Origin of the sequence: Lactobacillus sp. ESL0237, from assembly GCF_003692985.1 — a bacterium.
In the GTDB taxonomy this organism is placed as follows: domain Bacteria; phylum Bacillota; class Bacilli; order Lactobacillales; family Lactobacillaceae; genus Lactobacillus; species Lactobacillus bombicola.
The window spans coordinates 1-57,671 of record NZ_REHE01000009.1 but is presented as its reverse complement, the minus strand read 5'-3'; the positions used below and the strand labels follow the sequence as shown (position 1 = coordinate 57,671).

At 33.8% G+C, this 57,671-nt stretch carries 53 protein-coding genes, 1 pseudogene and 1 other annotated feature (1 of these 55 running past the window's edge); of the genes and pseudogenes, 39 read left to right on the top strand and 15 right to left on the bottom strand.

The window, feature by feature from the left end; translation table 11 throughout:
* The 4 genes from F5ESL0237_RS05030 to F5ESL0237_RS05015 form a co-directional block, all read left to right on the top strand.
* A protein-coding gene (locus F5ESL0237_RS05030) for a nucleotidyltransferase (protein ID WP_122021973.1) crosses the window boundary here: on the top strand, window positions 1-40 show its end. It extends 1,115 nt beyond the left edge of the window; only the last 40 of its 1,155 coding nucleotides appear in the window; its start codon lies off the left edge, out of view; the stop codon is at window positions 38-40.
* A gap of 1 nt (window position 41) precedes the next feature.
* Window positions 42-602 (top strand): DUF177 domain-containing protein, encoded by a 561-nt coding sequence (locus F5ESL0237_RS05025; RefSeq protein ID WP_122021972.1) that lies wholly within the window; start codon window positions 42-44, stop codon window positions 600-602.
* A gap of 144 nt (window positions 603-746) precedes the next feature.
* Entirely contained in the window at window positions 747-1,460 is a 714-nt protein-coding gene (locus F5ESL0237_RS05020) for a response regulator transcription factor (protein WP_090092872.1), read from the top strand.
* Complete coding sequence (locus F5ESL0237_RS05015; RefSeq protein WP_122021971.1) at window positions 1,438-3,003, top strand: HAMP domain-containing histidine kinase; 1,566 nt, start codon at window positions 1,438-1,440, stop codon at window positions 3,001-3,003. The genes F5ESL0237_RS05020 and F5ESL0237_RS05015 overlap by 23 nt, the downstream gene beginning before the upstream one ends.
* Before the next feature lie 128 nt (window positions 3,004-3,131).
* On the opposite strand, the gene yidC is transcribed toward F5ESL0237_RS05015, so the two are convergent.
* Window positions 3,132-4,106, bottom strand: a complete 975-nt coding sequence (yidC, locus tag F5ESL0237_RS05010) for a membrane protein insertase YidC (protein WP_122021970.1) — start codon at window positions 4,104-4,106, stop codon at window positions 3,132-3,134.
* A gap of 33 nt (window positions 4,107-4,139) precedes the next feature.
* Entirely contained in the window at window positions 4,140-4,463 is a 324-nt protein-coding gene (locus F5ESL0237_RS05005; protein ID WP_122021969.1) for an acylphosphatase, read from the bottom strand.
* A 92-nt stretch (window positions 4,464-4,555) separates the two neighbouring features.
* Between F5ESL0237_RS05005 and F5ESL0237_RS05000 the strand changes: the two genes are divergently transcribed.
* The 5 genes from F5ESL0237_RS05000 to greA all read left to right on the top strand — a co-directional run bounded on the left by F5ESL0237_RS05000 (window position 4,556) and on the right by greA (window position 10,056).
* Window positions 4,556-5,323, top strand: coding sequence for an RNA methyltransferase (locus F5ESL0237_RS05000; RefSeq protein ID WP_122021968.1), 768 nt, complete (start codon window positions 4,556-4,558; stop codon window positions 5,321-5,323).
* A gap of 72 nt (window positions 5,324-5,395) precedes the next feature.
* Entirely contained in the window at window positions 5,396-5,746 is a 351-nt protein-coding gene (locus tag F5ESL0237_RS04995) for a helix-turn-helix domain-containing protein (protein ID WP_090092867.1), read from the top strand.
* Window positions 5,747-5,794: 48 nt separating this feature from the next.
* Window positions 5,795-6,000: a binding site (T-box leader), on the top strand.
* 34 nt (window positions 6,001-6,034) lie between these two features.
* Complete coding sequence (pheS, locus tag F5ESL0237_RS04990) at window positions 6,035-7,084, top strand: phenylalanine--tRNA ligase subunit alpha (protein ID WP_122021967.1); 1,050 nt, start codon at window positions 6,035-6,037, stop codon at window positions 7,082-7,084.
* Complete coding sequence (gene pheT / locus F5ESL0237_RS04985; RefSeq protein WP_122024816.1) at window positions 7,084-9,501, top strand: phenylalanine--tRNA ligase subunit beta; 2,418 nt, start codon at window positions 7,084-7,086, stop codon at window positions 9,499-9,501. Before pheS ends, pheT begins: the two co-directional genes overlap by 1 nt.
* A 78-nt stretch (window positions 9,502-9,579) precedes the next feature.
* The gene (gene greA / locus F5ESL0237_RS04980; protein WP_122021965.1) at window positions 9,580-10,056 is read left to right on the top strand and encodes a transcription elongation factor GreA; all 477 of its coding nucleotides are present in this window, start codon (window positions 9,580-9,582) and stop codon (window positions 10,054-10,056) included.
* 83 nt (window positions 10,057-10,139) lie between these two features.
* On the opposite strand, the gene F5ESL0237_RS04975 is transcribed toward greA, so the two are convergent.
* Complete coding sequence (locus F5ESL0237_RS04975) at window positions 10,140-11,054, bottom strand: N-acetylglucosamine kinase (protein WP_122021964.1); 915 nt, start codon at window positions 11,052-11,054, stop codon at window positions 10,140-10,142.
* A 309-nt stretch (window positions 11,055-11,363) separates the two neighbouring features.
* Between F5ESL0237_RS04975 and F5ESL0237_RS04970 the strand changes: the two genes are divergently transcribed.
* From F5ESL0237_RS04970 to glnA, 9 genes are all read left to right on the top strand, one after another.
* Window positions 11,364-13,391, top strand: coding sequence for a penicillin-binding protein 2 (locus F5ESL0237_RS04970; protein WP_122024849.1), 2,028 nt, complete (start codon window positions 11,364-11,366; stop codon window positions 13,389-13,391).
* Window positions 13,392-13,471: 80 nt separating this feature from the next.
* The gene (gene rpmG, locus F5ESL0237_RS04965; protein ID WP_090092858.1) at window positions 13,472-13,621 is read left to right on the top strand and encodes a 50S ribosomal protein L33; all 150 of its coding nucleotides are present in this window, start codon (window positions 13,472-13,474) and stop codon (window positions 13,619-13,621) included.
* A 53-nt stretch (window positions 13,622-13,674) separates the two neighbouring features.
* Window positions 13,675-14,238 (top strand): 5-formyltetrahydrofolate cyclo-ligase, encoded by a 564-nt coding sequence (locus F5ESL0237_RS04960; RefSeq protein ID WP_122021963.1) that lies wholly within the window; start codon window positions 13,675-13,677, stop codon window positions 14,236-14,238.
* 18 nt (window positions 14,239-14,256) lie between these two features.
* Window positions 14,257-14,937 (top strand): rhomboid family intramembrane serine protease, encoded by a 681-nt coding sequence (locus F5ESL0237_RS04955; protein WP_122024815.1) that lies wholly within the window; start codon window positions 14,257-14,259, stop codon window positions 14,935-14,937.
* Window positions 14,937-15,155, top strand: coding sequence for a YqgQ family protein (locus F5ESL0237_RS04950; protein ID WP_090092855.1), 219 nt, complete (start codon window positions 14,937-14,939; stop codon window positions 15,153-15,155). Before F5ESL0237_RS04955 ends, F5ESL0237_RS04950 begins: the two co-directional genes overlap by 1 nt.
* Window positions 15,156-15,204: 49 nt before the next feature.
* On the top strand, window positions 15,205-15,609 hold the full coding sequence (locus F5ESL0237_RS04945) for a rhodanese-like domain-containing protein (protein WP_090092854.1): 405 nt from the start codon (window positions 15,205-15,207) through the stop codon (window positions 15,607-15,609).
* A gap of 65 nt (window positions 15,610-15,674) precedes the next feature.
* Entirely contained in the window at window positions 15,675-16,595 is a 921-nt protein-coding gene (gene miaA / locus F5ESL0237_RS04940) for a tRNA (adenosine(37)-N6)-dimethylallyltransferase MiaA (RefSeq protein ID WP_122024814.1), read from the top strand.
* Entirely contained in the window at window positions 16,588-17,832 is a 1,245-nt protein-coding gene (locus tag F5ESL0237_RS04935; protein ID WP_122021960.1) for a methionine gamma-lyase family protein, read from the top strand. Before miaA ends, F5ESL0237_RS04935 begins: the two co-directional genes overlap by 8 nt.
* Before the next feature lie 186 nt (window positions 17,833-18,018).
* Entirely contained in the window at window positions 18,019-19,356 is a 1,338-nt protein-coding gene (glnA, locus tag F5ESL0237_RS04930) for a type I glutamate--ammonia ligase (protein WP_122021959.1), read from the top strand.
* Between the two features lie 114 nt (window positions 19,357-19,470).
* Here glnA and pyrE read toward each other — a convergent pair whose 3' ends face one another.
* Both pyrE and pyrF read right to left on the bottom strand, forming a co-directional pair.
* The gene (gene pyrE, locus F5ESL0237_RS04925) at window positions 19,471-20,106 is read right to left on the bottom strand and encodes an orotate phosphoribosyltransferase (protein WP_122024813.1); all 636 of its coding nucleotides are present in this window, start codon (window positions 20,104-20,106) and stop codon (window positions 19,471-19,473) included.
* A complete protein-coding gene (pyrF, locus tag F5ESL0237_RS04920; RefSeq protein WP_122021957.1) occupies window positions 20,106-20,813 on the bottom strand; it encodes an orotidine-5'-phosphate decarboxylase in 708 nt (235 codons plus the stop codon). The genes pyrE and pyrF overlap by 1 nt, the downstream gene beginning before the upstream one ends.
* 239 nt (window positions 20,814-21,052) lie before the next feature.
* Between pyrF and F5ESL0237_RS04915 the strand changes: the two genes are divergently transcribed.
* The 10 genes from F5ESL0237_RS04915 to F5ESL0237_RS04870 all read left to right on the top strand — a co-directional run bounded on the left by F5ESL0237_RS04915 (window position 21,053) and on the right by F5ESL0237_RS04870 (window position 32,391).
* Complete coding sequence (locus F5ESL0237_RS04915; protein WP_122021956.1) at window positions 21,053-21,976, top strand: dihydroorotate dehydrogenase; 924 nt, start codon at window positions 21,053-21,055, stop codon at window positions 21,974-21,976.
* Window positions 21,977-22,160: 184 nt separating this feature from the next.
* The gene (pyrR, locus tag F5ESL0237_RS04910; protein WP_118896318.1) at window positions 22,161-22,700 is read left to right on the top strand and encodes a bifunctional pyr operon transcriptional regulator/uracil phosphoribosyltransferase PyrR; all 540 of its coding nucleotides are present in this window, start codon (window positions 22,161-22,163) and stop codon (window positions 22,698-22,700) included.
* A 159-nt stretch (window positions 22,701-22,859) separates the two neighbouring features.
* Window positions 22,860-23,816: an aspartate carbamoyltransferase catalytic subunit gene (locus F5ESL0237_RS04905; RefSeq protein ID WP_122021955.1), complete on the top strand. Its 957-nt coding sequence runs from the start codon at window positions 22,860-22,862 to the stop codon at window positions 23,814-23,816.
* A complete protein-coding gene (locus F5ESL0237_RS04900; RefSeq protein WP_122021954.1) occupies window positions 23,816-25,090 on the top strand; it encodes a dihydroorotase in 1,275 nt (424 codons plus the stop codon). Before F5ESL0237_RS04905 ends, F5ESL0237_RS04900 begins: the two co-directional genes overlap by 1 nt.
* Window positions 25,091-26,176 carry a carbamoyl phosphate synthase small subunit gene (locus F5ESL0237_RS04895; protein ID WP_122021953.1) on the top strand — a complete coding sequence of 362 codons (1,086 nt, stop codon included), beginning with the start codon at window positions 25,091-25,093 and terminating at the stop codon, window positions 26,174-26,176.
* A complete protein-coding gene (gene carB, locus F5ESL0237_RS04890) occupies window positions 26,169-29,351 on the top strand; it encodes a carbamoyl-phosphate synthase large subunit (RefSeq protein WP_122024812.1) in 3,183 nt (1,060 codons plus the stop codon). Before F5ESL0237_RS04895 ends, carB begins: the two co-directional genes overlap by 8 nt.
* Before the next feature lie 445 nt (window positions 29,352-29,796).
* Entirely contained in the window at window positions 29,797-30,501 is a 705-nt protein-coding gene (locus F5ESL0237_RS04885) for a lantibiotic protection ABC transporter ATP-binding subunit (protein ID WP_122024811.1), read from the top strand.
* Window positions 30,494-31,225, top strand: a complete 732-nt coding sequence (locus F5ESL0237_RS04880) for a hypothetical protein (protein ID WP_122024810.1) — start codon at window positions 30,494-30,496, stop codon at window positions 31,223-31,225. The genes F5ESL0237_RS04885 and F5ESL0237_RS04880 overlap by 8 nt, the downstream gene beginning before the upstream one ends.
* Window positions 31,218-31,958: an ABC transporter permease gene (locus F5ESL0237_RS04875; protein ID WP_122024809.1), complete on the top strand. Its 741-nt coding sequence runs from the start codon at window positions 31,218-31,220 to the stop codon at window positions 31,956-31,958. The genes F5ESL0237_RS04880 and F5ESL0237_RS04875 overlap by 8 nt, the downstream gene beginning before the upstream one ends.
* A gap of 127 nt (window positions 31,959-32,085) precedes the next feature.
* Window positions 32,086-32,391 carry a nucleoside triphosphate pyrophosphohydrolase gene (locus tag F5ESL0237_RS04870; protein ID WP_122024808.1) on the top strand — a complete coding sequence of 102 codons (306 nt, stop codon included), beginning with the start codon at window positions 32,086-32,088 and terminating at the stop codon, window positions 32,389-32,391.
* A gap of 662 nt (window positions 32,392-33,053) precedes the next feature.
* On the opposite strand, the gene F5ESL0237_RS04865 is transcribed toward F5ESL0237_RS04870, so the two are convergent.
* Window positions 33,054-33,797 (bottom strand): hypothetical protein, encoded by a 744-nt coding sequence (locus tag F5ESL0237_RS04865; RefSeq protein ID WP_122024807.1) that lies wholly within the window; start codon window positions 33,795-33,797, stop codon window positions 33,054-33,056.
* A gap of 807 nt (window positions 33,798-34,604) precedes the next feature.
* On the opposite strand from F5ESL0237_RS04865, the gene F5ESL0237_RS04860 reads away from it, so the two are divergent.
* From F5ESL0237_RS04860 to F5ESL0237_RS04825, 7 genes and pseudogenes are all read left to right on the top strand, one after another.
* Complete coding sequence (locus F5ESL0237_RS04860; protein ID WP_122024806.1) at window positions 34,605-35,027, top strand: hypothetical protein; 423 nt, start codon at window positions 34,605-34,607, stop codon at window positions 35,025-35,027.
* A 1,027-nt stretch (window positions 35,028-36,054) separates the two neighbouring features.
* A pseudogene (locus F5ESL0237_RS04850) lies at window positions 36,055-36,324 on the top strand (ATP-binding cassette domain-containing protein); the annotation flags it as partial.
* 206 nt (window positions 36,325-36,530) lie between these two features.
* Window positions 36,531-37,424 carry a DUF4097 family beta strand repeat-containing protein gene (locus tag F5ESL0237_RS04845; protein WP_122024804.1) on the top strand — a complete coding sequence of 298 codons (894 nt, stop codon included), beginning with the start codon at window positions 36,531-36,533 and terminating at the stop codon, window positions 37,422-37,424.
* A 514-nt stretch (window positions 37,425-37,938) separates the two neighbouring features.
* Complete coding sequence (locus F5ESL0237_RS04840) at window positions 37,939-38,826, top strand: ABC transporter ATP-binding protein (protein WP_122024847.1); 888 nt, start codon at window positions 37,939-37,941, stop codon at window positions 38,824-38,826.
* Window positions 38,816-39,571: an ABC transporter permease gene (locus F5ESL0237_RS04835; RefSeq protein WP_122024803.1), complete on the top strand. Its 756-nt coding sequence runs from the start codon at window positions 38,816-38,818 to the stop codon at window positions 39,569-39,571. Before F5ESL0237_RS04840 ends, F5ESL0237_RS04835 begins: the two co-directional genes overlap by 11 nt.
* Before the next feature lie 19 nt (window positions 39,572-39,590).
* Window positions 39,591-40,358, top strand: coding sequence for an ABC transporter permease (locus F5ESL0237_RS04830; protein WP_233551919.1), 768 nt, complete (start codon window positions 39,591-39,593; stop codon window positions 40,356-40,358).
* Window positions 40,359-40,930: 572 nt separating this feature from the next.
* Window positions 40,931-41,401, top strand: coding sequence for a GNAT family N-acetyltransferase (locus F5ESL0237_RS04825; RefSeq protein ID WP_122021912.1), 471 nt, complete (start codon window positions 40,931-40,933; stop codon window positions 41,399-41,401).
* A gap of 737 nt (window positions 41,402-42,138) precedes the next feature.
* Here F5ESL0237_RS04825 and F5ESL0237_RS04815 read toward each other — a convergent pair.
* The 5 genes from F5ESL0237_RS04815 to F5ESL0237_RS04790 all read right to left on the bottom strand — a co-directional run bounded on the left by F5ESL0237_RS04815 (window position 42,139) and on the right by F5ESL0237_RS04790 (window position 49,803).
* Window positions 42,139-42,792, bottom strand: a complete 654-nt coding sequence (locus F5ESL0237_RS04815) for a putative bacteriocin export ABC transporter (RefSeq protein ID WP_122024800.1) — start codon at window positions 42,790-42,792, stop codon at window positions 42,139-42,141.
* Window positions 42,793-42,802: 10 nt separating this feature from the next.
* Window positions 42,803-44,818 (bottom strand): hypothetical protein, encoded by a 2,016-nt coding sequence (locus F5ESL0237_RS04810; RefSeq protein WP_122024799.1) that lies wholly within the window; start codon window positions 44,816-44,818, stop codon window positions 42,803-42,805.
* A 988-nt stretch (window positions 44,819-45,806) separates the two neighbouring features.
* Window positions 45,807-48,212: a Xaa-Pro dipeptidyl-peptidase gene (locus tag F5ESL0237_RS04800; RefSeq protein ID WP_122024797.1), complete on the bottom strand. Its 2,406-nt coding sequence runs from the start codon at window positions 48,210-48,212 to the stop codon at window positions 45,807-45,809.
* 79 nt (window positions 48,213-48,291) lie between these two features.
* Complete coding sequence (locus F5ESL0237_RS04795; protein ID WP_122024796.1) at window positions 48,292-48,660, bottom strand: arsenate reductase family protein; 369 nt, start codon at window positions 48,658-48,660, stop codon at window positions 48,292-48,294.
* A 105-nt stretch (window positions 48,661-48,765) separates the two neighbouring features.
* Window positions 48,766-49,803 carry a PTS sugar transporter subunit IIC gene (locus F5ESL0237_RS04790; RefSeq protein WP_122024795.1) on the bottom strand — a complete coding sequence of 346 codons (1,038 nt, stop codon included), beginning with the start codon at window positions 49,801-49,803 and terminating at the stop codon, window positions 48,766-48,768.
* A 411-nt stretch (window positions 49,804-50,214) separates the two neighbouring features.
* Between F5ESL0237_RS04790 and dhaK the strand changes: the two genes are divergently transcribed.
* The 4 genes from dhaK (at window position 50,215) to F5ESL0237_RS04770 (ending at window position 52,968) form a co-directional block, all read left to right on the top strand.
* Window positions 50,215-51,210, top strand: coding sequence for a dihydroxyacetone kinase subunit DhaK (gene dhaK / locus F5ESL0237_RS04785; protein ID WP_122021908.1), 996 nt, complete (start codon window positions 50,215-50,217; stop codon window positions 51,208-51,210).
* A 12-nt stretch (window positions 51,211-51,222) separates the two neighbouring features.
* Complete coding sequence (dhaL, locus tag F5ESL0237_RS04780) at window positions 51,223-51,807, top strand: dihydroxyacetone kinase subunit DhaL (RefSeq protein ID WP_090092791.1); 585 nt, start codon at window positions 51,223-51,225, stop codon at window positions 51,805-51,807.
* Window positions 51,804-52,178 (top strand): dihydroxyacetone kinase phosphoryl donor subunit DhaM, encoded by a 375-nt coding sequence (gene dhaM, locus F5ESL0237_RS04775; protein ID WP_122021907.1) that lies wholly within the window; start codon window positions 51,804-51,806, stop codon window positions 52,176-52,178. The genes dhaL and dhaM overlap by 4 nt, the downstream gene beginning before the upstream one ends.
* Window positions 52,179-52,248: 70 nt before the next feature.
* The gene (locus tag F5ESL0237_RS04770; RefSeq protein ID WP_122021906.1) at window positions 52,249-52,968 is read left to right on the top strand and encodes an MIP/aquaporin family protein; all 720 of its coding nucleotides are present in this window, start codon (window positions 52,249-52,251) and stop codon (window positions 52,966-52,968) included.
* A gap of 577 nt (window positions 52,969-53,545) precedes the next feature.
* Here the strand turns inward: F5ESL0237_RS04770 and F5ESL0237_RS04765 are convergent.
* The 4 genes from F5ESL0237_RS04765 to F5ESL0237_RS04750 all read right to left on the bottom strand — a co-directional run bounded on the left by F5ESL0237_RS04765 (window position 53,546) and on the right by F5ESL0237_RS04750 (window position 57,364).
* Window positions 53,546-54,673, bottom strand: a complete 1,128-nt coding sequence (locus tag F5ESL0237_RS04765) for a site-specific integrase (RefSeq protein ID WP_122024794.1) — start codon at window positions 54,671-54,673, stop codon at window positions 53,546-53,548.
* Window positions 54,674-54,788: 115 nt separating this feature from the next.
* A complete protein-coding gene (locus tag F5ESL0237_RS04760) occupies window positions 54,789-55,589 on the bottom strand; it encodes a hypothetical protein (RefSeq protein WP_122024793.1) in 801 nt (266 codons plus the stop codon).
* Between the two features lie 23 nt (window positions 55,590-55,612).
* Window positions 55,613-55,969 carry a hypothetical protein gene (locus F5ESL0237_RS04755; RefSeq protein ID WP_122024792.1) on the bottom strand — a complete coding sequence of 119 codons (357 nt, stop codon included), beginning with the start codon at window positions 55,967-55,969 and terminating at the stop codon, window positions 55,613-55,615.
* A 189-nt stretch (window positions 55,970-56,158) separates the two neighbouring features.
* Window positions 56,159-57,364, bottom strand: coding sequence for an Abi family protein (locus F5ESL0237_RS04750; RefSeq protein ID WP_122024791.1), 1,206 nt, complete (start codon window positions 57,362-57,364; stop codon window positions 56,159-56,161).
* Window positions 57,365-57,671: the final 307 nt, after the last annotated feature.

Here is a 57,671-nt window from a genome sequence, read left to right as displayed (position 1 = left end):
GACTGATCAAAACTTTGGGCGTCGTCCTTTGGAGGTATAAAATGTTATCACTTAGTTTTTCACAAATAGTAAAGAGTTCAGCTCCTTTGACCCATATTGAATGTGCTGTAAATGTAAGACCAGAATTTTTACAGCGTAGTCAAAAGTTACTTTATAAAGTTGAAAATGTTCAGTTTGTTGGTGATGTGTTTTATAGCGAGCCCTATGTAACAGGCAATTTTCAAGTTACAGCTAATTTAGTTGTTCCTTCCAGTCGGAGTTTAGAACCAGTAGAATATTATGAAAATTTCAGGTATAGTGAAAGTTATACTACTACTGATATACCTAAAGAAGAGCTCGATGAAAGTGATATACCAATTGTCAAAATCGAAGATGACAATATAGATTTACAAACTGCGATTGAAGACAATATTTTACTGCATATACCCGTCACTATTTTGACACCTGAGGAAGAAAAAGATAATATTTATCCTCAAGGTAATGGTTGGACTGTCATTTCAGAAGCAGAATTTAATAAGGGTAAATCAAACCAGATAAATCCGGCTTTTGCCAAACTAAAAAATTTATTTAATCAGAAAAATGATAATCAGGATGCAGAGTAATTAAAAATAAAAATCAAAATCAAATCAGAGTTAGTCTTAACCTGATTTTTTTATCTTGTTTTAAAAGCATTTTTAAAGTATGCTTAACTTATAATTAGGTTATAATGCTGGTTTGTATTTAATAATTATGAAAAGGAAGAAAAAATGGCAAGAATTTTAATTGTTGAAGATGAAAAGAACTTAGCACGCTTTGTTGAGTTAGAACTTAAACATGAAAATTACGATACAGTAGTTGAAAGTAATGGTCGTAAAAGCTTAGAGCTTGCATTAAAAGAAGATTTTGATGCAATTTTGTTAGATTTAATGTTGCCTGATTTAAATGGCTTGGAAATTGCGCGTCGCGTTCGTCAAGCTAAGAGTACACCTATTATTATGATGACTGCTAGGGATTCAGTGATTGATCGCGTATCAGGTTTAGATCATGGTGCGGATGACTATATTGTGAAGCCCTTTGCAATTGAAGAACTTTTGGCTCGTTTGCGCGCAGTTTTGCGTCGGGTTAAAATCGAAAAAGAAGCATCGGATGGCACAATTGAAAAGAAAGTCATTAAGTTTAAGGATATGACTATTGAAACTGCAAATCGAATTGTTCGTCGTGGTGATGGTAAAGCTGTTGATTTGACCAAGCGTGAATACAATCTTTTGATGACCTTAATCAAAAATAAGAATAACGTAGTTAGTCGTGATCAATTGTTATCAAAAATTTGGGGACCAGGTTCAAATATTGAAACAAATGTTGTTGAAGTCTATGTACGCTATTTACGTAATAAGATTGATGTTCCTGGACAACAATCATATATTAAGACCGTTCGCGGTACCGGATATATGGTAAGAGATGAGGACGATGAAAAAAAATAATCAAAAAAATATAAAAGAGACCAAACACTCGTCCTTAATCGTCCATTGGGTAAGTGTCGTTGCATTAACGATTATGGTCTCTTTTATTGTATTTTCAGTAATTATTTATTCTATCGTTGACCAGCAATCAATGACGCAACAAAGAGAAACGTCTGAAGAAATGATGATCAAGCTAAATGAAAATCTTACGCGTATCCCACATGAATTGCAGATTTCTAATGTTGTACCATCATTGACCCCATCTATCCGTAATATTTTACAAGGAAATCCTGCAATTAGTGATAATGATCATAGTACAAATGCATTTAATGATGACCTTTTGTCATCTTTAACTAATCCAGATTTAAATGTAGTGGTCTATAATCTGGAAAAAGAAGACGTTTTTGATAATGGTAGCAATATTCCTAAGTTTAAAAATTTCCAAGGTGACTACCTAATGGAAAAAGTCTATCAAAATCACCATCGGCAGTTAGTGACCTATCAAAAAGTTAGATCGATTCAAACAGGTAAAATTACGGGCTATATTGTTGTAGCAAACAAAATGACGTATTATAACGGATTAATGCAGAAACTTCTCAAATGGATGGTACGCATCTCGGTTATAGCAATTATTTTATTTATAATTATTTCTCTGATAATTGTGTTAGGCATTGTTAAGCCCGTTAAAGAGATGTCTAAAGTTGCTAGAGAAGTTAATGATGATCCTAATAGTACTGTTAGAATCAAAGATTTTCATCGTCACGATGAATTACAAGAATTAGCCGTCTCCTTTAATCAAATGTTAGATCGCATGCAAAGATATATTGATCAACAAAAAGAATTTGTTGGTGATGTTTCACATGAATTGCGTACACCAGTTGCAGTCATCGAAGGACATTTAAATATGCTAGAGCGCTGGGGTAAAGATGATCCTGAAATCTTAGCTGAATCAATTAATGCTTCCTTGCAAGAAGCGAAAAGAATGCAACACTTGATTCAAGAAATGCTTGATTTAACACGGGCTGAACAAATTAATGTGCAATATCCTAATGCAGTTTCTCGTGTAGCAGATGTTTTGCGTCGTGTGACCGGAAATATGGCAATGGTTCATACTGACTTTACAATTAGCCTTGATATGGACGATTTGCCGCTCGAGACGGAAATTCAAATATATCAGGGTCACTTAGAACAATTGCTTGTTGTGCTGATTGATAATGGCATTAAATATTCTACTGACCGTAAGGAATTAAATATTTCAGCTGGGCTAGATCAAAATGAAGTCCATATTATTGTTCAAGATTATGGGGAAGGAATTTCAAAGTCTGAGCAAAGTAAAATCTTTAATCGCTTTTATCGTGTAGATAAAGCTAGAACAAGAGAAAAAGGTGGCAATGGTCTAGGGCTTTCAATTGCTCAAAAACTGGTAACTAGTTATCATGGTACGATTAGCGTTGAATCTGTTGAAGGACAGGGAAGTCAATTTATTATGATTTTTCCTGTATTGAGTAAGGCCCAAGCTCAAAAATTACGTCAACGTGAACAAAGTAAGCAAAAAAATAAGTAAATTAAAGCGCTTTGGTAGTAGTTTTCGATTATTAAATAAAGCGAAATTGCTATACTTATAATCACTTACTGTTAAAATTTATATTATAAAAATGCATGATTTCATTATTAAATAAAATCATGCATTTTTTAGTCTTTATGATGCTTTTGTTGTTTGCCTTTATTGCGGTTACGTAAATTTTGATGTAACTGATTCGTTTGCTCATTTTTCTGTGAGCTAGTGGTTGGAGAACTTAGCAAATTAGCAATTTTATCCTTAGTAACAATTTCTTTTATCGGTTCGTTTTGTAATTCAGTATCAACTTCTTGTTTAACTTTTGGCATAATAATAAAAGTTACAATTATCTGTTGAATAACTGAGAAAAAGTTACCGGCAGCCCAATATAAAGCAACAGAACCAGATACAGAAAGTGAAATAAACAAAGTCATCAATGGGTTCATTAGAATCATGTATTGCATTTGCTTTTTTTGCTCTGGTGGAATACCGATTAATGAAAGGTATCCTTGTAGAAATGCAAAAATAGTAGCCATAATTGTTACTAATAGCGAACGCTCACTTAAGGAAATACCAAAGAAAGTTGAATGAGCTAATGTGCTAGAAAACATAACTGCTTGATAAATTCCTATCATAATTGGAAACTGAATAATCAGCGGTAAGCAACCCATTCCGCCAGTTAAAGAGAGGTTGTTTTTCGAATACAATTCTCTTTGCCAGCCTGCTAGAGTCATCTGCTGTTCTTGGGTCAAATCCTTGCGTTTCATCGCTTCTTGAATTAATTTCATTTGTGGTTGGACCCGAGCCATTTTTTCTTGTTGCGTAGTAGCTTTCTTTTGTTGGTTAAGCATTAGTGGCAATAACACCATTCTGACTATAAAAGTCATTAAAATAATAGCCCAACCAGCTCCATTAGCACCACCAATCAGCGTAGAACAACGTAGCATAATATTTTGTAAAGGCTGACCAATCAAGTTGAAAATCCAGCCATAGAAGCCACCCCGAGGTGGTAGAGTAGATGATTTTGTAGTTTGCGAACATGCAGTGACAATTAACATGACTGCCAAGCAAAGGACAATCAAACTGATATATTTACGATATTTTTTCATTAAATTCACCATAGTATTTTTTTTAGTCAATATCTAATATAATACATGAAAATCATTCATTTTGGCTATATTTGTCATTTTTTCTTTTTTAATTTTTGTAATATGTGCAAATTGGGAAATATTTTGCGGAAGTGCAAAACAAAATTGATTGACTTGGTCAAGTGTTGTTTGCAAAATGATGGTTACAGTTTGATCACTATTATTACATACTGTACCATTAATTTTCATTTTTTGAGCTAAATTTAAAACACTCCAACGAAAGCCTACGCCTTGAACGATACCTGAGACTGTTAGACACCAAGTTTCAGTTGGTGAACTACTTGATTTAGCTGGTTGCTGTTTTTTAAATAATCGCATAATTTTTCCTTTCTGTAGCTACGATTTTGATTTTAACATTTAATCCATTTAATCCTGGGTTATAATAAAATTTGAAAGAAGATGCTTAACCGATGCAACAAATAAGTTCAGTAAACAATAAGTTAATTAAAGACTTAGTAAAATTAAAGCAAAAAAAATATCGTGAAGAAACTGGTCTATATATAGTTGAAGGATTTCATTTAGTTGAAGAAGCTTTCAAAGCCTCTCACGGATATATTTATTTATTAGGTACAGAAGAGACCATAGTTCAAGTAGAGCAAAAATACCAACTTGATTATACATCTTCTAAAAATATTATTATTAATTCAGCAATTGCTCGTCACTTATCAAGTACAAAAAGTTCGCAAGAAATTTTTATGGTATTAAAAATTTCTCAACCCAAAGTTTATTCATTTAATTATGGAAAGTGGGTTTTGCTAGATCATTTGTCTGATCCAGGGAATGTGGGTACTATTATCAGAACAGCTGATGCTGCTGGCTTTGATGGTGTTATTTTGTCACCAGAAAGTGTAGATCTTTATAATCCCAAAACGCAACGAGCAATGCAAGGTAGCCAATTTCATATTAAACTAATTGTCCAAGATTTGTTAACGGTAATTGAAATATTTAAAAATAATTCAATCCCAATATATTCCAGTGTATTAGATTCTTCAGCTAAGCAGCTGCAAGAGTTTAATTCCGTCTTGCAATTAGGGTTGGTAATTGGCAATGAGGCGCATGGTGTTAGTTCTGCCGTTGCGCAAATTAGTGACCAAAAATTATATATTCCAATTAAAGGAAAGGCAGAGTCGTTAAATGCAGCAGTTGCTGCTGGTATTATGATTTATTATTTTGCTTAGTAATTCACTTGTTTTTAGTAAGTGGTTTTTTTATAATAAGTCAGATATTACTTTGATGTGAGAGGAAGTACCATGGCTCAGAGTGTTAAAAATAAAATTAAAGTGGGTTGTAAAGCTATTGACTATGAACAGTGTCAACATTTTATTAATGCATTTAATATCATTGGTAAAAAATGGAATGGCCTAATTATTAGTTCCTTATGTGATGGCGAGTATATGCGTTTTAAAGACTTAGCTAGCTGTGTAGAAGCATGTTCTGATCGTGTATTAGTTGAACGTCTTAAAGAATTAGAAAGAGAAAATATAATCAAAAGATTAGTTGATGAAAAAACAAAAATAATTTCTTATAGTTTAACCAAAAAGGGTGAAGAGCTCAGACCTGTTTTCGATCAAATTCATGGTTGGGCCGATAAATGGGAGTAAAATAATCTAACTACTTGAAAGTTATTTCAAAAAGCATTATTCTATTATGTAATTACGCAATGTAAGACTAGTAACAGAAATTGTTTACTTAGAGAGACTTTTTATTAAGCTGGGAGAAAAGTTTAAATGATTCTGTGAATTTCATCTTACTAGTAGAATCTAATCAATTCCGGTATTCACCGTTATCGAAAACTTAAGTGTAAGTTCTTATTTGGGCTTAAACTAGGGTGGTACCGCGAAGCTTCGTCCCTTTTTGGGGCGGAGCTTTTTTATCTGAGAGGGAAAATTATGGACTTATTTGACAGGCTGAATCAGCTATGTGAGCAAGGATTAACTGAAATCAAACAAGCAAAAAATGAAACAGCGCTAAACCAGGTGCGGATTAAGTTAGTTGGTCGCAAGAGTGAACTGACTGAAATTTTGCATTCAATGAAGAATGTTGAACCAAAAAATCGGCGTGAAATTGGACAAAAAGTAAATGAATTACGTGATTTATTTAATGAAAAATTAGATGAAGCAAAAGCTAAAATTCTTAAGACTATCGAAAAAGAACAACTTGAACAAGAAAAAATTGATGTAACTTTACCAGGACGAAAGTCTCATTTAGGTGTAAAGCATCCAATTAATATTATTTTAGATGATTTAGAAAAATATTTTATTGGTATGGGTTACGAAGTTGTTCAAGGACCAGAAATTGAAACAGATCATTATTGCTTTGAAATGATGAACTTGCCTAAAGATCATCCAGCACGTGATATGCAAGATACTTTTTATATTGATGCCGAAGATCTATTACGTTCACAGACTTCGGGTGATCAAGCGCGAGTTTTAGAAAAATTTGACTTTACTAAGGGACCATTAAAGATGGTGGGCCCCGGTAAGGTATATCGCCGTGATGATGATGATGCAACTCACTCTCATCAATTCATGCAAATGGAAGGTCTAGTAGTAGATAAAAATATTACCATGGGTGATTTAAAAGGAACCTTAGAAATGATGACCAGACATGTCTTTGGTCAAGATCGTAAAACAAGGCTACGTCCAAGTTATTTCCCATTTACTGAGCCTTCGGTTGAGATGGATGTTTCTTGCTTTAATTGTGATGGCAAGGGATGTTCAATTTGCAAATATACTGGTTGGATTGAAGTTCTAGGAGCTGGTATGGTGCATCCCAATGTCTTAGAAAATGCTGGTGTTGATTCAAATACTTATGGTGGATTTGCTTTTGGTGTAGGGCTTGATCGATTTGCTATTCTTAAATATGGTATTGATGATATTCGCGACTTTTATACTAATGATGTTCGGTTCTTAGAACAATTTAGCAAGGAGGAAAGATAGTGTTAGTTTCTTATAGATGGCTCCAAGATTTTCTAAAGTTAGACCAAGATCCTGAAAAATTAGCAGAAAAAATTACGCGAACTGGCGTGGAAGTTGCAGAGGTAAAGCATCCACAAGCTGGTTTGAAAAAAATTGTTGTAGGTCATATTATTGATTGTACGCCAATTGAAGGTACCCATTTAAATATTACACATGTTGATGTTGGTGAGGATGAACCACATCAAATAGTTTGTGGTGCCCCTAATGTAGCGGCTGGTCAAGATGTTATTGTAGCCTTACCCGGTGCCAGAATTATTGACAATACTAAAATAAAAAAGGGAAAACTGCGTGGATATGAATCCAATGGTATGATTTGTAGTTTACAAGAAATTGGATTTTCAGATAGTGTAGTTCCTGAAAAATATGCTGCTGGCATTTACGTTTTTCCTAAAGATGCTGACATTAAACCGGGTCAAACAGTATTTGAACCTTTAGGAATGGATGATTATATTTTTGATTTTGATATTACTCCTAATCGTGCTGATACACTGTCCATGGAAGGCTCTGCTTATGAGGTCGGGGCAATTGTTGATGAACCCGTTAAAGTAGAAAATGTAACTATCAAAGCTGATGGAGAGGCATGGACAGACAGTTTTGCTGTTTCGGTTGATTCTGATTTAACCTCCAAATTTTATTTGCGAAAAATCACTAATGTTAAAATAGCTGCTAGCCCACTATGGATGCAAAGACGTTTATGGAATGCTGGAATTAGACCAATCAACAATGTAGTTGATGTAACAAACTATGTCATGCTTTTAACTGGGCAACCATTACATGCCTACGATGCTAGAGCTTTTGCAAATAATAAATTAGTTGTGCGCAAAGCTAATGAAGGGGAACAATTAACTCTACTTAACAATAAAGAGGTCAGCCTTAATCCTGAAGACATCGTAATTACTAATGGCGACCAGGTGGTAATGATGGCTGGTGTTATGGGAGGTTTAAACTCAGAAATAGAAGTTGATACTACTGATGTGATTTTAGAAGCTGCTATTTTTGATTCTACTTTAATTAGGAAATCTGCTTTACGCCATGCCAATCGAACTGAAGCGTCAAGTCGCTATGAAAAGGGAATAAATCGTGAAGCAACTCAACGAGCTTTGGCAATGGCCGCACTACTATTACGTAATAATGCCTGCGGAACTATTAATGAAGGAACTATCTGTGCAATAGATAAAGCTCAGCAACCAACAATAATTAAGACTACAGTTTCATACATTAACAAGACTTTAGGTACAAAAATAGCTGCAAAAGAAATGTTACATCTATTTGAAAGGCTAAATTTTGAAACTACACTTGCAAAAGATGATTTAACTGTCCATGTTCCAGCTAGACGATGGGATATTACAATTCCCGCTGATTTAGTTGAGGAAATTGGTCGCTTATATGGTTATGACAATATCGAATCAACCCAACCGGTTTTAGCGGAAACTCATGGTGGTTATTCTAAAAAAGAAGAGGCTATTAGACGAATAAAGAATTTTGTTCAAGGGCAAGGTTTGATGGAAGCTATTTCATATTCTTTAACTTCACCACAGAAAGCAACTGCTTATACTAAAGAAGCCAAAAAACTAATTAAGGTGCAAATGCCACTTAATTCAAGTCGCTCAACTTTAAGACAAAATTTGCTTACCGGTCTAGTTGACGCTGCTAGTTACAATATGGCCCGTAAACAAAATCAATTGGCTTTGTATGAGCAAGGACGTGTTTACGATTTTGAAGACAATATCTATAACGAGCATGAACACCTTGCTGCGTTATATTCTGGTAAAGTTTATTTTGAAAACTGGCAGCATGATGATGAAAAAATTGATTTTTACTATGTTAAAGGACAATTAACCAATTTATTAGCAGCTATTGGGATTAACTTAAGTGAAATAGAATATCGTGCAGAAACTATAACTGATATGCATCCTACCCGTACAGCTGGAATCTATATTAAAAAGCAAAATGTGGGTTTAATTGGCATGATTAGCCATTCAGTTACGCAAGCTAATAAGGCAATGAATGGCAGTGAGATTTATGGTTATGAATTAGATCTTGATAAAATTTTTGATTTGATTTGCAAGCCAAAGACAATTGCCCAAGCCACACCAAAATTCCCAGCAATTGAGCGGGATTTATCTATTTTGGTTGATAAAACTGTAACGAACCAAGCCATTGCAGATATTATCAATCAAAATGGTGGTAAATATTTAATTAAATTACAGGTTATTGACATCTATCAAGGGCCGCATATTGACCAAAGCAAAAAGAGTCTAGCTTATCGGCTAACTTTCCTAAATAATAGGGATACCTTAACTGATGAAGTTGTTACTAGGTCAATGGATTCAGTTATACAGCATTTAAAAGAAAGCTTAAAAGTAGAAATTCGTTAAAGGTTGACTTTAAGTTAGGAAATCAATATTATAAACCCGTGCGAAAAAAGATTTTAACTTTAAGGAGTAGAAAATTTTATGCCTGAGAAATCATATCCGATGACTGCTGAAGGAAAAGAAAAGCTTGAAGCAGAATTGAAAAATTTAAAAGTAGTTAAGCGTCCGGAAGTAATTGAGCGTATTAAAGTTGCTCGTTCTTATGGTGATTTATCTGAAAACTCAGAATATGATGCAGCAAAAGACGAGCAAAGTCATCTGGAAGACCGAATTAATGTGGTCGAAGAAATGTTAAAATACGCGCAAGTGGTTGATGCGACCTCGACTGACCCTGATGAAGTTGCTGTCGGTAAGACAGTTACTTACACTGAAGTAGGAGAAAATGATTCAGAAACCTATACAATTGTTGGTAGTGATGAATCTGACCCATTAAATGGGAAGATTTCTAACGATTCACCAATTGCTCAAGCAATTTTAGGCAAAAAAAAGGGTCAAAAAGTTACAATTGCTACACCAGGTGGTAAATTTGACGCTATAATTGATAAAGTAGAAGATTAGTTTATCAATTATATTCGGCTAATTTTAAAATTAAGTAAAAAAGACTAAAATGTTAACATTTTAGTCTTTTTTTCTTAAGGTAATCAATGATTAGAAAAGTAGCGATAATCTTTACTTTTATCAAATATTACTCCGCGCGCATTTTCGCCATTTGAAATAGAAAAAATTATATCAGGATATTTAGTGTGAACCTTATCTTCTAAAAAATCACGTAGCATTTTATTGTTGGCTAAAACTGAACCAGTCAAAGCAACTTTCATTGGTTTGGGTTCAACATAACGATCAATTCCAATAATAATATCTCGGGCAAGTAATTCTGCTTGTTCTTTAATAACAGCTATTGCATTTGTATCTCCTGCATCTGCAAGTTGTGCTACACTAACGGCCATTGCTGCAATTTCTGGATTACTCAATTTATAAAATTTAGCAGTTGCATCAACTAAATTATCTACATGAAAGAGTTGGTTAAACAGGTCAATTAATTGGTTATTTTCGCGTTTATCCCAGCTTAATAGGGCCTGTTTGAATGCAGAAAGAGCAATGGCATATCCAGAACCCTCATCACCTAAAATTGCACCATAACCGCCAGTAGTAATGATATGTCCATTTTGTAATCCATTAAAAACTGAGCCTGTGCCAGCGATTACCAATCCGCCATCATCACCTTCAAGACCGTTATAAAGAGCAAGTAAAGAATCAGTTATAGCTCTAACAGGTAAATTACTAACTTTTGCTGAAATTTCGCCGGCGACTTCAGTTGCCCGTCCAATTACTGACAAGCCAGCAATTCCACATAAAATTCGTTGGCAATCACCATTAATTTGGTTAATTAATTGGTTAATTGCATTAGTTATATTTTCAATTCCTCTGGTATAATCGGTATTAATTTGTCCAGGACCTGATTCTATTCGTTTTAGTTCGGCTCCTTTTTCATCGTATGCAATAGCAGTTGTATGTGTGCCACCAGCATCAACCCCAATTTGGTATTTAAGTATCATCTTAATCTTCCTTTATCTAAAATTTTAATCTTTCATCTATTAATTTTATTACAAAAACTATAATTAAAGAAGTTTTTTGAAAACGTTTCATTCATAAAAATGACTTAATTTTGAATAAAAGTAACAACTTATAATAGTTAAAGCTTGTTTATTTGTTAAAATATTAGCAAAGATAGAGGGAAGAGATAGAATTATAGCTTTTTTTTTGATAGAATTACGCTAGTTTAGTGAGGTTTTAATTAAGTGAAATTTTCTAAAAAAAATCGAGAAACTACAAACTCGAAAAAGCAGTCTTCAACACCAATTAGAATGAAGCTAATTTTAGGAATTATTTTTGTTCTTTTTGCTACTTTGGTTGGACAACTAGCATATTTACAGATAGGTTATGGCTCCCGCTTTAAGGCAGAAGTTCAAAAATCTAATTCCGCGGTAGTTTCTAGTCAAGTCCCAAGAGGTGTCATGTATGATAATAAAGGACGTGTCTTGGTTGGTAACAAGGCTAAAAATGCAATTACTTATACTAAAAGTGTCTCTACAACGGCTGATGATATATATAAAATTTCTAATTTACTTAGCCAGTACTTACAAATAAAGGATGAAAAGCCCACTAGTCAGCAGGTTGTTGATTACTATTTAGCTAATAAAAAAAATAGTACCCAAGAGGCGGCTAAAGTACCTAAATCTATTCGTGAAACACAAGATGATAATCTCATTAACGCGCGAATCAAAAGTCAAGTACTAAAAGAACATATTAAGCTAACTGAACGGCAAAAAACCGCGGCAATAATTTTCAATAAAATTTCTGGCGCCTATACCTTATCAACAATTTATATCAAAAATAATGATTTAACCGATAAGGAAATAGCTGAAATAGGTGAGCATCTTTCAGAATTGCCTGGGGTCGGAATTGGTACTGATTGGCAAAGATCTTATCCTAACGGCTCATCTATTAGAAGTATTATTGGTTCAGTTTCTACTGAAAAAGCTGGCTTACCTAGTGACAACTTACAATATTATTTGACTAACGGCTATTCACGCAATGATCGTGTAGGAACATCATATTTAGAAGAAGAATATGAACCACTTTTAAGGGGAACTAAGGCAACCAGTAAGATTTGGACCAAAACAGCTGGTGGAATTGAACAATCCAAATCAGTCTATTCAGGTCAAGCTGGTTCAAGTTTAATTCTTACGCTAGATGCTAAGTACCAAAAAGAAGTACAAAAATCACTTGAGCAAATTTATGCTTCAGCTCTAGCTTCTGGTGCAGCACATTATTCAAATGGTGCCTATGCAGTAGCAATGAATCCTAAAACTGGTGCATTGTTAGCGATCGCTGGTATTAGTAGAGATCCCAATAAAAATAAGACGACGAACAATGCATTGGGTGTTATTAATCAGTCTTTTGTTATGGGGTCAGTGGTTAAAGGAGCGATGGTTGGTGGCGGTTTAATCAATAAAGTAATTACGCCTACCAATAATACTTTACCCGATACGCCAGTCTATTTACCAGGTACGCCAATTAAAAAATCAGTGTATCCAGTTGGAACATTTGGGGCACTTGATGCTGCAACAGCACTTGAAGTTTCTAGTAATATTTATATGATGCATCTGGCTATGAATTGGATTCATGCTGACTATGTACCCAAGACAAAAATTAGTATGCCAGCAACGGCTTTTGATACTTTGCGTCATAATTTCAATATGTTTGGGTTGGGGCAAAAGACTGGCGTTGATTTACCAGGAGAAATTGCTGGTATTCAAGGCCGGTCATTTAATGAACAAGGTCAAATTTTGTCCGGTTCAGTTTTAGACTTGTCTTATGGTAATTACGATGCTTATACTCCTATCCAAATGGTGCAATATATTTCCACCATTGCTAATGGAGGTTATCGGATGCAGCCTTATGTTGTACAGTCAATTGGGCATACAGCTAATGATGGCAAAAGGGTCTATGTCGACTATAATAAAAAGCCTAATGTTCAATTACGGATTCCTTGGACAACTGATGAGCTAGATGTTGTTCGGCAGGGAATGTGGCGGGTTGTTCATGGAACCAATTCCTGGGGAACAGCGCATAAGTTAAAGGATGTCAAGCCAGCTATTTCAGGTAAGTCGGGAACAGCTCAAACTTTTTATTTTGATCCAGAGCATCCGCGGCAAAAGAATCCACCTGAATTAGTTAATGCTACCTTTGTTGGTTATGCTCCGTCAGATAAACCTGAAATTGCCACAGCAGTTATTTTTCCTGGACTTGACCCTGATTTAGAGGGTTCCTATACCCTACAAATGACTAAAGCAATGGTTGAAGATTATTTTAAGTTACATAAAAAATAGAAATTAATAAATAATACTGGCAAAAAGTTGTGGAAAATGCTAAACTAATTCAGTCAGAATAAATTTAGGTGGTGAAAGAAATGGCAGATAACATCATTTTGGAATGCACCGAATGTGGCGATAGAAGTTACTTATCTAAGAAAAACAAGCGTAAGCATCCGGAACGTTTAAGTTTGAAGAAGTATTGCCCAGTTGAAAGACAGGCAACTCTTCATCGTGAAACTAAGTAATAAACTAATATAGCAAGGGCCTATGCTCCTGCTATTTTTTGTATGAAATGATTATGAATAAAAAAGAACTTCGACAAAAACAAATTGAGTGTTTGAAAAATTATGCAGCTACTGCAGCAAAAGAGCTTGATGATTTAATTTTGCTTGAAAAATTAATGAATTTAAAATTATTACAACATAGCCAAAGAATCGGTGTTACTTCGTCTTTGCCATATGAAGTCGATACATCTAACTTGATAGCTAATTTATGGGAACAAGGCAAGGAGGTTTATTTAGCTCGTTCATATAATAATCGTGAACATACGCAAGATTTTGTCGCCTATAATTACAATAGTAAGGTTGCTAGATCAAAGTTTGGTGTTGAGGAAGTAGTAGATACTAATGCTAAAGTCAATAATGAACTTGATTTGATTATTGTTCCAGGTGTCGCCTTTGCCCTCGATTCAAAACAGAGGATTGGTTTTGGTGGTGGCTATTATGATCGTTTTTTAGCTAAACATCCCCATACACCAACTATTGCTCTTGCTAATACAAAAATGATTTTTGCGCATATGAGTTGGCAAGCTGAAAAAACCGATATCCCGCTAAAAATTATTATTACACCACATGAAATTTGAAAATAATTAGAGGTTATAATGAATCAAAGACAGAATTTGCGTAATTGCTATATGACGGTGCTAATATTAATAGCGCTGCTACTTGTTTATATAATTGAAGTGGCTTTGGGTGGTTCAGAAAGCACATATGTACTTGTCAAAATGGGGGCAATGAATAATTATGCGATTGTTGCTGCGGGACAGTGGTGGCGCCTGCTTACTGCTCAATTTTTGCATATCGGGATGATGCACCTTATTTCTAATGCTGTAATGATCTATTATTTAGGCATGTATTTGGAAGAAATTATTGGACATTGGCGTTTTTTGATCTTATATATATTATCTGGCGTAGGTGGTAATTTATTAAGTTTAGCCTTGGGCAGTGATCAAGCAATCAGTGCAGGAGCATCTACTGCCTTATTTGGAATTTTTGGTGCCATGACTGCAATCGCCTTGCGAAATCGAGCCAATCCAATTCTTACTTATCTTGGTAAGCAGTCATTTTGGCTTGCCTTAATTAATATTGGCTTAGATTTATTTGTACCAAATATTGATATTCAGGGTCATATTGGCGGCTTTATTACTGGCTTTTTACTTGCAATAATTATTGGTGATAAGACAATGAAGCGTTATTCCTTTAAATGGCGTGTAATTGCTAGTTGCTTATTACTTATCTATGTACTAGCAACTATTAGAACAGGTATGATTATAAAAATATAATGAAAACTCTATACGATGTACAACAACTTTTAAAAAAATATGGTGTGCTTGTTCATGTTGGTAAACGGATATGGGATATTGAGTTAATGGCACTTGAACTTGATAACATTAATCGTTCTCATTTAATTAGCCAACACGACTATCTAATAGCTAAAATGATTTTGCGTCATGAACATGAGTATGAAGAGCAAATAGAAAAGGATAAACATAGCTCTTAACTGAATTTAGGAGTATATTATTTATAAAAGTTAGAGGAGAGAATAATTTATGTCAACTCTATTGATTATTATAGACATTGTTTTAGTTGTAATTATACTTGCTTTTGTATTTGTATGGCTGTGGAATAAAGTTCAAGCTAAGCGTCTAGGTAATGGCGACTTGTCAAACGATGAATTTAAACAAGGAATGCGAAAAGCTCAAATCGTTGATTTACGTGAAAAAGAGCCCTTCAAAAGAAAGCATATTGATGGTGCCAGAAATATTCCGTATACAATGTTAAAGTACCAATATGCTGAATTAAGGACTGATTTACCTGTGTACTTATATTCTGATTCCGTTTCGGTTACCTTGCGGGCTGCTAGGTTTTTACAAAAAAATAATTTTTCAAAAATCAAATGGTTAAAAAATGGCTTTGATGAATGGAATGGCAGAACTAAGTCCGCTAAATACTAATTTTAAAAACATGTTTGTGACTATTCAAACGTGTTTTTTTCTATATAATATTAAGGAAAGTGAAAATGCAAAAAATATTAGCAATTGTTGGACCAACTGCTATTGGTAAAACTAGTATGGCAATCTCTTTGGCGCAAGAGCTGTCTGGTGAAATTATTTCTGGCGATTCAATGCAAGTCTATCAAGAAGTTGCAGTCGGAACAGCTAAACCAACTTATTCAGAAAGACAAACTGTTAAACATTATTTAGTTGATACTCAATCAATTTTTGCACCATATTCAGTCGTTGATTTTGTTCATGATGCTAAAAATGCCGCTCAAGAAATTACTAAAAAAAACAAATTGCCAATCCTTGTAGGGGGAACGGGCTTTTATGTTAATGCTTTTCTTAACCAAATGCAGCTTGGTGAAAAAAATAGCCAAGAAAGTGCAATCGCTGAAAAATGGAATATGTATTTAAAGCAAAATGGGGCTGCACAACTTTGGCAACAACTAGCTGCTCAAGATTTTGCAGCTGCTTGTAAAATTTCACCCAATAATTCACGGCGTGTGTTACGTGCCTTGACGGTAATTGAGCGAACGGGGAAAAAATTTTCACAGCAGCAAGAAGAAATCCCGCCACGTTATAATTATTTAATAATTGGTTTAAATGCGGATCGTCAAGAAATATATCGGCGAATTAATCTGCGGGTTGACCAGATGATGGAGCAAGGTTTACTTAAAGAAGCAGAATTTATTTTTCAAAATAGAGAGCAGGAATATCAAGTATTGCAGGCAATCGGGTACAAAGAATTTTTTCCTTATTTTACCGGTGAAAAAAAATTGGCAGAATGTGTAGTTGATTTAAAAACTGCTTCAAGACGTTATGCTAAAAGACAGTTGACCTATTTTCGCCATCAATTACCAGTTAATTGGGTAGACCCATTAAAAAACAATAATTGTACAAAAGAAATTAAACAGAAAGTAGAGGCATGGTTAAATGAATAATTGGCCCAAAGAATTACAGCATCTTGTTAGTGAAATTGATCTGCAGATTGCACCACAATTAGCAAAGATTGATGATATTATACTCTGCAATCAGAATAAGGTATTACAAGCTTTTAAAAAGGAAGAGGTTGCTGAAGCTGACCTAATTGGCAGTACTGGCTATGGTTCTGATGACAGTGGTAGAGATAAACTTGACCGCATGTATGCAGAAATTTTTGGCACAGAAGATGCTCTAGTTCGTTCACAATTTGTTTCGGGCACGCATACCTTGGCCACAGCTATGGCAGGTAACTTGTTACCTGGGGATGAACTAACCTATATAACTGGAATGCCATACGATACACTGCAACAGGTGATTGGCATTGCTGGCGATGGGCGTGGGAGTTTAATGTCATATGGTGTTAAATTTTCTCATGTTGATTTAAAAAACGGTGAAGTTGATTTTGCAGCATGTGAAAAATTGTTAACTGCTCATCAACCTAAAATGGTCGTAATTCAACGTTCACGTGGTTATGATACGCGCCAAAGCTTTACCGTTGAAAAAATTAGGCCGATGATTACGATGATTCGGGCAGCAAGTCCTAACAGTATTATTTTTATTGATAATTGTTATGGGGAGTTTTCCCAAAAGCATGAACCAACTGAATATGGGGCAGATTTAATGGCTGGTTCATTGATTAAAAATGCTGGTGGCGGCTTGGCAAAAGTCGGTGGTTATATTGTAGGTAAACATGAATTAATTGAAAATGCGGCTCATCGTTTAACAGCTGGCGGAATTGGCCGCTTTGAAGGTGCAAGTCTAAATAATAATCTTGACTATTTTGAAGGCCTATTTATTGCACCAAGCGTAACTGGCAATGCCATTAAGGGTGCTATTTATACTTCAGCGATATTAGAACGAATGGGGCTTGCAGTTTCACCTAAATGGAATGCTGAGCGGACGGATTTAATTCAAGCTGTAATTTTTAATGATCAAGAAAAAATGATTAATTTTGCTAAGATTATTCAGTCAAATTCCCCCATTAATTCTTTTGTTGATCCAGTTCCGAGTAATGATGCCGGCTATGAAGATAAGGTTATTATGGCCGACGGCTCATTTATTGAGGGTGCCAGTATTGAATTTTCCGGAGATGGACCAATTCGACCACCGTATGCAATTTATATGCAAGGTGGATTGACATATGCGCATGTTAAACTAGCAATTACCAATGCCGTAAATGAATTATTTTTTAATTAATAATTTTTAATCAGTAATTAAAGCAAGTCAGAAGTAAAGCTTTGATAAAATTTATCTCAAAATAGTTATACCATTTTGACTTTTATCTAATGATTTGTTAATCTATTAATCAAAGTTTAGTATAAAGGTCAAGGACTTTTGTAAACTATACCAATTGTTAGTGGTTTATATTTTTAGGGGAAAAGCATGACAAATAAGATTTCAGAAGATGATATTAGAAAAAGTGTCGCTGATAACGATGTTCGATTTTTACGATTAATGTTTACTGACATTAATGGAACGTTAAAAGCAGTTGAAGTTCCAAATAGTCAACTTGAAAAAGTCTTAGAAAATGATATTCGTTTTGATGGTTCTTCAATTGATGGCTTTGTTCGGTTAGAAGAAAGTGATATGGTTTTATATCCTGATTTTTCAACGTGGTCAGTTTTACCGTGGACTGACAGTCGAGGCGGAAAGATCGGTAGCCTAATTTGCTCTGTTCATACAACCGATGGTCAGCCATTTACTGGTGATCCGCGTAATAATTTGAAACGTGTCCTTAATGAAATGAAAGAGATGGGCTTTTCAGCGTTTGATATTGGCTTTGAAGCAGAATTTCATTTACTTAAACTTGACAGTAATGGAAATTGGACTACGGAAGTTCCTGATCATGCCTCGTACTTTGATTTGACTTCTAATGATGAAAGTGCCAGTTGCCGTAGAGATATTGTTGAAACGTTAGAAAGCATTGGTTTTGAAGTTGAAGCTGCCCACCATGAAGTTGGCGTGGGACAACAAGAAATTGATTTTAAATTTGATGATGCTTTAACGACTGCAGACCGTGTGCAAATGTTTAAAATGATTGTCCGTGAAATTGCTAAAAAGCACGGTTTATATGCAACATTTATGGCAAAGCCACTTCAAGGTGAAGCAGGTAATGGAATGCATACTAATATGTCTTTATTTAAGGGCAATAAGAATGCTTTTTATGATAATAATAATAAATTCCATTTATCAAATACAGCACTTTACTTTTTAAATGGAATTTTAGAGCATGCGCGAGCTATTACTGCTGTAGGTAATCCAACTGTTAATTCATATAAGAGATTAATTCCGGGTTATGAGGCACCTGTTTACATATCTTGGGCTTCTAAAAATCGCTCGCCAATGGTAAGGGTACCTTCGGCAGAAGAAATTAATACTCGTTTAGAAATGCGTTCGGCTGATCCAACTGCTAATCCATATTTACTTTTAGCAGCGTGTTTAAGTGCGGGACTATCAGGTATTAAAGCGGAAAAAATGCCAATGGATCCTGTTGATTGCAATTTATTTGAATTAAGTCAACAGCAACGAGATGAATTAGGAATTAAACCATTACCTTCTACATTACACAATGCGCTTAAAGCGTTTAAGGACGATCAGCTGATTCAAGCTGCTTTGGGTGATCATTTGACACAAAGTTTTATTAGTTCTAAAGAATTAGAATGGTCGCAATATACACAAACTGTTTCTGATTGGGAAAGAAATCGGTATATGGGTTATTAAGCCTTTAGTGGTTAATAATATTTAAAAAGCAACGAATTACAAAAGTAATTCGTTGCTTTTTATTATTTTTTACTGTTAAAGCTATTGTTACCCAAAAATGAGGTATTAAATTGGCTAATTAAATTTTTCTCCCCATTTCCATGGGTCTTGATGCCAACTTTTTAGGGCATCATATTCAGAAGCAGTTATATAATTTAATTCTTTTTCTTTCTTTAATAATTCGGGGTATGTTAATAATGATATAAAATCAACTGCAGCATCGTTAAAGTTTTTCTTAGTATCATTCAAAAAATAGGTGAAAATTGATGCAACCCCTAGAACATTGCCACCTTCTTTTTTAGTAGCGGCGACAGCGTTTAACACTGAACCACCGGTGGTAATTAAATCGTCAATTAAAACAATTTTATCATTAGCAGTAAAAATTCCCTCGATTTGTTTTCCCTTTCCATGGTCTTTGGGTTTTGGACGAACGTAAATCATTGGTAAATTAAGTTTGCTGGCTACCCATGCAGCATGTGGAATGCCTGCAGTAGCAACCCCACCAATAATTGAAACATCAGGATACTTTTCTTTAATTAAGGCAGCTAAATCGCTAGCAATCCAATCGCGCAGGTCGGGGTAAGCGACAGTTAGACGTAGGTCGGTGTATATCGGTGAAAGCATCCCACTAGCATAGGTAAAAGGCTTATTAGGAGAAATAGTAATAATTTTGTGATCAACTAAATTTGTAATAATTTTTTCTTGGTACATCAGTTAAACTCCTTTTTAATGATTTGATAAATAGACGCTGGATCTGTAGCAGTAGTGATAGGTCTGCCAACTACAATTGCACTTGCGCCATAATCTTTGGCTTGCTTTGGAGTAGCAACCCTTTTTTGGTCACCATTTTGATTATTGGCTAAACGAATTCCCGGCGTTACGTAGAGAAAATCAGTACCAATAATTTTTTGTAAGCTTGTTACTTCAAGTGGAGAACAAATGACGCCATCAGCACCGGCTTTTTTAGCTGTTTGAGCGAGACTAACTACTTGTTTGGTCATTGATAAAGAACAGTTCTGCTCATTTTGTAAAATATCATCTGAAATTGAAGTTAGCTCAGTGACTGCTAATAATTTGGGTGGCTTCATACCCTTAGGTGTGCCCGCAACTAACCCTTTTTTGGCCGCCATAATCATTTCACTACCGCCTAATGCATGAATAGTAATACAGAATACACCGAGTTGAGCTAATTGTTTAGCGGCATGATAAACTGTATTAGGAATATCATGTAGTTTTAAGTCTAAAAAAATGTGATAACCTTGCTCCACTAATTGTTTAACAAAATGCGAACCAGAATGATAAAAAAGTTCCATTCCAATCTTTAAATAAGTTTTGTCAGCTGAGCCTAATTTCACAAGTAAATTTTGAGCATCTTCTTCTCGATCGTAATCTAAAGCAATAAATACTGCTTTTTCCATTGCAAACCTCCATCAAAAAAAGCCTATTTTGGTACAGTGCGCATCAAAATAGACTTTTATAGTAATTAAGTCATGTTGAACTTGCGGTCTCACTGTACCGTTTAAAGTTTACTAATACCGAGCTTACCACCTTATTGGACAAAATACAACAGATTTTTAGCTAGTAAAAATCAAAAAAAGGTGTAAAATAAGCCCCGAAATAATTGTAATGACAGAGAGCATTCATTTTGGAGGAAAATATGGTCAATCTTAATGTTAAATTACCCGGTCTCAAATTAAAAAACCCAGTTATGCCAGCAAGTGGGACCTTTGGTTTTGGCGACGTAGCTGCTGCCCAAAAATATGATTTAAACAAGTTAGGGGCACTGGTAATTAAAACGACAACACCTAACAAGCGTGTAGGTAATCCGCAACCACAAATTGCGGTTTTAGATGATGGAGTTTTAAATTCGGTTGGTTTAACTAATCCAGGCGTAGAGCAAGTAATTAATGAAAAATTAGTAGCGCTAAAGAAACTCTATCCAAATTTACCAATTATTGCTAGTGTTGGAGCTGAAGATGAAGCGGGTTATTTAACGGTGGCCAATCAACTAAGTCAAGCTCGCTTAGTTGATGCTTTAGAAATAAATCTATCTTGTCCTAATGTTGCCCAAGGAGGAATGACTTTTGGCGTTCATCCTAAAATGGTAGCGCGGATAACCTCAGCTATTAAACAAAAAGTTGAGTTACCAATTTATATTAAATTAACACCGAATGTGACTAATATTCAGGAAATTGCTCGTGCTGCCGAAGATGGTGGCGCAGATGGATTAGTTCTTATCAATACAGTTATGGGCATGCGCATTGATATTGCTTCGCGCAAACCATTACTTGGGAATAATATTGGCGGTTATTCTGGTCGTGGCATTAAGCCTATTGCCCTTTATTTGATACATCAAGTTCGAGTGGCTACGCAGTTGCCAATTATTGGTATGGGGGGCATTGAAACAGCTAGTGATGTAGTTGAGTTTATGCTAGCTGGGGCAAATGCGGTTGAAGTTGGTAGCGCTCATTTTCATAATCCGTTAGTTTGTCCCGAGATTATTCAAGCTCTTCCTCGAGTACTTGATGATTTGGGCGTTAGTGATATCAATGATTTGGTTGGTCAGGTAAAATTTAACTAAAAGGTCACTCTTGCTTTTGGTTGACAATCTAAATTTTCGCACGTATATTATAAATATATATCGTCCTTAAAATTAGTCCCGTGAGGCTAACAAGGCAAGCTTAATTAAGTATTAACTTTCTAGTAAGCACCTAGTCTCAAGGTAGATTAGGTGCTTTTTTAAGGCAAAATAGATAGGAGAAAACATGGCAAAAGAAATTTGGGATGCGTTAACGATGAAACGGGCTTTAACGCGAATTACTTATGAAATAATTGAGCACAATAAAGGGACTGAAAATTTAGTATTAGTTGGTATTAAGACTCGGGGAGTTTATTTAGCTCAACGAATTCATGAGCGAATTCAAAAATTAGAAGGAGTCGATGTTCCTCTAGGTCAGCTGGATATTACACTTTATCGTGATGATCGCCATGATGCATCTTTACCACAAGAGCCAGTTGTCAATTCAACTGCAATCGATGTTGATGTTACCAATAAAAATGTTGTTTTAGTTGACGATGTTATTTTTACTGGTCGTACTATTCGCTCAGCCATGGATGCGATTATGGATTTGGGTCGTCCAAGTTCAATTGCGGTGGCCGTACTAGTTGATCGCGGGCACCGTGAATTGCCTATTCGAGCAGATTTTGTCGGTAAAAATATCCCGACTTCTTCCCATGAACAAGTTGCAGTAAATGTGGAAGAAATTGATCATAAAGATAGTGTAGAGTTAAAACCACTGTCATAAATTATTATAATTCAACCATTTAATTGACTTCAGAGAGGGTCAGAAGGGTTTGAGTTTTTAGCTGCTTGTATACTGAAATTTAGCCAGCTTAAAACCCTTTTGCTAAACCTGAAGCATAAATTAGCTTCAGGTTTATTTTTTTAAGAAAGCGTCTAAATTATGGAAACTAAAAATTTTGTCACTCTATCACACTTTGTTAATGTAGAAAATTTATCAACAGCTGAAGTTTTAGCCCTTATTGAACGGGCAGAATATTTTAAAAATGGTGGCGCTACGCCAAAATTAAGCCAACCGGTATATGCAACAAATATTTTTTTAGAAAATTCTAGTCGAACAAGAACAAGTTTCGAAATGGCGGAGCGCAAATTAGGCTTAACCGTAATTCCATTTGATTCAGAACATAGTTCAACTAAGAAAGGTGAAACCCTCTATGATACTTCCTTGACTATGGCTGCGCTAGGAGTTGATTTAGAAGTTATTCGCCATCCGCAAAATGAATATTATCAAGAATTGATTCACCCAGATAACGAGCATCACTTGCAAATTGGAGTAATTAATGGTGGAGATGGTAGCGGTCAGCACCCATCACAATGTATGCTTGATATGATGACTATTCATGAGCATTTTGGTCATTTTAAAGACTTAAAAGTGGCAATCGTAGGTGATATTAGCAATTCCCGCGTTGCAAAAAGTGATATGGAACTATTAACACGCTTGGGGGCGCAGGTTTACTTTTCGGGTCCAAGTTATTGGTATGATAGTGAATTTGATCAATATGGTGAATATCAAGAGCTTGATCAATTAGTGAACCAAGTTGACGTGATGATGCTCTTGCGGGTGCAACATGAACGCCACGAAGGTGATCCAAATGAACAAAAATTTGATGCAAAAAAATATCATGAAGATTATGGAATTAACCAGCGTCGTTACGCTGACCTAAAAGAGCAAACCATTATTATGCATCCCGGTCCAATTAATCGTGGGGTTGAACTAGCTGATGAATTAGTTGAAGCACCTAAAAGTATGTTTTATCGGCAGATGCAAAATGGAGTTTTCATGCGTATGGCGATGCTTGAAGCGGTGATGCGCGGACGCAAACTAGGAGGGCTAGAATAATGGCGCTTGTCATTAAAAATGGTACGATTTTTGTTAATGGTCACTTAGAGCAAGGCGATTTATTAATCAATCATGGTTTAATCTCAACTATTGGCCATAATTTAACCGCAGATCAGGTAATAGATGCTACAGACAAATTAGTTAGTCCAGGGTTAATTGATCTTCATGTTCATTATCGTGATCCGGGCCAAACTGCAAAAGAAAATGTTCAAACTGGTTCTTTAGCTGCAGCTCACGGTGGTTTCACCACTGTTGGGGCAATGCCTAATGTTGTTCCTGTACCTAATGATGCTGATTTAATGACACAAATGGTCACTAATAATAAAGCAAACGGAGTAGTTCATATTTTGCAATATGGTCCAATTACCGTCAACGAAACAACTGACGTACTTCCTGATTATGCCGCACTTAAAAAAGCTGGCTGCTTTGCCCTAAGTAATGATGGGCACGGCGTGCAAGATGCCCAAACAATGTATCTTGCAATGCAAAAAGCTAAAGCTAATGATTTGATTATTGCTGAGCATGCTCAAGATGATAGTTTGTTCAATCTAGGTGTAATTAATGAAGGTGAAAAAGCCAAGGCTTGGAGTTTGCGTCCAATTACTGAATTGGCGGAAACAACACAGATTGCGCGTGATTTATTACTAGCGCAAAAAACAGGAGTTCATTATCATCTTTGTCATGTATCAACGGCAACTAGTGTAGAACTAGTTCGTTGGGCCAAAAAGCAAGGGATTCATGTTACTTGTGAAGTTACGCCACACCATTTACTTTTAAATGAACAAGATATTATGAGTAACAATGGCAATTATAAAATGAATCCGCCGTTACGTAGACCAGAAGATCAAGCAGCTTTGATTGGCGGTTTATTAGACGGTACGATAGATCTAATCGCTACAGATCATGCACCGCATACAAAACAAGATAAAAGTGGGGGCTTTGCTAAAGCAGCTTTTGGCATTACAGGTAGCGAGACGGTCTTTAGTCAGTTATATACACATTTTGTTAGAACTAATATTTTTACGCTTGAGCAATTACTCAATTGGCTTACTCTAAAACCTGCTCAAGCTTTTGAACTAAAAAATACTGGCCGTATTGGTCTAAATCAACCAGCTGACTTAGCAATTTTTGATTTAAAAAATGCTAGTGTAATTAATGAAACCAACTACCAATCTAAAGGGAAAAATACACCATTTACTGGACAAACAGTTTATGGACAAACTGAACTAACCATGGTTAATGGTCAGATAGTTTACCAAAAGAAAGGCAATTAAATGAAATACTTAATTTTAGAAGATGGCAGTATCTATGCAGGTGAAGGTTTTGGTAGTAATTGTGAGACACAGGGTGAGGTTGTGTTTACTACAGGGATGACAGGTTACCAAGAAGCAATTACTGATCAATCATATGCTGACCAAATTTTGGTTTTTACTAATCCGCTAATTGGTAATTATGGTATTACCTTGGCTGATTATGAATCGCTTGAGCCTGGCATTAAAGGGGTAATTTGCCATCAGTTAGCGCGTTATCCCGATAATTGGCGCATGCAAACTACGCTACCGCATTTTTTAGAGCAACTTGATATTCCGGGAATTCAAGGAATTGATACTCGTATGTTGGTCAAAAAATTACGCCAATTTGGGACAATGAAAGGTCAAATTTGCAATAGTCAAAAGGATGCTGCCAAAGTCATAGCTAAGCTACGTGCGACTAATGTGACTGCCGGGGTAGTAAAGCGGGTGGCTACGACAAAGTCTTATCCAGTTCCAGGCTCTAAGCGTAATATTGTAGTGGTTGACTTTGGCTTGAAAAATAGTATTTTACGTGAACTTAGTAAACGTGACTGTAATTGTATTGTAGTACCTTACACAACTTCTGCTGAAAAAATTTTAGCCCTTCATCCCGATGGAGTTTTGCTTTCCAATGGACCGGGTGATCCACTGGAAATGCAAGATGCGATAAAAATGGTTCAGCAAGTTGAGCAGCAAATTCCTTTAATGGGTATTTGCCTCGGACATCAGATTTTTGCTCTAGCCAATGGGGCTAAAACTTATAAGATGAGATTTGGTCATCGGGGTTTTAACCATCCGGTCCGCGAAATTGCTACAGGAAATATTGGTTTTACTTCGCAAAATCATGGTTACGCAGTTAAAGCAAGTTCAATCGATGCAAGTCAATTGTTAGTGACCCATGTTGAGATTAATGACGGTACAATTGAAGGGTTACAACATAAAAAATATCCTGCCTTTTCAGTACAGTTTCATCCTGATGCAACTCCAGGTCCCCATGACGAAGAAGGAATTTTTGATTATTTTATGCAAATGATTGATCAAAGAAAGGAAAACGAACTTCATGCCTAAAAGAACAGATATTCACAAAATTATGGTTATTGGGTCAGGCCCGATTATTATTGGTCAAGCCGCGGAATTCGATTATTCAGGTACGCAAGCGTGTTTGGCCTTGCGCGAAGAAGGATATGAAGTTATTTTAGTTAATTCCAATCCGGCAACGATTATGACGGATACAACTATTGCAGATAAAGTTTATTTAGAACCACTAACTGTCACAGCTATTTCGCGTATCATCCGGCGGGAATATCCTGATGCAATTTTGCCAACGCTTGGTGGGCAAGTGGGGTTAAATATGGCGCTTTCGCTAGCAAAAAGTGGTATTTTAGCTGAATTGAACATTGAATTGTTGGGAACTAAATTAGAGTCAATTGAGCAGGCAGAAGATCGGGAACAATTTAAAGAGCTTTGTCAAAAGTTAGGTGAACCTGTTCCAGCATCAGAGAGTGTTAAAACCGTTGAAGCTGCTTTAGCTTTTGGTGAAAAATGTGGTTATCCGATTATTGTACGACCGGCTTTTACAATGGGGGGAACAGGTGGTGGCATCTGTAATGATCCAACTGAATTAGCCCAAGTTGCTAAAAATGGTCTAGAATTATCGCCAGTAGGCGAATGTTTGATTGAACGCTCAATCGCTGGTTATAAGGAAATTGAATTTGAAGTTATGCGTGATCACGATGATTATGCCATGATTGTTTGTTGTATGGAAAATTTTGATCCAGTAGGAATTCATACTGGCGATTCAATTGTTTTTTCACCTGCTCAAACTCTATCAGATAAGGAATATCAATTACTACGTGATTGCGCATTACGGCTGATTAGAGCTTTGAAAATTGAAGGTGGCTGTAACGTTCAACTGGCTCTAGACCCAAACAGCTTTGCGTATAATGTGATTGAAGTTAATCCACGAGTTTCACGCTCGTCTGCCTTGGCATCGAAAGCAACGGGTTATCCCATTGCCAAAATGGCAGCAAAGATAGCAATTGGGATGACACTAGATGAAATCAAAAATCCAGTAACGGGGACAACTTATGCTGAATTTGAACCAGCTCTTGATTATGTGGTTTGCAAGATTCCACGGTGGCCATTTGACAAATTTACTAAGGCTGATCGGACCTTAGGTACCCAAATGAAGGCGACAGGTGAAGTCATGGCAATTGGACGTACTGGTGAAGAAGCCTTTCAAAAAGCTGTGCGTTCGCTAGAAATTGATCAAAAAGACTTTTTTGCGCCACAAGCGCATCAAGCAAGTGATGAAGAATTAGAACAAAAATTAGTCAAGGTACAGGATGATCGCCTTTTTTATTTAGCAGAGGCCTTTCGCCGAAATTATTCTATTTCTGATCTACATGAATTAACTAAGATTAATTTTTACTTTTTAGACATTGTAAAGCATCTTGTTGAATTAGAACAAACCATTCAGGCTCATCCTAAAGAGATTACAACTCTCAAGTTAGCCAAAAAATACGGTTTTAGTGATCAGACAATTGCTAATCTTTGGCAAGAAGATGAAAGCAGCATTCGTCAATTGCGTAAAGCAAAGGGGATTGTTCCGGTTTATAAGATGGTTGATACTTGTGCGGCAGAGTTTGCTTCGCAAACGCCATACTTTTATTCAACTTATGATACCGAAAATGAAAGTCAAACAACTACTCGAAAATCAGTTTTAGTAGTTGGCTCGGGACCAATTAGAATCGGTCAAGGGGTTGAATTCGATTATGCCACCGTTCACTGTGTTAAAGCCTTGCAAAAGATGGGTTACGAAGCAATTGTTATTAATTCTAATCCGGAAACGGTTTCAACTGATTTTTCGATTTCAGATAAATTATACTTTGAGCCATTAACCTTAGAAGATGTGTTAAATGTTTGCGATTTAGAACAACCGGAAGGGGTAATTATTCAGTTTGGTGGACAAACGGCAATTAATTTAGCTGCAGGACTTGAAAAAAATGGTATTAAGATATTAGGAACTAGTGTTGCTAATTTAAATCGCGCAGAAGATCGTGAGTTGTTTGATCAAGCAGTTAAAGAACTGCAGTTAAAGCAGCCACAAGGAATTACAGCAACTACTCATGAAGGTGTGATGCAAGCAGCAGAGCAGTTAGGCTATCCAGTATTAGTACGGCCGAGTTATGTTCTGGGTGGTAAAGCAATGGAAATTGTTTATACTCCTGCAGAATTAACGGATTATTTGCAAAATCATGTTGATATTGCTGCTAGTCATCCAATTTTAGTTGATGATTATCTTGATGGGCGTGAATGTGATGTTGATGCAATTTGTGATGGTCAAAACGTGCTAATTCCAGGTATTATGGAACATATTGAACATGCAGGCGTACATTCAGGTGACTCGATGGCGGTCTATCCAGCCCAAACTTTTTCACCTGAGATTAAACAAAAAATTGCTGAAGTAACTAAAAAATTAGCCTTAAAACTTAACTGTCATGGGATTATGAATCTGCAGTTGATTGAGCGCAATGGTGAAATTTATATTATTGAAGTTAATCCACGTGCCAGTCGAACAGTCCCATTTTTAAGTAAAATTACAGGGATTGAAATGGCGCAAGTGGCAACTCGAGTAATTATGGGGCAAAGTTTGCAAGCGCAAGGCTATACTGACGGTTTAGCACCTGAACCCAAGATGATTAGTGTCAAGGCACCGGTCTTTTCCTTTAGTAAGTTAACCGATGTCGACAGTTATTTAGGTCCTGAAATGAAATCAACTGGTGAAGTTATGGGGAGCGATTTAAGTTTTCCTAAGGCTTTATATAAGGCTTTTGCTGGTGCTAATATGGAAATTCCAGATAGCGGCAATGTTTTATTGACTATTGAAGATCGTGATAAAAAAGAAGTTTTGCCAATTGCTAGTCGTTTTGCCCAGATTGGGTATCGTATTTTTGCTACTAGTGGCACCGCTAGCTATCTTAAGCAACATAATTTAAATGCAACTGTAGTAAATAAAATTCATGCAAAAACTGATGATAATATCTTGACTGAATTTAAAAATGGTAAAATCGATTTAGTAATCAATACGATGGGGCACGATGTGGCCAAGAATTCTGACGGTTTTATTATTCGCCAAGCGGCAATCAATCAGAATATTCCATTAATTACTAGTTTTGATACAGCGCGTGCACTGCTTATTGCTTTAGAGAATCGTTCATTTTTGACTACTAGTTTAACTTAAATAAAAAACGCTTTAAATATAGTCCTCAGCAAGGTTAGTTGTTTAAAGAGTTTTTAATTATGGCTAATTAATTACTAGCTAATAATAAACGGTAATTTATTTTTGCAAAAAAAGCTAAAAAATAAGAAGGCGCAATACTGTATTTTTTGGTAGTAAAATAAACTTTTTTAAGTATTTTAGAGTAATTGGCAGATAAATGGCTAAGCTGGAACTTAACTTTTTGAAATTTTAAATATCATTAAACAACCTTTTACCTGAAGAGTTATTGTGATCATTTAGTGAAAATTCAAGATTACTTCCTTATTTTAATAAAAGCCACAGGGAAGAGGACGTTTGCTAGTTTTCATAATATGATATATTATGAAATAATAATTAAAAATTGTATATTTAGTACATATTGATATAATTATGGGGGAAATCTAAATACGTTTAGGAGAATATGCGCATGATTAATTTACTTGAAACAAAAAATCTGGTTAAAAAGTTTAAAGACCAACTAGTTTTAGATGGAATAAATTTACATATTCCAGAAAATAAAGTTTATTGTCTTTTAGGACCTAATGGAGCAGGTAAAACCACTTTAATGAAAATTTTAACAGGAATGATTCCGGCTTCAAGTGGTCAAGTCGAATTTGCTGGTCATGAATGGACAAGATCTGACTTAGCTAAGATTGGTTCATTAATTGAAAATGCTCCTTTATATAGCAATCTGACTGCTAAAGAGAATTTACAGGTAATTTGTCGTTTGCGTGGCACAAGCGAAAGTGAGATTCCCAGTATTTTACAAACCGTCGGTCTTAACAATACTGGAAATAAATTAACGAAGAATTTTTCTTTAGGAATGAAAGAGCGGTTAGGAATTGGTTTAGCCTTAGTTGGACATCCTAAACTTTTGATTTTAGATGAGCCGACTAATGGACTAGACCCACTGGGCATTCAACAGTTACGTAATTTGATTGCTGAATTCAAGCAGAAAGACATCACAATTATTATTTCTAGTCACATGCTTTCAGAAGTAGAACATCTAGCTGATAATATTGGTATTATTGGCGCCGGTAAGCTTCTCTTGGAACAACCATATGACCATGAAATTGATTTAGAAAAACTGTTTAATTCGACTTTGGAAAAGGCTGGTGTTCTATATGTTTAAAGTTTTAGAAAATGAAGTTTTTAAAACCAAAAGAACAATTATTAGACCCATAACGGTACTTTTCCCCCTTTTGGTTATGGTTTTCACCATTCTTTTTTTTAATTCGACGGGTTATGTGCTTGAAAGTACGATTAATCAATGGAGCTTATTTTGGCTTAATTTATATTTGGCGTTAATTATTGGTCTAATCGATCGTTATGAAAAAAATAGTACGGAATATAAAACAATTTTAAGCTCGCCCACTAATTTGTTTACTTATGAATTAGGAAGAATCTTGCATGGTGTACTATTATCGTTTATTGTTAGTTTCTTTTTAGTCGTGTTTCTTATATTAACCAGTTTTATTTGGACGGTTAGAGTTGGAATCGTTTCCTGCCTAGTTGCAGTTGGAGGCCTTTTTTTAACGACTATCTGGGAAATCCCTCTTTATACGTGGTTAAGCAGAATATCTAACCTCTATGTTACGCTTGGGCTAGCCTTTATCGGTTCTATGATTGGCATATATTGCGTAACCACCTTTTCTTGGGGCCCGATTTTGCCGTATGGTTGGTCCAACCTATTTCCAGTGGCACTGATTAAATTACATATTAATGGTACTCCGATAAAAATTGGTGCGCTTGTGCCTAATGCTTCTTGGACTATTTTTGCTTCAATTAGCCTATTTATTATTTTCAGTTATTTGGCAGCCTATTCATTTCAAAAGCAGGTGATTAAAAATGCTTAAACGAATTTGTGGTGCGGAAAATATCAAACTACGTCGTAGCATGCTACTTTATCTACATTTAATTGCTTTAATTTTCCTCCCCGTTATCTTTGGCTGGTATTATGGCAGTCGCAAAAATCTATCCAGTTCAGAAAATATGATCAATATATTTAATACTTTTTTGGCACTTGCTTCACCGCTTGTGATTAGCATTGTCGTGTGCTTAGTCTATGATCGAGAGAAGAAGGCGGGAGACTTTAAAAATTGGCTAACCGAACCGATTAGCAGGGGCAAAATAGTAGCGGGGCAATTGTTTTATTACTGGCTGCTGTACGTAATTGAAATTATCGGCACGAATTTAATTTATTATCTAATCTTGACTTTTGGTTTTAAAGTGGTTGACATTTCTTTTATTAAATTATTGCTTACTAGCATTGCCATGGCGCTTTTAGGCTTTTTACAGTATGAGCTTGCTGAAGTGGCTGTAATGAAGTGGAACGTTGGTGGTAGCTTAGTTTTAGGTTTTTTTGGCTCAGTAATTGCAATGTTGGCTACAACTTCCTTATTTGATTTTATTTGGCCAATCATTCCTTGGGCATGGCAAAGCCGTTTGACCGTCTTTTGGCTACCTGACATTCCGCTTGCTTATCAAAAAGTAGCCGCATTGACTTATGTTGTACCCGTTTTGTTAACCATCATCTTAAGTTGGCTGATTATGCACTACTTTAGCCATTGGCAAGAAAAGGCAGAATAATGAAGTAGAGAAGTTTTTGAATGTATTGCAGTAAACTTAATAGTTTTTGATATTTTACAAAAAAAGTAGGAATGCATTATAGTATCATAAAAACTATTGTCTTTATTATTTTATAAGAGAATTTAAGATGAAAAAATTAGTTAGAGATAAAATACCTGAATTTGCTAAAGCGGCTAATTATCGTTACCTTACACATGACGAAATTGAGCCAGCCTTAAAGAAAAAATTAGTGGAAGAAACTGGCGAAGTAGTTAATGCGACCAGTGAAACCAACTTGGTTGAAGAGCTTGGTGATGTTTATGAAGTTTTAAGAGCTTATTTAGACTTTAAGGGGATTGACCAAGAACATTTTTTAAAGGTAGTTGCCCAAAAACGAGCAGAAAAGGGCGGCTTTACAGAATTTATTGAAATGGAAACTAAAAATTTTGATTAATGATTTCACCAAATGGTTCCTTTGAGGTTTTCACCACGATTGCTTTAATATTAATCTTTGCTTTTGATATTATAGGTAATATCGTTAAGCTGATAGGATAAAATAGTAACTTATTAGTTAAAATAAATATTAACGTATTTAAAAAATTATTTGGATTTAATAGATATAATTCGATTTTTGACTAATATGCTAATCGATTAAAAGTGATATATTTTTAGATAAGTCGTGAAAGCTAAACGGTTTTTAAATTGTTTTTTACTATTTTAATAATCTGCTTGAAGCAAAAGCTTTGCGTTATGATTATGCCCCTAAAATTAAAGCTGATATCAACAAATAAAAAGCAGACAAAACACATTTTTGATATGACTCCCAAAATTAAGACAATTTTAGGGGGTCATATTATTTTTTAGTCTTTTGTTTGCTTTTTGATTATTTTAAAAAGCTAGTTTCTTCCTAGCCTCATTTTGTAATATTTTTTAAGTATCTACATCATAATTTTAGCAACCTAACCGCATGGAACCAACTGGAAGAGCCTAATACGGCAGGCAAAGAAAATGTGTTAAGCTATTTGGTAACTTAACACTTAATTGCTTATTTAACTCTACCAACAGTATTTATAAAAGAACTTGTTGAACATTATTTTAAATTCAACTACTAATTAATTAAAGGCTACCAATTAAAAGAACAGGAATATTAGCAAAATTTTTGTTATTAAGCCATTGCTTCAATTGGATAATCGAGTCAGAAGCAATTTTTTTATTGCTACCGTGTAATTTAGCGGTAACTTTTGTAGCTTTGGCTAATGACCTTGAAGCTGTCTTCTTGTCTGTAGTACGTATCACTTTAATTTCTGCTTTTATTATCGGCTTCAGTGCCTTTCTGCGGCCATAGATATTGCAAGTTCCTGTCAGAAAGTTAGTCCAAAACTGGTACTTCTTATTTTTAGATACGATATGAATGGATGTACCATTCTTGACCGACTTGACCTGATCTATTTTAAACAGCATCTTCTTATCATATATTTTTTTGGCGTATTTTACACTATAAGGCTGACGCTTAGCAAAATTGCTTGGAAATAATCCTCCAGAAGAAGCATAAATATCCTTGGACAATTTGAAAATATAACCAGCCTTGGCCAACTTGTTTGACCATGCTTGATTGCTTATGTTACTGCTTTTGCCCATAACATTTGTAGTCGGAACAATAGCTAAATCTAAATTGTTATTAACTGCAATTTGTCTCAATTTATTATTATCATGATTAACTACAGGTGATATATTATTTTTTGAAATATTTTCCTTACTACTAGTTGTTTCCGCATTAACTGTAGATGCTAGAGGTGAAGAAATTAGCATTGTAAGCATGGCTATTGAAGCACTTAATTTAATTATATTTTTAGTAGCCATTTTGTATTCCTCCTTAATTATATTATTTAATGTTTTTGCAATTTTATTATACAACAAACTAATTTTTATTATGCAACAAATCAGTATTATTGTAGTAAAATTAAAATAATAGAGAAAACGCAATTGATTAAAATTTTCAAACTTAAGAGAATGTGTGGGCCAATTGAATTAATCAGTGATCACGTTGTAACAATATAAATATATATCTAATTAAATAGTAATTATATAAATTTATCCCAGCAGGATTAAAAGTTTTGAAAAGCTGAAAATTGTCTACTTATGAACTACTACAATGCGAAAAAATGGAGCGGATATCGTCTATCAACAGAGCCATTACAATATTAGTTTAGTAAAAGCTATTAAATTATTTATCTGAACAACAAGCGCTTATCAAAAATTAGGTCATATGTAAAAATGTATTAATCGGTAGACAAAATATTTGAAACAAATAATTTATATAAATTAGTTAAGTTATTGAATAAGTTATGGGTATACTAGTATGAAAAATTATACAAGTAAATATTATATATACCTTGCTTAAACAAGCTAGGTTCACTAGAATAATAAGTATTCTGTTTATTGTTCAAGTGTTAAAACTGGATTTAATACAGTCGATATTTTTATTCTCTCAATTTTTTCTGAAATTCCAAGTGGGATTATAGGAGATATGTTTAACAAGAAAACTGTTATATTTTCAGGGCTGTTTTTACTATATTAGTTACATCAGTAATCAATGCAATTTTTATGTTATTACCAAATTACATTTCTAAATTAGAATTTGACGCTTCTGCAAATGGAAATGTATTTATGATATATAGTCTGGCTGGAGGACTAATTGCTACTCAGGCATATAGATTAATAAAAATGAAGTTTTCATCTTTAACCATTCTCATAGCTAGTTTATTATTTGTTGCAACTGGACTTGAGTGGCAACAAAATAAGTACTTATTTTTAATTGGAGCTGGCATATTATACATAGTTCTAGATATTTTAGATCCAATAGTCATGCAAATGCTTAATTTATGGGTAAGTGATATATCTAGAGCTACATTTATTTCTGGCTTGTCATTTTCAATAAGTTTACTGACAATGATAATTAATCCAATTATCGGTACAATTATTCAGCGTTATGGTACTATAAACATGCTAATTGGTCCATCTTTAGTAACCATATTTATGATATTTGCGGCATATTTTCTTATTGTTAAGACGAAAAGGAAAAGTAATTGATTGTATGGTGTAAAAAATTATGCCCGTTTGAAAGAGTCTGGGAAAAAACTATTTTTCTAGACCAACAAAAAAAGCGTTAAACATGAAAGTTCAACGCTTTTCTTGGTTATGGTGTTATTAATTAGAAAAACACAAGTAGATTGTAAACCAATAACAATGTATAAAAATTAAACCATTGGCTATCCACATACTTAAAATATCGCTTTTTATCTGTAACCATAAAATCGCCTAGACGCTTACCCAAAATCTACCAATGCTATATTCGGCTGACCAGCAGACCATGTCTTATCAAAAAAATCAATAATTTTCACGTTAGCAAAAATATTAATCAAACAAAGCTTTTTACTGATTCCCACAAATTTAATATATTTATTGTGTTTGCTATAAAATAATTTTTTAGATTGTCCTAGTCTCAAGATGATTTCGTTTCTCAAGTTTTTAATTAATAGCTATCTAGTTAATGGTAGGAAATAAAGAAATTAATGTATAAAAATATTTAAGCTTAGTAAGTAATTCTATGCAAAGTAGAATTTAATTAATCTCATCACAAAAAGATTAGCTGCAAATTTCTAATTTAATATAAACAGAGTCTGGTTTAAGATATCAAATCGTTTGCAGACTCTTTTTTGTTTATCAGTATTCTAAATATTTAATGAATAGATTTAGTTATGAAAAGTTTATCGCTGACGCCACATATTTCTGCTAACCAAAGATAGGATAATAAAGCGAAAAAATCAAATAATGTTTGGTATTTACGATGAACACCTGTAGATTACTTTAAAATTTTGGTAATAAAGCAATTTTCATACATGTCTAATTGCTGATAGTTTTTGTTCAATTTAGAAAATGAATCTCAATACTGAGTATTAATATCTAGTTTTAAATTGGGCATATTACTTAAAAATTAATTGTATAATAGTTTGTTTTTGTGTATTATATAAATAGAATAGCGAAACGGTTATAATGTAACATTGAATTTAAGTTATTTTAGAGGTTTAATTTAAAAATGAAACACGCTAATGAAGGAATACTTGAAGTCAGTAATGTAAACACTTATATAGGAAAAATTAAAATTATAAAAAATATTTCTTTGAAGATTAAGGCAGGTGAAATTGTCAGTTTAATTGGACCTAATGGTGCGGGGAAAACCACGATTATGAAAACCATTTTAGGCTTGACGAAGTTTACCGGTAGTATCACCGTGGGTAAGCGTCCAGTCACTGAGACTAGTCATAGGGCTTTAGCAAGGGTTGGCGCTTTGATCGAGCATCCAGCTATCTATCCATTTTTAACGGGAAGTACTTGAATATAGAAGAATCTTATGAATTAAATGTTTCATATTGATTGAATTTTATATTGTTGTTAGTCCATTGCTATAACTAAGCAAAAATATGACATGTAATCTAGATTGTAAATAGGAATTGTTTGAGCTATTAGGTCATTGCTAATGGTCTATTTTAAAATTGTATTATAAGTAGTTAACTGATACATACGGAGAAATAAATGAAAAGATTTTATAAAATTGTTGCCATAATGTTCTTAGTGGTTTTTGCAGGTATTATTTTATTTTTAGGTATAAAAATTAATACCCATAATAATAACTTTAAAAACAATCAAGTAGAAGCCAATCACTACAGTAAGAAAATTGATAACAATAAAAAGGACAAAGATAATCACTCTCAAACTTTTGGAGTTACTAAGTTTAATAAAATTAACTTTGATATATATGAACCAGATATTCAAGTTTCTCATGGCAATAAATATCAAGTAACACTTGCTGGGGAAGACTTGAATAAGATTAAAGTTAAGGTTAAAAATCAAGTATTAACTATTTCTGATGCAGGACGTCAAGCTTTTGCCCACGATAATGGATCTTATCAAGTTCTTATTACAGTTCCTGACATTAACGCTATTAAAGAAATGATGGGTTATAGTCATGATGGTGATATTTATTTAAATGATGTAAGTATTTCTAAAATTAATTTTAATACAAAATATGGTGATATCGATACTGATGATGTTAAAATTCAAGATTCTAAATTACGTTTATCAAATGGCGATTTAAAAGTAACAAATTCGACATTAGCAAATAGTTCAATACATTCAGACAATTCAGATATGTTTATCACTAACAGTAAATTTAAAGTAACAGCATTTTTGACTGACGGTGATGTTAAAATTAAAAATTCTCAAATGTTAGGCAATAGTACATTTAAAACTGTAGATGGAGATTTCAAAATGATTAATCCTTCCCAAATGTCTTATTACCTTTCAACCGATCCTACGAGCACTATTAAGTTCCGTGGAAATAACAAATTATCTCACTTCTCATTTGTAGTAGATAAGGCTCCAACACTTAAAGTTACTAGTAAATATGGTGATATGGTAATCAATTAAACTAACAAATAACATGGAGACATAATATTTAAAATTTCAGAATCAATTTAAATTTAGTAAACAATATTAAACAACACATAAAATAAATATATTAATTATTAAATAAGCCCTGAAAATTAAGCAATTTTTAGGGCTTATTTTTAATCGAAAATTTTGTTATAAAGGTAAAAATATATGTAGTTAAGGCACATTTAGTTAAATTCCAAACTTTAATAACAAGCTGACAAAGTTGATAGTAGAATTGGTTCGCTTACTATTCATTAACATGAGTATGGTAGGAAAACTAATCCAGCAACTAAAAATTACATTTCTAAATAGAAAAATTCTACAAATTCGATATTTCATATTAATTGGTATTTATTTATTTTTTGCTTTTCATATAACTTAAAGGCAAGTTGCATATTACTTTGTTATGGTATATTATATATGTATTACAGTATAACGACTTATGAAGTAAAATGAATTTAAATTATTTTAGAGGTTTAATTTAAAAATGAAACACGCTAATGAAGGAATACTTGAAGTCAGTAATGTAAACACTTATATAGGAAAAATTAAAATTATAAAAAATATTTCTTTGAAGATTAAGGCAGGTGAAATTGTCGGTTTAATTGGACCTAATGGTGCAGGGAAAACCACGATTATGAAAACCATTTTAGGCTTGACGAAGTTTACCGGTAGTATCACCGTGGGTAATCGTCCAGTCACTGAGACTAATCATAGGGCTTTAGCAAGGGTTGGCGCTTTGATCGAGCATCCAGCTATCTATCCATTTTTAACGGGAAGACAGAATCTAGAATTATATGCCCGTGATAAAAGAGATCTAACTCAATTGGTTTCCACTTTGCAGATGGATTCTTATATTAATAATAAAGCTAAGGGTTATTCCTTAGGCATGAAACAGAAATTAGGGATTGCAATCGCTTTACTTAATCAACCTCAGTTAGTAATTTTAGATGAACCAATGAATGGCCTAGATATTGAAGCTACCATTGGCGTGCGCAAGTTAATTAAACGCTACGCCGATCAAGGAACAGCTTTTCTTATTTCGAGTCATATTTTAAGTGAACTGCAAAAGATTATGACTCAAGTGGTACTGATAACTTCAGGTAAAATTATTGTTGACCAACCAATTGAGGAATTTAATAAGACTAGTAAACAAAAATATAAAGTACTCACGGAAGATAATAATCGAGCAATGTCTCTTCTGCAGAAAGAAAAGATTCCATTTATACTCAAGAATAATTTCTTAGTCATAGATCAAAAAAACATTTTTGCTATTCATGATGTACTTTTAAAAAATAATATCCACTTGCAAGAAATACTGCCATTAGAGGCTAGCTTTGAGGAACTTGTCGTTAACATTCTGGACCGAGAAAGAGGTAAGGAAGATGGGCGTTAGTCTCAAAGAAGAGTTCTATAAATTTTACCACCAAAAGGTTGCAATGTATGGAGTAATAACTATGCTTGTTTTGATGGTCTACAGTGCACTAACAACAAACATTACCAAGAATACATTGGCATTTGGTTTTGGATCAGTCGAATGGATTCCAATTATTCTGATTGCTGTTGGGTCTGCATTTTTTGCCATGGAGTACAGCAATAATACGATTATTATGCTAATCTACAAAAATTCAAGCAAACTCAAAATTTATCTGGCCAAGCTCATTGTTGTTTTTGTTTATGGCTTTATACTGACAATTGGTGCTATTCTATTCACTTTTATATTGAATTGGCTTTTTGTACCTGGTGGATTTAGTTGGGGTGCAGCTTTTCATGCACATACGTTGAGAGACGCTCTTATACTTAATATGTTTGGTGAAGTAATCTACTCTGTTTTCATCATTGGGTTATCCTTCATGTTGACCATGCTTGTTAAAATCAATGCAGTAGTAATCTGTATTGGCTTAGCCCTAGCTTTTTTTGGTGCCAGTCTTTCAGCTGGTCTGATGTCGTCTCTGCCATCACTGGTTAAGATTATCAAGTGGAACCCGCTTAATATGATTTTTATTTCCCAGCAGTTGACCAGAAGTTCGATTATCCTTAAATCCAATTTGACTAACATGCAATTGATTGTGACTACGTTGATTTATGGTATTTTGTTTGCGATTATAGGCTATTACCTCTTCAAAAATCGGCGGGTTTAAATTATAAGATGGAGAATAAATGATGTTTTATAGTATCAAACAAGAATTTTATAAGTTACGTCACAAAAAAATAGCTTGGATTGCTCCTATAATTTTATTAGTATTGATGATCTTGGCAGGCTATGCGCTGAGCGGTGAAGAAAACAAGCTGTTACTAGTACTATGTTTTGATGCACCTGATTGGATTATGTTTATACTGGTTGTAATAGGTGCTACGACCTTCTCGATGGAATTTCAGAATAATGCCATCTTAACTCTATTATATAAAGCCACTAATAAGGTTTATGTTTATTTGTCAAAGTACATTGTACTGTTTCTGTATGATGTCTTTTTGCACTTACTGGCACTTGTTTATACATTTTGTTTGCATTATACGCTTTTTCGAACTTCAGCAGTGTGGACAATGACCTATCTATACGGTCAGTCAATTTGGGAAAACATGTTAACGGCATTCATGGTTGATCTAGTTACGACAATGCTAATCATAACACTTGTTTTCTTACTATCTTGTTTAATTAATAATAATGCCATTGTAGTTACTCTAAGTTTTTTGTTAGTATTCATGGGGCAAACTGTTTCTAGTAATTTGTTAAATTTAAATAAGTTCGTCAATGTGATGAGGTGGAATCCATTAAATATGCTTAATTTAACTCGCCAGTTCGGTAATTACTCAATGTATGTTGAAACAACTCATCTGAATAATAATCAAATCCTTATCGGGTCAATGTTTTACATTATCATTTTCTTTATTCTAGGTTATCTGATTTTCCGTAAAAAACGCTATTAAAAGATACTATATACAAGTCATAAAATATATCTTGGGAGGCTAGCAAAAAAGCTATAAGCTATAAATAGATAGTTTATAATATTTTCTGAAGTGTTGCTAATAAGTTAAATAGAAAGCCAATAAAGTTGTTGCTTTATTATTCAGAACAAATGGCACTGGAATATTTAGGCCGAGATCCAGAAAAAGCTAGACGCAATTAACTTTGACTAAAAAGTTTTAATTTTAAGATATGTAGTAAATAAAATATTTGTTCCAGTAGCAATTGGAATTACTACTATTACCACCAATTATATATTGCTGGATATTCAAGAATTTTAGTGTTTTGACACCATTAGCATAACCCTTGGAATAATTCAAGTAATCGGCTTGTCAGTTTTCTATTTAATAATAAGAAAAATTGTTAAATAGTTAATCACTATAAAAGAAAGCGACACTAAACTAAGTGTTGCTTTTTTATCTATTATCAAAAAAGTTATGTAAAATTATTGGCTTGTAAGTTATATATTATTGATAATATAATTAAAATTATTAATATTTAATAGACTTTACAACAAAAAGCAGAAGGTGAAAAAATGAAATATAAAAAAATAACACAACTAACTCAAGCAAATGCAGACCAGATTGCTAGAAAATGGCATTACAGTGGCCAGTATGATTTTTATAATATGGAAAATGACCCAGAAGATTTTGAAGAAATAATCACTTCAAGGTTACGAGGAAATAAGTATTATCAGGTTTTAGATGATAAAGATGAACTTGTGGGGTATTTTTGCTTAGAAAGATTGTCAGAAAAAAAGGTGGAAATTGGTTTAGGATTGAGACCGGATTTAACTGGACAAGGCTTAGGATTAAATTTTGTAAAAGAAATCGAAGCATTTGTACAAAAAAATTTCAATTATAAAATGATTCTTCTGTCAGTGGCTAGCTTCAATAAACGTGCCATTAAAGTTTATCAGAGAGCAGGATTTAAAAAAGAAGGTTCTAAAATGCAAAAATCAAATGATGGCATATATGAATTCATTAACTTAACTAAAAAATTTTAGGATATCAATAGTAAAACCTCGAAATTGCTTTAACTTCGAGGTTTTATTATTTATTTTTGGGCTGAATGATCTTTGAAAATGTAGAACAGACCAATTAGCATAATAACAACTAAAATACTTATCAAACTTGGCATGATATGATTGAATTTAAATTTGTACGCGATTAAAGTATAAAGCAGTCCTATTATCGAAAATGTTAAGATTAAGCCGCCTCGGTTTTTTTTAGCGAATTTAAAAATTGACCAATTATTAAATTTTTTTGCTAGGACATAAAGTAAAAATATCAGGACGATGTAACCAATTTCTTTATACATAATTTTATCCTTTCAATTATTTCTAAAATTAAAGCGCTTTATGCGTTTATATTGCTATATTTATTGCTAGTTGTCAATTAAATATTGGTAGCACTTTTTAAAGTTATGCAGGTAATGCTTGTATTTTTGTGGCACTAGTTAATGTTTTTAGTCTTTGCTTTACGGAAGATGCTCTATTTATTTTGGTATTGCTGAAATTTAAAGTTAATCAATATTAATTTAAATACATTAGTCTAGTTTAGCTAAATGGTTAATTGAGCAACTATTTTTTATTTATGATAAAGATTGATTTTTTGTTCTTTAGGTAATTTTAGTTATAGAAAAAGTCCGGAAAGTTGTCTAATTTTCGAGACTTATTTCAAAAATAAAACTTCTTTTTTGATAAAATATATTATCGGTTTTAATTTACTTTTATTTTTAAAATCAGTTTGGAGTAAGTGTGATATTTTTATTACTGAGTTTAATCACATAATCACATTGCCGCCAAACCTTTGGATCATGTGTCGCAATCATAATCGTTGTTTTGGGATCAAAGCCAGTTAGCAAGGTTTTTAAAACAATTTGACTATTTTCTGAATCTAGTGACCCAGTCGGTTCATCAGCAAAAATCACCTGTGGTTCTTTCAAAATGATTCGTGCTAATGCTACACGTTGCTGTTCACCGCCACTTAAAGTGTATACTTTTTGCTTAAGTGGCAACTTGTCTAGACCAACTTGCTCTAAGGCTTGTCTCATTTTAGTATCTATTTCAGTTTTAGCCAATTTTTGGTTTGCCAGACCAAGTAGCAAGTTCTGCTTAACGGTTTGCATATCAATTAAGGCAAAGTTTTGAAAAATAAAACCGAAATCTTCACGATATAGTTTTCTTTGATTTTTGGAATTAACAGTTAAGCCATTAAAATTAACCTTACCTGTTGTTGATGCTTCCAATCCGCTTAATACATTCAAAAAAGTTGTTTTGCCCGCGCCACTTTTACCAACAATTGCATAACTTTTACCAGTTTCTAAATTGTAAGTAAGATCTGTAAAAATAGTTTTTTCTTTAAATTTTTTAGTAAGATGTTCGATTTCAAGCATTTTGTAACTCCTAATTCCCATGATTAAGCGTAATTAATAAATTTTTCTCCGCCCAGTGCCACATTAATAAGATAATTAAACCTTCTAATAAAAGATACGTTAAAGCTATTGGCATCAAAGTTAAATATTTTAATTTTAATAAAATACAGGTAACAATTAACCAATCACATCCTAGATTGATAAATAGGAACGAACCAACAAGTTTGGTATTCGATTTGCCAAATACTCGATAAATTGCCATTTTTCGCCGTTGACTTTGCAAGAAAGTTGAACTCACAAATAAAATAATGAAGGATAGTTGGAACAGTGATAAAACTGTTATGATGGTTAACATGATTAATTCATTATTTGCTTTACGATTATAATCATCTAATCGACCTTGTTTACTACTTATCCCAATCACATATGGAGTTAAACCTAACTGCTTAGTCAAAGTTTTAAGCAGTTTAAGTTTAGTGAACTGAATCGTACCCTGTGTGATGGTTGCTGCATAAAAATCATCTGACAATAGCTTATCATTCACAACAACAATTAAAGGATTGGTTGATATTGATGATGAAATTTCATATCCAATAGTATAATTAAAAATTTGTTGATCACTAGCAATCGGAATAACCTGAATTACGGGTGAATAATTTTTTTGATAATAATTTGGTAAAGTATTTTGAAATTTAATGAAGCTTTTTAACTGCTTTTTAGCTTGTTTAACCTGGTCTAATCGGTTGCGAGGGACTAACAATAAAATTTGCTTGTCGCTAGATTTGCGAGGTTGTAAATGGAATTCACTTTGATTAATAAAATTTTGATTGGCAATAATAACATTGCCATCTTCAGGCTCAGTTGAACGAGCTTTTGGCTGAAATTGTTGCGAATTTTGTGCCAAAATCGCGCTTGAGGACTGGCCTATCAATCTATGAACCATCCGAGAAACTTTTCTATCTTCTTGATGATCATTAATATGCCATACGAGCAATGGAGAGTATGTATTCTTTTTCATATGCCACTTTTTAATAATTTTAACATCGTTCGTGTAAGTTTTATTGCTGTTGTATAACGAAATCGTATTAATTATAATCAAAATTAAAAGTACGGCTTTTAAGATATAACCAATCAATAAAAAAGGTCGTGTATGTTCAGCTCCTTTTATTGCTGTATAAGGGTTGATTAATGACAAAACCGCATAAGACAAGAAATTTAAAATAAAAAAGGCAAGAAATAATATCACTAAAATCCCACACAAACGCGGTATGAAAAAACTAAAGCTACTACGAGTTAAAGTGCAGAAACTCCAAATAAGTATTCCACCAATAATTAAGCTGAAGGCCAAAACAAGACTTACAGCTTCATCTTTTAAATCCGTAATAATGATTTGATTAGTACTTAAACCATTAATCTTCATAACTGCATAAGCTTTAAAACGATAAACTTTTTCTAGTACCATGACAATAAATAGAATGCCAATGATATTTGCAGTAATAAGTAAATTGGTAGTAGAAAGATCAGCTAAAATTGATAGCAGAAAAGATTTGATTGATAAGGGGTTATCAATTATGTGCACTTTCATTCCCAATGTATGCAATTGTGATAAAAGTTGCTTTAACACTTTTGGATTAGCATTAGTACAATATAACCCATATATTTCTTCTAGTTCAAAATCCTTATTCGTCAGTTTTTTAACGGATTTATTTTGATAAAGAGAAAAATTATTAGTCTTTGTTCCCAAATCATAAACAATTTTAGTTTGATGACCATTAAAATTATCAGTTCGTAATTTAACCAGTGCTATATGATTATCTTTAGAAAAATGCTTTAAGGTCTTAAAAAAGTTCTTTTTATTGTGCTTTTTATTCCATTTAATAGTATTTTTTTTATCCCAATTTTTAACAACTTTTGACCCATAGACATCAATGACTGTTTTATTGTTTGGAACTGAATTATTATCTGAGGAACTAATCAATTCAAAAAATAGAACAATTACTATAATTGATATTAGTAAATATAGAAGAATTTTTATTTTCCGTAACATATATTTAAAAACTCCATATTATAAATACTTTATTTTGAAAAGTATACAATGCATATAAGCAGCTATTTAGCTATATTTTAAAAAGTAAATAAGCTCGATTAATTTAAGTTTTTAACAAATTTAAATCCATAAAAATATTCTCCTTAAATAAAATTTATGTTATATGGATTGTAAGAAAGCGCTTCTTTAAAATACTACAATTATAATATACAAGTATATATTTTTCAATAAAATTCCATTTAGATATAATATAATTATAACTTCTTTTATGATAAAAATTAATCATCTAATTATTATGTAGTGTCTAAATTGTGTTAGTAACAACTATAAACTTTATTATTGTGTTTTTTAGTTGAACTTACGATCATTGTTTAACTTAAAGAAGTCATAATAGGTAGTTTGGACATAGTAAAAAATTATTAATGATTAGGTAGGCAATCACGATAGACTTAAATTATTGGTGAATGCCTAAAGCAAAGTTGCTTGATTTTAAACTATCAGTTAGAACTTTATTTACCAAAATTTTAATCGTTTTAGAAAATATAGAAGTTATGGAAGATCAAATTAGCTTCAATTACTTAAAATTTTTCTATTTATTTAAACTGAAATTTCAAAAAATAGTTCTAAAAAATCATCTGCCACAGTTTACATGCAAAAATTTAAAAATAAAGTATGTGCAGAACTGACAAAAATATGTAACGTATAATCCTATTATTATTGTGTTTTACGAATATCAAGTTTGTCTTAATTCTGATGATTTGCTTACGCTGGATGGTTGACCATTACTTAACCCCATATATATTTAGCGATACTATCCGATTTAATTTAAGCTTAGGGCTAGATTTTTTAGAAGTGACCATGTGCATAAAGTGGGATTAGCTACTGAATTAGGAGCTGCCCCCACTAGCACGTAAAAATAAGAGAAAAGAAGAATAACCGTTAGCTCATAAAAGCTAGCGGTTATTAAAATTAATTTAATCAAGAACTATTATGATTGTTGATTAAACCTAATTTCGGTTTGCGTTAAATCAACTGTGTAAGTTGTGTCTTCAAGTGGCCGCTTGGTCATACCTTGATCAGTTGAATAAATTATCAGACATAAGCGACTTTGAACTGGTAATTTGTAGTAAGTTGGCTGCAATTGAAATTCCAAGTCATAAAATTGGTTTGCCTCAATCGCCCTCGGCTTTTTCAAATCAGCATAATTTTGTAAGTTCATGTGCCCCTTAGTGATTAATTTAGCGGACGTTACTTTATCAGGCATAAATTCTTGCAAGGTATCGGTTCCAAAACGATAGCCTAATTCTTGCCCTCCAGGCATAATCAAACGGGGAGTGGGAGTTAATCGCTTACGCTCGCCTAATTCTACGAGGGCAACTGATAATTGCCCTTTATTAAGATTAGATGAAACTCGTACTTTTACCGTTGGTCGTCCCACTATAGTGACCGGGTGAATAAATTCTTCAGTGGTAAAACGTAAACTGACTTTGGTCCACTTTTTAGCACCACTAATAAATTGATTTTGCCAATCGCTTTCAGAAATTTTAGCCTTTTTAAATTCCTTTCCCCCAACATCAGTAAAGGCAAGCTGCTTTTGACCATTGCCATCTTTTTGCAATTGACCATCATCGGTTGGGTAGTAAGTTGATTCATGACCGCAATCATTACTCCAGTCTTGTTCTTGATGCCATGTGTCAGCTTCTAAGTTATCCTGAATCATTACCTGTGGCCATTGCTTATACGCCTGATTTTCAATACCTAACAATTCGTGCACGAACCATAAGTTCATCAAGTCAGTAAAATCGATTGAAACCAAGTTATTCATATTGTAGTGTGGGCCTTGATGTAAAAAGAGGTGGTGTTCAATTGGTAAATTTTTAACTTTTTGCCAGATTTTATAAACATTTTTGGGTTTAACATTCCAGTCATTTAAGCCGTGCACACTAATCCATGAGCATTTAATTTGGTCAGTATGATGGCGGTAATTACGGACATCCCAAAAGTCAGAATATTGCCCCGTTAGGCGATCGGCTTTTGCCAACAGAGTTTTTTGCATTTCGTCATATTTGGGCTTGATTTTGAGATAGTCACCGGCATCCCAGAGATTAGACTGACAAGTTTCAGCTAGCATATCTAAGTCTTCTCCTTGACAAGCTTCCGGTGCAATTACTAGACCATGTTCACGGTAGTAGTCGTACCAAGAAGAAATGGCGGCTTCTGAAACAATCGTTTTGAGTCCAGCTACTCCAGTTGTCGCTAGTGCAATTTGTAAAGTCCCTAAGTATGACCGTCCAGTCATTCCGATGTTACCATTGCACCAATTAGCTTTAGTTTCGTGCTTTCTAGTGCGGTCGGTATAAGCAATTCGATCACCGTGTAGCCATTCGATAACAGCTTTAGCACTTTCAGTTTCTTCAGGTCCTCCTGTAATGCGCAGGCCGTCGCTACCACGAGTACCAATTGCTCCAGCCACAACGCTAGCAAAGCCGCGAGCAAGCATATATTCATTTAAAGTATAAGGTGCTTTATTTAATGCTCGTTCAGTTGCTGGATTTGCTTCAGTATTGCTACTAGTGGGTGCTTTAGCCTTGATATGATTGGCGGGCTGGTACTGAGGATTAGACCATATAGTTGCATCAGTTAAGTTTTCATCAACACTATGGTTACGCTTTTCATTAGCAATTACACCACCAAAATAAGGATCGGCAGTATAAAGTGCAGGAATAGGCATTTTAGCACTTTCACTAGGTCTAAAAATGGTGGTTTGTAATAAGTCAGTTTGCCCATCACCATCTGTGTCGAGATCACATTCAACGTAGACTACTTCGCGAATGACTTTACTGGTATCAAAGACTGGTTGACTTTTGCCATTGAATAAAACAAATTCATTTTGCGGTAATTCATTTCGGCGGTCATAAAAATAGCCCTTGCCAGCCATTACATCAAGTAATATTTGCCCATTTTTAGTGCGAGTATTTAGCAACCGATAAAAAGCTGCAATCAAGTCGGTGGAATTATCAATTTGACTTACGGTTGGTAAGGCTTGCTTTTTCATAAATTTTACTGGGTTAGCTAAATCATAGTCGTATTGAACGTGATAACCTAATAATTGTAAGGCAACGTTGTAAAATTGCTCAATTGAGATTTTTTCTGGTTTATTAGTTAGAAAAGCTGTCAAGTTTTGGTTACTCGATACGGCAAATTCAGTTAATTTAGCTTTACGGGCGTCTTCATCTTGTGGATTAACTTCAGCTAGAACATTGGCAACCATTGTAGTCAATAATTCACTGAAAGTCAGTTGTTCAAAATTTGCTGGCAAGAATTTGATTTTAAGAAGTTCTTTGACTTGAGTTTTATAGTCAGTTTCAATATAAGCGTATTGATTATATTTCATATAATTCTCCTTTTTATTTATCTATTTTACATGTTCTAATTAAGTTATGAAAGAAGCATTTCAAAATAAAAGCAGGCAATCATGCCTGCTCATTTAGCCAAGTCTTTTGATAAAGATCTTCATTAAATCCACATGTTAAATTCTGTTTGCTAACTACAAGCGGACGCTTAATTAATTTGCCATTTTGGGACATCATCTCGGCGGCTTCCGAAATCGACATCGCACTAACTTTATCTTTAAGATGCAGTTGCCGATAATCTTGACCGTGTGTATTGAAGAAATACTTTAACCCGCGATCTTGATACTTAGTTAGCCATTTAATCAGCTCATTTTTTGTTGGTGGCTGTTCAACCAAGTCTTGAAAGTCAATTTTGACATGATGGTCAGCTAACCATTTTTGTGCACTACGCGATGTTGAGCAACGCTTGTAACCATAAAACTTAATCATTTTAATAACCTTCTTTTATTTGAATGATAATTAATTATACCAATTACCAATTACCAACTACCAATGTTAAGCAAGCACATTGAGGCTCTTTTTGACTAGAGGTTTTTATTTAAAGTCTAGTTCAAAGTCTTGACTATTAAAGAAATGCAACCTGTTATTACAGATATAGTTAGCAATTAGACCAAGAGCAATTGGTAGAATAAAGAAGAGAATCGTAATTAAAATTATTGAACCAAAATCATTTGTCCTGCCTGTCATTGCTGCAATCGGGCCAATCAATCCAGAAAAGCCAAAGCCTGCACTCATTGGGGTACCAGCAATTTTGAAAATTGCGCCCAAGCCGCCCATAATTCCGGCGTTAATCATTAAAGGGACCAGTAGTTTAGGTTGCGTGATTAAATTTGCCATTTGCATTTTTGGTGAACCTAAAAAATGTGCAATTGAAGTACCAAAAGAGTTAGCTTTCCAGCCAAAAATGGCTAAAGCAAAACTAGCCGCTGTGATTCCTAGATTAGCAGAACCTGCAGCAATTCCAGAAATACTAATTGCTGTAGCAATCCCGACAGAAGAAATTGGCGAAACAATTAACAGAGCAAATACAATGCCCATTAAAATACCCATAATTATTGGTTGTAAATTAGTTAAATGTTCAACCCCCACGCCAATAAGCGCAGTTAGTTGGCCAATTGGACCTCTAGTTAAACACCCAATTCCACCAGCAACCACTAAAACAATTAAAGGGACTAGTAAAATGGTGTAAGCTTTAAGTTTTTGGCCTAAAAATAAAACCAGGCCATAAGCTAGCATGATTGTGATTGTAGTATTAACGACATCCCCATTACCAATAACCATAATCTTTCCATTTTTCATCATAAAATTACCGGCTCCAGCGACTGCAGCCAGGGCAATTGAAGCAGTTTGAATCGGGGTTAAGTTACCAGTCATTCCGACACACACAGCACTAATTACGGGTAAAAGTGCTGCAGCAAAGGCGGTTAATACTAAGATAAAATTGAGTTGGGGCCAAGTTGGTAAAAGTGCTTTAATTAATTGCCCAATTAAAGCTCCTGGAATTAGGGCTACAACAATACCGATTGATAAACCATTTAATGTATCAAAAGTGATTTTTTTGACAGTCTTCATAAATTTCTCCTAAAAATAAAACTCACACAACTGACGACAATTGTGTGAGTTCTTTATTAAGAAGTAAACACTTAAGACTTTGACACAATTGCCGTAGGCCAGTGTGTCAAATAAATGACAAACTAGGCATTTAGTTTAAAAAAACAAAATACCAAAAATAATATTTAACTTGTGGTTGATCAGTTACGTTGCTAGTCGTCATAATCGTTAACCTTTCATAAATATTTAATCAGTATCATACTAAATTACAGAGAAGATTTCAAGTTAAATCTTAAGAAGTAATTTAAAAAATAGCTTAGCTATCAATGTAAAATTATTAATTTTTTTATAATATATCATTATCACAGATATTGAAAACGTTTTCTGCTATACTTAGTATTGTAATAAAAATTATTAAAGGGAAAGTTTATCATGAAAAAAATAATTAATAATCCAGCTGATGTTGTTTCAGAAATGTTGTCTGGACTGACTAAGGCGTATCCGCAAATTATTACCTCCATCCCAAAAACTGCAGCTGTAATACGCTCAGATCAAGCTTCTATGGTAAATAAAGTTGGACTTGTCAGTGGTGGAGGTTCAGGTCATGAGCCGGCTCATGCTGGCTTTGTCGGCAAGGGAATGCTCACAGGTGCAGTTTGTGGTCAAATTTTTACTTCTCCAACACCTGATCAGATTTATGAAACAATTAAAGCAGCTGATCAAGGACGTGGGGTCTTTTTAGTTATAAAAAATTACTCTGGTGATGTAATGAACTTTGAAATGGCTAAAGATATGGCTGAAATGGATGGAATTAAAGTTGACTCAGTTATAGTTGACGATGATATTGCAGTAGAAAATAGTATGTACACGCAAGGTCGTCGTGGAGTTGCCGGAACAATTTTAGTTCATAAGGTTTTGGGTGCAGCTGCGCAAGCAGGAGCTTCCTTGCCAGAAATTAGTCAGCTAGCGCAAGAAATTTTGCCAAATATTAAAACTGTTGCAGTTGCTCTATCTGCTGCTACTAATCCCGAAACAGGGAAACCAGGTTTTGAATTAAAAAACGATGAAATTGAATATGGTGTCGGTATTCATTCAGAGCCAGGCTATCGCCGGGAAAAAATAAAATCATCTCAAGCATTAGTGACTGAACTTGTTAGCAAAATTGATCAAGAAATACATTTTGACCCTCAAAAGCAATATGCGGTTTTAGTCAATGGCTTAGGAGCAACACCATTAATGGAACAATATATATTTAGTAATGACTTGCTAAATAATTTAGCGCAAAAGCAGATAAAGCCAGTTTGGATGAAAGTTGGCAATTATATGACCTCAATCGATATGGCAGGAATTTCGCTTACGGTTTTTGAATTACAAGCAAAACAGTGGTTAGAGTATTTAAATGAGCCAGTTGAAACTATTGGTTGGTAATAGGAGATAAAAATGACATTAACGGTTAATAATTTGATAATATGGATGGCTAAGTTTGCTGATAAAATAGCAGTTAATAAGCAATTCTTAAGCGATTTAGATACTCCAATTGGTGATAGTGATCACGGCTTTAATATGGATCGCGGGATGCAAGCCGTCATGGCCAAATTAAAAACAAAACCATCAAGTTTGCCAGAAACCTTTAAAGTTATTGCTATGACACTAATTTCTACGGTTGGCGGTGCTTCAGGTCCGCTTTACGGTACTGCTTTTTTAGAAATGGCAAAAAAAAGTAGCACTACCACTGATCTAGTTGATCTACTAACAGCTGCTTTAAATGGTATTGAAAAACGTGGTGGAGCTGAGCCGGGTGATAAAACGATGGTGGACGTTTGGCAAGCAGTAATTCCAGAAATTAAAGCGCACACGCTCACGGAGAATAAAATTGCTAGTGCAGTTGAAGCTACTAAAGATTTAGTTGCTAAAAAGGGACGTGCCTCATATCTAGGTGAAAGAGCCAAGGGTCATGTTGATCCAGGGGCACAATCAAGCGCATATCTATTTACTGCTTTATTAGAAACTGAAGGTTTATTATGAAATTAGGTATTACATTAGTCTCGCACGTTCCTGAACTTGTTATAGGATTAGATAAGTTACTCGCTCAAGTAGCAAGTGATGTTTCAATTACAAGCGCAGGTGGGAACAGCAGTGATGAAATTGGAACAAGCATGGATAAAATTTTAACGGCTTTTTCAACTAATCAAGCTGAAGAAATTTTGGCTTTTTATGATTTAGGCAGTGCAAAAATGAATTTAGAAATGGCTACTGAAATGACTAATAAAAAAATTCATTTGTATGATGTTGCTTTTGTTGAAGGAGCATACACTGCAGCCTCACTTATCCAGGCTGGTGTTGGGCTAACTGAGATTGAACAGCAATTAGCACCTTTAAATATTAAGAATCAGTAAAACTTTAAATTGTTATTTGCATCGTGCTTAGGGTATAATTAACACATTCTAAAATAGAAAAGGGAAAATTATGCATAATAGTTTAATGATGCAACTCATAGGTGAGTTTATAGGAACAGCTTTTGTTGTACTATTTGGTGATGGAGTATGTGCAGCTGTTAACTTGAAAAAGTCAAAAGCAAATGGTGCAGGCTGGATTGCAATTGCTTTAGGCTGGGGGCTAGCTGTGACACTTAGCGTATATTTTGTAAGCTGGTTAAGTCCAGGGCATTTTAACCCAGCAGTCACAATTGCCATGGCTACAGCAGGTAAGTTTGCTTGGTCGTCGGTTTTGCCTTATATTATTGCCCAAGTAGCAGGTGCTTTTGTTGGTGCAGTAATGGTCTGGTTAACATATTATCCTCATTGGGCCGAGACTACTGATCAAGAATTGATTTTAGGAACGTTTAGTACTGAACCGGCAATTAGAAATTACTTTTGGAATTTCTTTGCGGAAGTAGTGGGTACTTTTATCTTTGTTTACGGCTTGTTAGCTTTTACTAAAGCTAATATTCCTGCTAATTTGAATCCAATTCTTGCAGGATTGTTAATTGCTGGTTGCGTTTTCTCAGTTGGGGGAATTACAGGTTATGCAATTAATCCTGCTCGTGATTTTGGTCCTAGATTAGCCCATCAGCTTTTACCGATTGCTAATAAAGGTAAGTCGGATTGGGCTTATAGCTGGGTACCAGTAGTTGGTCCCATAGTAGGTGGCCTGCTAGCAGCTTTGTTGTTTAAGGTTATAGCTTAATCTTGAGCTCTTTTATATAATATAACTAAGCAAAAATCCTCAGAATCTAAAGTTTCTGAGGATTTTTTGTTTAATTAATTATTTTGATAGGAACAAAAAGAAGTTAAATTGGGTCTTCTTTTCAAATAAAGCAAAAGCTCATGGTCGTAATTGGCTTGCTTTGCGAGGCTGATATCAAACTGCAGGTGCTATTTATACTTTAATATTTCTAAGCTCAATGATTACCAAGTTTTAACTATAGCCAAAGATTCAGGAATTTGGGGCGGAATATTATTACCGGTCACAAAAATTAGCTAAGCAATTAAAGAATTACCATTATTCAGATTTTGAATGCAATCCATTTTTTAATAAGCAATCAGAAGCATAATAATTAGTAACACAAGGCTTCAAAAAAACCGCTCTATTTATAATTAGAGCGGTTTTTATTGAAAAATGTTAGCCAACTTTTAAACTTCTTAGGTTTTCAATCCTTAAGGTTTAATCTACTATAAATGATCCGGGTGGTCTTTATATTAGTAATGAAAATACTGTTATAACAGTATTTTGAAGCGTTGATGTTAGCCAAATGTTAGCCAAACTATGCTAAATGTAATTTCTGTGGTTCATTCATTGAATCTAGGGCATTTGCAAGTATTTTTTGCTGTGTAGCCTTCATTTCGTCAATCATGTATGAATAAGTATCCATCGTAATTCCAATGTTAGAATGACCTAACCGTTTACTAATTTCATACCAGTCAACGTGGTGAGCAACTAAATAAGCAACGTGGCAATGTCGCAAGCTGTGAAAATGAAAACCTTTCTTAGATATATTTGCCTCTTTCAAGCGATATCTCAGAACCTTATTTAGAGCGTTGTCAGTAGGTAATTCACCATTTGATTTTGCGAAAATGAATTCTTGATTATTTTCCTTAAGCTCATTTAATGTATTTAATAAAGACTTTGAAACATAGATTACTCTTTTTGAACTTTCATTTTTAGGCGGTTTAATTTTTTTAGATATGTAATCGTATGACTTGCTAATTTTGATGGTTTGCTTTTTATCATCAATATCTGACCATTTAAGAGCCAAAATTTCGCCCGCTCTCATTCCTGTCTCTATTGCAGTTAAAATCGCATAAGGAGTCGTATGCTTTCGATTTAGACTGCTTTGGGTAACCTTAAGTAAGGACTGAATTTCTTTAATTGACAAATATTCAATATGTCGTGCCCTTGTTTCATTCCAGACTTCGTTAATTCGATTAGTAAAATTTTGTGGAATAATACCTTCTTCATGTGCATCTGAAACACATGATTTTAGAATACCATTTAACTTTTTAATGGTTACTTTAGAATGAGTTTTACCATATTCGTTGATGAAATTTTGATATACAGAGCGATTAATATCATTTATTCTAGTAGTACCAAAATATTTTTTAACCACATTGCTAATATAAGTATATCTTCTCTTGGTACCATCTGTTTTGCCTGGGATGCGATATGTCGTTGCCCAGTCCCAGAAAAAATCAGCAAAAACTGGATTTTCATTTGTAATATTGTTTTTATTTTTTGCTAAAATCTGTTCATTTTCCCATTTTTTAGCTTGCGCCTTAGTTCTGAAACCACCTTTGGTTTTATATTTTTTCTTTTTACCAGATTTAGTATCTGGATCGTTAATATACCAGGAAACCTGTACAGTCCAGGTATTGCCACGTTTATAAACGGTCATATTTATTTTTCCTTTAAAATTTGCTAAAATAGGGTAGACAAAAAGCTTTTGTCTACAGTGATTAGCCTTTAAGAAAAGTTGTCTAGACGAGTTCTTAAAGGCTTTTTTGTTGTGCTTACTTTAATGATATTTGTAAGTTTTTGTTATCTAAGCGTAAGTTGTTTTTATCAGAAGATGTAACTTTTAAAATCATACCTTTTTTGTAAGTAAGTGAAGGCAAACTAACTAGCTTAATACCAGCTCTTTTCCCTGGTTGAACAGGTCTCTCATCTTCCGAACTGAAAGATATTGTTTGTGGAATATCAGCAATTGATATTGAAAAATACTTATTAACAAAATTGGCAATATCAATTGGATTCTTAGACTTGTTATCTAAGCCGCAGAAAATATTAATTTTATGATCACTAAGAACAGTATCTCCAAATGAAAATTCACCTTGATTTTTTATATAAAAAGTTTGTTTCTTTAAAAATATGTCGTATTTTTTGTATTTTGAAGCAACAAACTTTTTTTCTTTCCTCTTCTGCCTATTAAGTTCATCTTGGATATATTCAGCTTTGGTTTTAAACCAGTTTGCGGTTTTATGTGGATATACCCAATTAGAATATTTACCGAACAAGGCCCAATAATAGCCTCCTTGTTTATTAGCTAATATTTTTATATTAGTTCCTTTTTTGAGCAATTTCTTCTCAGCGAGATATTGATGGCCAACACCCTCTTTATGCCATCTAATCCTCCTGATTTCAATATTTTTAGTTAAAACAACTTTATGTTCCTTAGAATTATATAAATCCTTTTTGATCCAATAAGAATATGGCTTATAGTTTGCAGCATTAACAGTAGTTGGCTTTGCAAAGACAAACAAATTAATTAATAAAATTAAAACCACAAAACTAATTGATATTTTATGTTTCATTGTAATTACAGCTTTTCTAAAAACTATTTGACCAGTTTATACCAACCTGTTGGTGTAGGGCATTGCCAAAAATATTTGCCACCATGCTTGAAATATCCATTGGACCAGCCTTTGTGAGTTACAATCCATTCATAACTTGCAGCAATTTGAATTTTTACTTTCTGTCCTTTTTTTAGAGTTTTAGAACCGATTGCATGTGTTTTATACAATGGATAGGCAAATTTCATTTTGTAAATCTTTATCGGCTTAATGACTTTTACTTCTCTGGGATGCCTGTATGTAGTCCATCGACTTGCTGAAACTTTTTGTTGTGTTAAACCCAGCGAGAAAATTAAGCCTAAGATTGCTATTACGCTAATAATTAATGATTTTTTCTTCATAGATAGATTTCCATACTTTCTTTATTTATTAGTTAACTCTAAAGTAGAACCGTTCCAGACAGCTATAGGCGCATCATCTTCGTCAGTGATTTATGGATTTCTAAACTTTTGCACCAGTCATCTCTTTTTTGCATTTCCGAATTTTGCTTTCTGTGTTAATATGCTATGCTAATAGCCGAATAAACTTTATCAGTATTTGGATTCATAGTACCTTTTATTTGTGGAATATAAATCTTTTCTTATATTATCCAAAATATAAATAAAATTTTTAGGCAAGCCACAACTTTTTATAAATAAATCGTAGTCTTTTTTATCATTAAAAGTTTTTGTAACATCCTTTTTCCAACTTTTCAGCTTACTAATTAATAATAAAGTGTCGAATTTATCTAAAGTTATTAATAAACCCAATAAAACACCGAATACACCATTTCCCAAATTTTCCTTTTTAAATTGTGTAACATTGAAATTAGCTCCGGTATATTTTGTAATCAAATTAAGCCTCAAATTCTTTTTGAAATGAAAATGAACAATCCGCGAGCCATGTGCCAATGTATTTCTAAATTCATGTATTGCATCTAAAACACCACTGAATGCTTCGATACGTTCGTCATCAATTTGCTTAGAAACTTTATTTAGATAAGGTGTTCCTTTAAAATCCTTGTAAACAAATGGATCAATATAATCTAACCATTCTTCAATATCAATTTCTTTATGAGTGGTTTTGGCTAGTGATCGTGCTATTAGATCTCCTTCATCAAAAAGTCTATTGGTCATCTCTTCGCTTATTTGTTTTGAATGATATTTGTCAAAATGATAATTAAAAAAGTCGAAAGGCATCATTTGATGAATTATATACCTCTTCAAATCAATTGGTAATATTTTGAAAAGCGCTTTAGTTTGTCCAAACATTGCATTGTTTAGGAGAATCCAAGGAGGAATTACATCGTAGTTATCCTTATAATACTTTGTTGGATTTTTTGAAGTATTCTGTATTTCTAAAATCATATTAAGAATGCTAATTGCACGCTTTTGATGCCTGTAGGAATAGTTATTCGGATTTAAATATTTTTTGGGGTCTACTCCCCACGTACTTGCAAGAGTATATGACATACTTTCTTTTAAGAATTGTTCGAAAGTAAGAGTAAATCTAAATAATATATTCCTTAAATCGTCTTCCATTCTGTGAAAATGATACAAATTTTCTATTGTAGTACGAGTGTTGAACTCGTTAATATTTTTACGGTATAAATCATTTTTATATCTATTCACCAAATTATAATATCCACGAGTCTTTAAAATCTCTATACTGATTTCTTCGCCGCTTACATTTAAGCCATGGTTATTGAGATTATTTAATAATTCTGGATAAGTTTTAAATTTTACTTTTTTCTTCATGAACGAAAAACACCTCACAGTAATTAGATTACCATGAGGTATTTAAACGACCCGTACATAATACAGGCATTTAAGCTATATACTCATGATAACTCATAATTATAATTTGTCAACAAGTACTATTTGATAAATGTCACTTATTTTGAAGAGTATTATCGCCTCAGGTTTAACGTCACTGGTGTTGTGGACAAAATTACTCTTTTCTTTATATTTTCAATCAAATATAATAATTATATATATAAAATTATTATTTTATGAAGGAGTACATTATGAAGAAAATTATTACAATTATTTCTGTCGCAATTGC

What these genes read in the sequence shown, in the direction of transcription:
- F5ESL0237_RS04880 (WP_122024810.1), top strand. Translation starts at nt 30,494, where the DNA reads ATGTTTAAAGTTTTAGAAAATGAAGTTTTTAAAACCAAAAGAACAATT.
- F5ESL0237_RS04760 (WP_122024793.1), bottom strand. Translation starts at nt 55,589, where the DNA reads ATGAAACATAAAATATCAATTAGTTTTGTGGTTTTAATTTTATTAATT.
- F5ESL0237_RS05015 (WP_122021971.1), top strand. Translation starts at nt 1,438, where the DNA reads ATGAGGACGATGAAAAAAAATAATCAAAAAAATATAAAAGAGACCAAA.
- F5ESL0237_RS04945 (WP_090092854.1), top strand. Translation starts at nt 15,205, where the DNA reads ATGTCAACTCTATTGATTATTATAGACATTGTTTTAGTTGTAATTATA.
- carB (WP_122024812.1), top strand. Translation starts at nt 26,169, where the DNA reads ATGCCTAAAAGAACAGATATTCACAAAATTATGGTTATTGGGTCAGGC.
- F5ESL0237_RS04825 (WP_122021912.1), top strand. Translation starts at nt 40,931, where the DNA reads ATGAAATATAAAAAAATAACACAACTAACTCAAGCAAATGCAGACCAG.
- F5ESL0237_RS04815 (WP_122024800.1), bottom strand. Translation starts at nt 42,792, where the DNA reads ATGCTTGAAATCGAACATCTTACTAAAAAATTTAAAGAAAAAACTATT.
- F5ESL0237_RS04970 (WP_122024849.1), top strand. Translation starts at nt 11,364, where the DNA reads ATGAAGCTAATTTTAGGAATTATTTTTGTTCTTTTTGCTACTTTGGTT.
- F5ESL0237_RS04790 (WP_122024795.1), bottom strand. Translation starts at nt 49,803, where the DNA reads ATGAAGACTGTCAAAAAAATCACTTTTGATACATTAAATGGTTTATCA.
- dhaK (WP_122021908.1), top strand. Translation starts at nt 50,215, where the DNA reads ATGAAAAAAATAATTAATAATCCAGCTGATGTTGTTTCAGAAATGTTG.
- F5ESL0237_RS04900 (WP_122021954.1), top strand. Translation starts at nt 23,816, where the DNA reads ATGGCGCTTGTCATTAAAAATGGTACGATTTTTGTTAATGGTCACTTA.
- F5ESL0237_RS05025 (WP_122021972.1), top strand. Translation starts at nt 42, where the DNA reads ATGTTATCACTTAGTTTTTCACAAATAGTAAAGAGTTCAGCTCCTTTG.
- F5ESL0237_RS04755 (WP_122024792.1), bottom strand. Translation starts at nt 55,969, where the DNA reads ATGAAGAAAAAATCATTAATTATTAGCGTAATAGCAATCTTAGGCTTA.
- greA (WP_122021965.1), top strand. Translation starts at nt 9,580, where the DNA reads ATGCCTGAGAAATCATATCCGATGACTGCTGAAGGAAAAGAAAAGCTT.
- F5ESL0237_RS04750 (WP_122024791.1), bottom strand. Translation starts at nt 57,364, where the DNA reads ATGAAGAAAAAAGTAAAATTTAAAACTTATCCAGAATTATTAAATAAT.
- F5ESL0237_RS04895 (WP_122021953.1), top strand. Translation starts at nt 25,091, where the DNA reads ATGAAATACTTAATTTTAGAAGATGGCAGTATCTATGCAGGTGAAGGT.
- F5ESL0237_RS04860 (WP_122024806.1), top strand. Translation starts at nt 34,605, where the DNA reads ATGATATATAGTCTGGCTGGAGGACTAATTGCTACTCAGGCATATAGA.
- F5ESL0237_RS04810 (WP_122024799.1), bottom strand. Translation starts at nt 44,818, where the DNA reads ATGTTACGGAAAATAAAAATTCTTCTATATTTACTAATATCAATTATA.
- F5ESL0237_RS05000 (WP_122021968.1), top strand. Translation starts at nt 4,556, where the DNA reads ATGCAACAAATAAGTTCAGTAAACAATAAGTTAATTAAAGACTTAGTA.
- F5ESL0237_RS04975 (WP_122021964.1), bottom strand. Translation starts at nt 11,054, where the DNA reads ATGATACTTAAATACCAAATTGGGGTTGATGCTGGTGGCACACATACA.
- pyrE (WP_122024813.1), bottom strand. Translation starts at nt 20,106, where the DNA reads ATGTACCAAGAAAAAATTATTACAAATTTAGTTGATCACAAAATTATT.
- F5ESL0237_RS04935 (WP_122021960.1), top strand. Translation starts at nt 16,588, where the DNA reads ATGAATAATTGGCCCAAAGAATTACAGCATCTTGTTAGTGAAATTGAT.
- pyrR (WP_118896318.1), top strand. Translation starts at nt 22,161, where the DNA reads ATGGCAAAAGAAATTTGGGATGCGTTAACGATGAAACGGGCTTTAACG.
- F5ESL0237_RS05020 (WP_090092872.1), top strand. Translation starts at nt 747, where the DNA reads ATGGCAAGAATTTTAATTGTTGAAGATGAAAAGAACTTAGCACGCTTT.
- dhaL (WP_090092791.1), top strand. Translation starts at nt 51,223, where the DNA reads ATGACATTAACGGTTAATAATTTGATAATATGGATGGCTAAGTTTGCT.
- F5ESL0237_RS04845 (WP_122024804.1), top strand. Translation starts at nt 36,531, where the DNA reads ATGAAAAGATTTTATAAAATTGTTGCCATAATGTTCTTAGTGGTTTTT.
- F5ESL0237_RS04885 (WP_122024811.1), top strand. Translation starts at nt 29,797, where the DNA reads ATGATTAATTTACTTGAAACAAAAAATCTGGTTAAAAAGTTTAAAGAC.
- F5ESL0237_RS04960 (WP_122021963.1), top strand. Translation starts at nt 13,675, where the DNA reads ATGAATAAAAAAGAACTTCGACAAAAACAAATTGAGTGTTTGAAAAAT.
- F5ESL0237_RS04955 (WP_122024815.1), top strand. Translation starts at nt 14,257, where the DNA reads ATGAATCAAAGACAGAATTTGCGTAATTGCTATATGACGGTGCTAATA.
- miaA (WP_122024814.1), top strand. Translation starts at nt 15,675, where the DNA reads ATGCAAAAAATATTAGCAATTGTTGGACCAACTGCTATTGGTAAAACT.
- F5ESL0237_RS04950 (WP_090092855.1), top strand. Translation starts at nt 14,937, where the DNA reads ATGAAAACTCTATACGATGTACAACAACTTTTAAAAAAATATGGTGTG.
- F5ESL0237_RS05005 (WP_122021969.1), bottom strand. Translation starts at nt 4,463, where the DNA reads ATGCGATTATTTAAAAAACAGCAACCAGCTAAATCAAGTAGTTCACCA.
- F5ESL0237_RS04795 (WP_122024796.1), bottom strand. Translation starts at nt 48,660, where the DNA reads ATGATTAAGTTTTATGGTTACAAGCGTTGCTCAACATCGCGTAGTGCA.
- F5ESL0237_RS04830 (WP_233551919.1), top strand. Translation starts at nt 39,591, where the DNA reads ATGATGTTTTATAGTATCAAACAAGAATTTTATAAGTTACGTCACAAA.
- dhaM (WP_122021907.1), top strand. Translation starts at nt 51,804, where the DNA reads ATGAAATTAGGTATTACATTAGTCTCGCACGTTCCTGAACTTGTTATA.
- yidC (WP_122021970.1), bottom strand. Translation starts at nt 4,106, where the DNA reads ATGAAAAAATATCGTAAATATATCAGTTTGATTGTCCTTTGCTTGGCA.
- F5ESL0237_RS04915 (WP_122021956.1), top strand. Translation starts at nt 21,053, where the DNA reads ATGGTCAATCTTAATGTTAAATTACCCGGTCTCAAATTAAAAAACCCA.
- F5ESL0237_RS04870 (WP_122024808.1), top strand. Translation starts at nt 32,086, where the DNA reads ATGAAAAAATTAGTTAGAGATAAAATACCTGAATTTGCTAAAGCGGCT.
- F5ESL0237_RS04835 (WP_122024803.1), top strand. Translation starts at nt 38,816, where the DNA reads ATGGGCGTTAGTCTCAAAGAAGAGTTCTATAAATTTTACCACCAAAAG.
- F5ESL0237_RS04865 (WP_122024807.1), bottom strand. Translation starts at nt 33,797, where the DNA reads ATGGCTACTAAAAATATAATTAAATTAAGTGCTTCAATAGCCATGCTT.
- F5ESL0237_RS04905 (WP_122021955.1), top strand. Translation starts at nt 22,860, where the DNA reads ATGGAAACTAAAAATTTTGTCACTCTATCACACTTTGTTAATGTAGAA.
- F5ESL0237_RS04765 (WP_122024794.1), bottom strand. Translation starts at nt 54,673, where the DNA reads ATGACCGTTTATAAACGTGGCAATACCTGGACTGTACAGGTTTCCTGG.
- F5ESL0237_RS04770 (WP_122021906.1), top strand. Translation starts at nt 52,249, where the DNA reads ATGCATAATAGTTTAATGATGCAACTCATAGGTGAGTTTATAGGAACA.
- glnA (WP_122021959.1), top strand. Translation starts at nt 18,019, where the DNA reads ATGACAAATAAGATTTCAGAAGATGATATTAGAAAAAGTGTCGCTGAT.
- pheS (WP_122021967.1), top strand. Translation starts at nt 6,035, where the DNA reads ATGGACTTATTTGACAGGCTGAATCAGCTATGTGAGCAAGGATTAACT.
- F5ESL0237_RS04800 (WP_122024797.1), bottom strand. Translation starts at nt 48,212, where the DNA reads ATGAAATATAATCAATACGCTTATATTGAAACTGACTATAAAACTCAA.
- F5ESL0237_RS04875 (WP_122024809.1), top strand. Translation starts at nt 31,218, where the DNA reads ATGCTTAAACGAATTTGTGGTGCGGAAAATATCAAACTACGTCGTAGC.
- F5ESL0237_RS04995 (WP_090092867.1), top strand. Translation starts at nt 5,396, where the DNA reads ATGGCTCAGAGTGTTAAAAATAAAATTAAAGTGGGTTGTAAAGCTATT.
- rpmG (WP_090092858.1), top strand. Translation starts at nt 13,472, where the DNA reads ATGGCAGATAACATCATTTTGGAATGCACCGAATGTGGCGATAGAAGT.
- pyrF (WP_122021957.1), bottom strand. Translation starts at nt 20,813, where the DNA reads ATGGAAAAAGCAGTATTTATTGCTTTAGATTACGATCGAGAAGAAGAT.